This is a genomic window from Flavobacterium sp. FlaQc-52, from assembly GCF_044007495.1.
Classification (GTDB): domain Bacteria; phylum Bacteroidota; class Bacteroidia; order Flavobacteriales; family Flavobacteriaceae; genus Flavobacterium; species Flavobacterium cupriresistens.
In genome coordinates, this window is the sequence record NZ_JBIPCV010000003.1 from 346,029 (window position 1) to 403,699 (window position 57,671).

Annotated in this window: 51 protein-coding genes (2 of these 51 cut by a window edge); 19 read left to right on the top strand and 32 right to left on the bottom strand. The window is 35.2% G+C overall.

All coding sequences use genetic code 11. The features are described from left to right. On the bottom strand, positions 1–733 hold the 5' portion of the coding sequence (locus tag ACHRV5_RS08045; RefSeq protein ID WP_395426395.1) for a helix-turn-helix domain-containing protein. The gene continues 368 nt to the left of window position 1, outside the view; 733 of the gene's 1,101 nt are visible here — the first part of the coding sequence; the start codon lies at positions 731–733; its stop codon lies off the left edge, out of view. A 93-nt stretch (positions 734–826) separates the two neighbouring features. After that, entirely contained in the window at positions 827–1,378 is a 552-nt protein-coding gene (locus tag ACHRV5_RS08050) for a CvpA family protein (RefSeq protein ID WP_395426396.1), read from the bottom strand. Between the two features lie 371 nt (positions 1,379–1,749). On the opposite strand from ACHRV5_RS08050, the gene ACHRV5_RS08055 reads away from it, so the two are divergent. From ACHRV5_RS08055 to ACHRV5_RS08065, 3 genes are all read left to right on the top strand, one after another. Continuing rightward, on the top strand, positions 1,750–2,106 hold the full coding sequence (locus tag ACHRV5_RS08055) for a hypothetical protein (protein ID WP_047776641.1): 357 nt from the start codon (positions 1,750–1,752) through the stop codon (positions 2,104–2,106). A 110-nt stretch (positions 2,107–2,216) separates the two neighbouring features. Continuing rightward, entirely contained in the window at positions 2,217–3,236 is a 1,020-nt protein-coding gene (gene pheS / locus ACHRV5_RS08060) for a phenylalanine--tRNA ligase subunit alpha (protein WP_047776842.1), read from the top strand. A 122-nt stretch (positions 3,237–3,358) separates the two neighbouring features. Beyond that, positions 3,359–3,766, top strand: coding sequence for a hypothetical protein (locus ACHRV5_RS08065; RefSeq protein ID WP_047776642.1), 408 nt, complete (start codon positions 3,359–3,361; stop codon positions 3,764–3,766). Positions 3,767–3,908: 142 nt separating this feature from the next. Here ACHRV5_RS08065 and ACHRV5_RS08070 read toward each other — a convergent pair whose 3' ends face one another. From ACHRV5_RS08070 to ACHRV5_RS08080, 3 genes are all read right to left on the bottom strand, one after another. Continuing rightward, positions 3,909–4,904 carry an NAD(P)H-dependent glycerol-3-phosphate dehydrogenase gene (locus ACHRV5_RS08070; protein WP_047776644.1) on the bottom strand — a complete coding sequence of 332 codons (996 nt, stop codon included), beginning with the start codon at positions 4,902–4,904 and terminating at the stop codon, positions 3,909–3,911. A 359-nt stretch (positions 4,905–5,263) separates the two neighbouring features. Further along, complete coding sequence (locus ACHRV5_RS08075; RefSeq protein WP_230003799.1) at positions 5,264–6,421, bottom strand: iron-containing alcohol dehydrogenase; 1,158 nt, start codon at positions 6,419–6,421, stop codon at positions 5,264–5,266. Between the two features lie 316 nt (positions 6,422–6,737). Next, a complete protein-coding gene (locus tag ACHRV5_RS08080) occupies positions 6,738–7,508 on the bottom strand; it encodes a type 1 glutamine amidotransferase domain-containing protein (RefSeq protein ID WP_082210626.1) in 771 nt (256 codons plus the stop codon). An 86-nt stretch (positions 7,509–7,594) separates the two neighbouring features. Between ACHRV5_RS08080 and ACHRV5_RS08085 the strand changes: the two genes are divergently transcribed. The 6 genes from ACHRV5_RS08085 (at position 7,595) to ACHRV5_RS08110 (ending at position 12,932) form a co-directional block, all read left to right on the top strand. Then, positions 7,595–8,491, top strand: a complete 897-nt coding sequence (locus ACHRV5_RS08085; RefSeq protein WP_230003797.1) for a LysR family transcriptional regulator — start codon at positions 7,595–7,597, stop codon at positions 8,489–8,491. A 222-nt stretch (positions 8,492–8,713) separates the two neighbouring features. Next, positions 8,714–9,406: an NUDIX hydrolase gene (locus ACHRV5_RS08090; RefSeq protein WP_395426397.1), complete on the top strand. Its 693-nt coding sequence runs from the start codon at positions 8,714–8,716 to the stop codon at positions 9,404–9,406. 73 nt (positions 9,407–9,479) lie between these two features. Beyond that, complete coding sequence (gene prs, locus ACHRV5_RS08095; protein ID WP_395426398.1) at positions 9,480–10,313, top strand: ribose-phosphate diphosphokinase; 834 nt, start codon at positions 9,480–9,482, stop codon at positions 10,311–10,313. Then, on the top strand, positions 10,310–10,852 hold the full coding sequence (locus ACHRV5_RS08100) for an NADAR family protein (protein ID WP_395426399.1): 543 nt from the start codon (positions 10,310–10,312) through the stop codon (positions 10,850–10,852). The genes prs and ACHRV5_RS08100 overlap by 4 nt, the downstream gene beginning before the upstream one ends. 5 nt (positions 10,853–10,857) lie before the next feature. After that, complete coding sequence (locus tag ACHRV5_RS08105) at positions 10,858–11,400, top strand: RNA 2'-phosphotransferase (protein WP_395426400.1); 543 nt, start codon at positions 10,858–10,860, stop codon at positions 11,398–11,400. A gap of 65 nt (positions 11,401–11,465) precedes the next feature. Further along, positions 11,466–12,932 carry a nicotinate phosphoribosyltransferase gene (locus ACHRV5_RS08110; RefSeq protein WP_395426401.1) on the top strand — a complete coding sequence of 489 codons (1,467 nt, stop codon included), beginning with the start codon at positions 11,466–11,468 and terminating at the stop codon, positions 12,930–12,932. A gap of 52 nt (positions 12,933–12,984) precedes the next feature. Here ACHRV5_RS08110 and nadD read toward each other — a convergent pair whose 3' ends face one another. The 4 genes from nadD to ACHRV5_RS08130 all read right to left on the bottom strand — a co-directional run bounded on the left by nadD (position 12,985) and on the right by ACHRV5_RS08130 (position 15,772). Then, complete coding sequence (gene nadD, locus ACHRV5_RS08115; RefSeq protein ID WP_047776667.1) at positions 12,985–13,566, bottom strand: nicotinate (nicotinamide) nucleotide adenylyltransferase; 582 nt, start codon at positions 13,564–13,566, stop codon at positions 12,985–12,987. A 107-nt stretch (positions 13,567–13,673) separates the two neighbouring features. Further along, positions 13,674–14,246, bottom strand: a complete 573-nt coding sequence (gene gmk, locus ACHRV5_RS08120) for a guanylate kinase (RefSeq protein ID WP_047776669.1) — start codon at positions 14,244–14,246, stop codon at positions 13,674–13,676. Between the two features lie 97 nt (positions 14,247–14,343). After that, positions 14,344–15,204 (bottom strand): YicC/YloC family endoribonuclease, encoded by an 861-nt coding sequence (locus ACHRV5_RS08125; protein ID WP_047776670.1) that lies wholly within the window; start codon positions 15,202–15,204, stop codon positions 14,344–14,346. Positions 15,205–15,421: 217 nt separating this feature from the next. Further along, the gene (locus ACHRV5_RS08130) at positions 15,422–15,772 is read right to left on the bottom strand and encodes an arsenate reductase family protein (RefSeq protein ID WP_047776671.1); all 351 of its coding nucleotides are present in this window, start codon (positions 15,770–15,772) and stop codon (positions 15,422–15,424) included. A gap of 78 nt (positions 15,773–15,850) precedes the next feature. On the opposite strand from ACHRV5_RS08130, the gene ACHRV5_RS08135 reads away from it, so the two are divergent. After that, the gene (locus ACHRV5_RS08135; protein WP_047776673.1) at positions 15,851–16,306 is read left to right on the top strand and encodes a DinB family protein; all 456 of its coding nucleotides are present in this window, start codon (positions 15,851–15,853) and stop codon (positions 16,304–16,306) included. Between the two features lie 197 nt (positions 16,307–16,503). Here ACHRV5_RS08135 and ACHRV5_RS08140 read toward each other — a convergent pair whose 3' ends face one another. From ACHRV5_RS08140 to uvrC, 11 genes are all read right to left on the bottom strand, one after another. Continuing rightward, positions 16,504–16,995 (bottom strand): septal ring lytic transglycosylase RlpA family protein, encoded by a 492-nt coding sequence (locus ACHRV5_RS08140; RefSeq protein WP_047776674.1) that lies wholly within the window; start codon positions 16,993–16,995, stop codon positions 16,504–16,506. A gap of 84 nt (positions 16,996–17,079) precedes the next feature. Continuing rightward, positions 17,080–17,505 (bottom strand): hypothetical protein, encoded by a 426-nt coding sequence (locus ACHRV5_RS08145; RefSeq protein WP_047776847.1) that lies wholly within the window; start codon positions 17,503–17,505, stop codon positions 17,080–17,082. 105 nt (positions 17,506–17,610) lie between these two features. Beyond that, positions 17,611–20,421, bottom strand: a complete 2,811-nt coding sequence (locus ACHRV5_RS08150; RefSeq protein WP_230003777.1) for a TonB-dependent receptor — start codon at positions 20,419–20,421, stop codon at positions 17,611–17,613. A 321-nt stretch (positions 20,422–20,742) separates the two neighbouring features. Continuing rightward, positions 20,743–22,386 (bottom strand): glucose-6-phosphate isomerase, encoded by a 1,644-nt coding sequence (gene pgi, locus ACHRV5_RS08155; protein WP_395426402.1) that lies wholly within the window; start codon positions 22,384–22,386, stop codon positions 20,743–20,745. Positions 22,387–23,046: 660 nt separating this feature from the next. Further along, entirely contained in the window at positions 23,047–24,267 is a 1,221-nt protein-coding gene (locus ACHRV5_RS08160) for a peptidoglycan DD-metalloendopeptidase family protein (protein ID WP_047776681.1), read from the bottom strand. Positions 24,268–24,290: 23 nt separating this feature from the next. Next, positions 24,291–25,232 (bottom strand): tryptophan 2,3-dioxygenase family protein, encoded by a 942-nt coding sequence (locus tag ACHRV5_RS08165; protein WP_047776683.1) that lies wholly within the window; start codon positions 25,230–25,232, stop codon positions 24,291–24,293. After that, the gene (locus ACHRV5_RS08170; RefSeq protein WP_047776684.1) at positions 25,232–26,002 is read right to left on the bottom strand and encodes a DUF3108 domain-containing protein; all 771 of its coding nucleotides are present in this window, start codon (positions 26,000–26,002) and stop codon (positions 25,232–25,234) included. Before ACHRV5_RS08170 ends, ACHRV5_RS08165 begins: the two co-directional genes overlap by 1 nt. Positions 26,003–26,296: 294 nt before the next feature. Next, positions 26,297–27,457: a 4-hydroxyphenylpyruvate dioxygenase gene (hppD, locus tag ACHRV5_RS08175; protein ID WP_395426403.1), complete on the bottom strand. Its 1,161-nt coding sequence runs from the start codon at positions 27,455–27,457 to the stop codon at positions 26,297–26,299. 167 nt (positions 27,458–27,624) lie between these two features. Next, positions 27,625–28,782 carry a homogentisate 1,2-dioxygenase gene (locus ACHRV5_RS08180; protein ID WP_047776686.1) on the bottom strand — a complete coding sequence of 386 codons (1,158 nt, stop codon included), beginning with the start codon at positions 28,780–28,782 and terminating at the stop codon, positions 27,625–27,627. A 211-nt stretch (positions 28,783–28,993) separates the two neighbouring features. Continuing rightward, the gene (locus ACHRV5_RS08185) at positions 28,994–31,303 is read right to left on the bottom strand and encodes a patatin-like phospholipase family protein (RefSeq protein ID WP_395426404.1); all 2,310 of its coding nucleotides are present in this window, start codon (positions 31,301–31,303) and stop codon (positions 28,994–28,996) included. A gap of 9 nt (positions 31,304–31,312) precedes the next feature. Next, entirely contained in the window at positions 31,313–33,106 is a 1,794-nt protein-coding gene (uvrC, locus tag ACHRV5_RS08190) for an excinuclease ABC subunit UvrC (protein ID WP_047776689.1), read from the bottom strand. Between the two features lie 137 nt (positions 33,107–33,243). Here uvrC and ACHRV5_RS08195 point away from each other — a divergent pair, with 137 nt between their 5' ends. Next, entirely contained in the window at positions 33,244–34,224 is a 981-nt protein-coding gene (locus ACHRV5_RS08195) for a succinylglutamate desuccinylase/aspartoacylase family protein (RefSeq protein WP_047776691.1), read from the top strand. After that, a complete protein-coding gene (locus ACHRV5_RS08200) occupies positions 34,211–34,780 on the top strand; it encodes a 5-formyltetrahydrofolate cyclo-ligase (RefSeq protein WP_395426405.1) in 570 nt (189 codons plus the stop codon). Before ACHRV5_RS08195 ends, ACHRV5_RS08200 begins: the two co-directional genes overlap by 14 nt. 396 nt (positions 34,781–35,176) lie before the next feature. Here the strand turns inward: ACHRV5_RS08200 and ACHRV5_RS08205 are convergent, their stop codons facing one another. The 8 genes from ACHRV5_RS08205 to ACHRV5_RS08240 all read right to left on the bottom strand — a co-directional run bounded on the left by ACHRV5_RS08205 (position 35,177) and on the right by ACHRV5_RS08240 (position 44,682). Further along, positions 35,177–35,923, bottom strand: coding sequence for a tetratricopeptide repeat protein (locus ACHRV5_RS08205; protein WP_395426406.1), 747 nt, complete (start codon positions 35,921–35,923; stop codon positions 35,177–35,179). A 90-nt stretch (positions 35,924–36,013) separates the two neighbouring features. After that, complete coding sequence (locus tag ACHRV5_RS08210; RefSeq protein ID WP_395426407.1) at positions 36,014–37,762, bottom strand: BatD family protein; 1,749 nt, start codon at positions 37,760–37,762, stop codon at positions 36,014–36,016. Between the two features lie 126 nt (positions 37,763–37,888). Beyond that, positions 37,889–38,665 (bottom strand): tetratricopeptide repeat protein, encoded by a 777-nt coding sequence (locus tag ACHRV5_RS08215; protein WP_047776697.1) that lies wholly within the window; start codon positions 38,663–38,665, stop codon positions 37,889–37,891. Between the two features lie 44 nt (positions 38,666–38,709). Beyond that, on the bottom strand, positions 38,710–39,744 hold the full coding sequence (locus tag ACHRV5_RS08220; protein ID WP_395426408.1) for a VWA domain-containing protein: 1,035 nt from the start codon (positions 39,742–39,744) through the stop codon (positions 38,710–38,712). 205 nt (positions 39,745–39,949) lie between these two features. Further along, positions 39,950–40,951 (bottom strand): VWA domain-containing protein, encoded by a 1,002-nt coding sequence (locus ACHRV5_RS08225; RefSeq protein ID WP_047776699.1) that lies wholly within the window; start codon positions 40,949–40,951, stop codon positions 39,950–39,952. Then, positions 40,951–42,582, bottom strand: coding sequence for a hypothetical protein (locus ACHRV5_RS08230; protein WP_395426409.1), 1,632 nt, complete (start codon positions 42,580–42,582; stop codon positions 40,951–40,953). Before ACHRV5_RS08230 ends, ACHRV5_RS08225 begins: the two co-directional genes overlap by 1 nt. 150 nt (positions 42,583–42,732) lie before the next feature. After that, complete coding sequence (locus ACHRV5_RS08235; RefSeq protein WP_047776702.1) at positions 42,733–43,596, bottom strand: DUF58 domain-containing protein; 864 nt, start codon at positions 43,594–43,596, stop codon at positions 42,733–42,735. Positions 43,597–43,677: 81 nt separating this feature from the next. After that, the gene (locus tag ACHRV5_RS08240; RefSeq protein WP_047776704.1) at positions 43,678–44,682 is read right to left on the bottom strand and encodes a MoxR family ATPase; all 1,005 of its coding nucleotides are present in this window, start codon (positions 44,680–44,682) and stop codon (positions 43,678–43,680) included. Positions 44,683–44,905: 223 nt separating this feature from the next. Here ACHRV5_RS08240 and ACHRV5_RS08245 point away from each other — a divergent pair, with 223 nt between their 5' ends. From ACHRV5_RS08245 to ACHRV5_RS08255, 3 genes are all read left to right on the top strand, one after another. Continuing rightward, complete coding sequence (locus tag ACHRV5_RS08245; protein ID WP_395426411.1) at positions 44,906–45,781, top strand: aldo/keto reductase family oxidoreductase; 876 nt, start codon at positions 44,906–44,908, stop codon at positions 45,779–45,781. Positions 45,782–46,031: 250 nt separating this feature from the next. Continuing rightward, complete coding sequence (locus ACHRV5_RS08250) at positions 46,032–46,784, top strand: SDR family NAD(P)-dependent oxidoreductase (protein WP_395426412.1); 753 nt, start codon at positions 46,032–46,034, stop codon at positions 46,782–46,784. A gap of 349 nt (positions 46,785–47,133) precedes the next feature. After that, positions 47,134–48,273, top strand: coding sequence for an ATP-binding protein (locus ACHRV5_RS08255; RefSeq protein ID WP_395426413.1), 1,140 nt, complete (start codon positions 47,134–47,136; stop codon positions 48,271–48,273). Between the two features lie 8 nt (positions 48,274–48,281). On the opposite strand, the gene ACHRV5_RS08260 is transcribed toward ACHRV5_RS08255, so the two are convergent. Then, positions 48,282–48,590, bottom strand: a complete 309-nt coding sequence (locus ACHRV5_RS08260) for a hypothetical protein (RefSeq protein WP_395426414.1) — start codon at positions 48,588–48,590, stop codon at positions 48,282–48,284. A gap of 271 nt (positions 48,591–48,861) precedes the next feature. After that, positions 48,862–49,605, bottom strand: a complete 744-nt coding sequence (locus ACHRV5_RS08265; RefSeq protein ID WP_047776712.1) for a DUF3298 and DUF4163 domain-containing protein — start codon at positions 49,603–49,605, stop codon at positions 48,862–48,864. A gap of 105 nt (positions 49,606–49,710) precedes the next feature. On the opposite strand from ACHRV5_RS08265, the gene ACHRV5_RS08270 reads away from it, so the two are divergent. Beyond that, positions 49,711–50,853, top strand: a complete 1,143-nt coding sequence (locus ACHRV5_RS08270; protein WP_047776714.1) for a cystathionine gamma-synthase — start codon at positions 49,711–49,713, stop codon at positions 50,851–50,853. Positions 50,854–51,194: 341 nt separating this feature from the next. Here ACHRV5_RS08270 and ACHRV5_RS08275 read toward each other — a convergent pair whose 3' ends face one another. Both ACHRV5_RS08275 and ACHRV5_RS08280 read right to left on the bottom strand, forming a co-directional pair. Next, the gene (locus ACHRV5_RS08275; protein ID WP_395426416.1) at positions 51,195–51,542 is read right to left on the bottom strand and encodes a T9SS type A sorting domain-containing protein; all 348 of its coding nucleotides are present in this window, start codon (positions 51,540–51,542) and stop codon (positions 51,195–51,197) included. A 403-nt stretch (positions 51,543–51,945) separates the two neighbouring features. Continuing rightward, positions 51,946–52,737 (bottom strand): hypothetical protein, encoded by a 792-nt coding sequence (locus ACHRV5_RS08280; protein ID WP_047776717.1) that lies wholly within the window; start codon positions 52,735–52,737, stop codon positions 51,946–51,948. Positions 52,738–53,062: 325 nt separating this feature from the next. Between ACHRV5_RS08280 and gdhA the strand changes: the two genes are divergently transcribed. The 3 genes from gdhA to ACHRV5_RS08295 form a co-directional block, all read left to right on the top strand. Next, a complete protein-coding gene (gene gdhA, locus ACHRV5_RS08285) occupies positions 53,063–54,406 on the top strand; it encodes an NADP-specific glutamate dehydrogenase (RefSeq protein ID WP_047776719.1) in 1,344 nt (447 codons plus the stop codon). A 455-nt stretch (positions 54,407–54,861) separates the two neighbouring features. Next, entirely contained in the window at positions 54,862–57,135 is a 2,274-nt protein-coding gene (locus tag ACHRV5_RS08290; protein WP_395426417.1) for an ABC transporter substrate-binding protein, read from the top strand. 43 nt (positions 57,136–57,178) lie between these two features. Continuing rightward, a protein-coding gene (locus tag ACHRV5_RS08295; protein ID WP_395426418.1) for an acyltransferase family protein crosses the window boundary here: on the top strand, positions 57,179–57,671 show its 5' portion. 539 nt of this gene lie beyond the right edge of the window; the window shows 493 of its 1,032 coding nt (coding positions 1–493); the start codon lies at positions 57,179–57,181; its stop codon lies beyond the right edge, outside the window.

Below are 57,671 nucleotides of genomic sequence, written 5' to 3' on the forward strand. Positions count from 1 at the left end.
TTTCCAGTTGATTTTCCGTTGTCTCATTTTCAACAGTAACGTTTTCTGTAGGGTTGTTTACTGCTAAAGGCTGATTGGTGAAAATTCCAACTTGTTTGATTCCAAAATAACCAATGAAAAAAAGATAAAAGACAACGACGGAAAAAATGTACCGATCGTTAGAGAAAATGACAACGAGCCAAATAAAACTGGAACCTAAAATGAGATAACGCAGCCAGGCCAAATTGATTTTTTCAATAAAGGAGAATTGATTGGTGATGTTTTTTCGGTGTTTTGAAAGTTCCTTTAGGCAAAACAAGGCATAAGTAATTCCCGAAAGTAAGATTGAAGCGTATAAAATCGTGATCAAATCTTCATAACCTTTTCCTCCATTTCTAAAAATATCGATCTTTTTTTCAAACGGTAAATTGAAAAAAGGAGTCAGAACCAGAAACGCAATCAGAAACGGTATAAAATGTAAAAAAGCATATTTTCTTTTCTGATTTGGATTGGTCAAAGCCGTAGTATACAAATATAAAAAGGGACCCTGAACCAAAGGCATAGGAAGTTCAAGCCCTAATAAAAAAGGGAATTTGATGTAATGGTCATTAAAATGCAGATAAAATAAAGACAAATGAAAACCGGTAAAAAACAACCAAAGCGCCAGAATCTTGTCCGGATTGCTTTTGTTTTTTTTGCTAATCAGAATAAAAACCAAAAAAGCAGTAATTATGATGCCTGCCAAATACAACATATTCTAATAAATTTTAGTTAGATTCCATGTTGGAAATAGTAGGCAAGATAATTTATTTCTGTCAGATATCTGAGGTAGAAGTGCTTCTGAGAATTATTCTTTTTCAGATTCGGTTGAAGGCTTTTCCTGATTGTCTTTTTTGTGATTTTCTTTAAAAGTCTCGTACCATTTTTCAATTGATGGATAGACAAAGGCCGCTACTTTTTTAATCGGGTTATAAAAAATAGATTGGTCTAAAGTTTCTTTTTTTGCAAAAGTGTTGTTGAAGTTTACTTTTTCAAAAAGAGCGATAACGATACTTACGATAAGAATGGTTTTTAGAATTCTAAAAAAACCACCACCCAACTTATTGACTAATCCCAGTTGAGCAAAATCAGCAATTCCGGTTAAGAACTTGGCCAATAAATAGACACCTACCACTACTAAAATGAAAGTCAGAATAAAAGCGGTAACTTGAATATTAGTGGGATTCCAGCTTACATGTTTGGCAATCATATCTCTCATTAAAGAAGAGAATTTCATAGCTAAATAAATTCCCAACAATAAAGAAATGAAAGAAGCGATTTCTACAAAAAGTCCATTTTTAATGCCCTTGTATAAACTAAAAGCCAAAAGGGCTCCCAAAATAATATCTAAAAAACTCATATTCGTGTTTGTGATTAATGAAGGCGCAAATATAAAAGAATAATGCAGGTATTGTGAAGGTTTTTTTTAAAGTGAAAGGTTAGAGGTGAAGAGTAGAATTTGTATAATCAAAAATCAAAAATCAGCAATCAAAAATCAGCAATCAAAAATCTACAGTCTAAAATCTAAAATCTAAAATCTGCAATCTAAAATCTACAATCAAAAATCTACAATCAAAATTCTACAATCTAAAATCAAAATTCTACAATCTGAAGTCTACAATCTACCTATCTTTGCATTTCTAGTTTTAGAGTTCAGATGGTGGAGTTTAGATTTAAAAATCTTACGTTTAGCAAAAATCTGAAGTTTAAGATCTAAAATCATAAATATATATGTCTAGAGATACACAATTAAAAGAGCGTTGGGAGAAGCTCGTCGATATACTTTCAAATCAATTTTCGCAAGGCGAAGATTTGGATTTAGATTCCATTATTTATCTAATCGGAGTTCAGGAACTTGGAAAAGTACACCGTGAATTCAAGAAAGATGAAAAATTAAATTTAATGCATATTGCCATTTGCAGATTATTGGAGCCTTATGGTTTCTATGAATTTGAATTTTTTGACGATGAAGGCTGGCCTCATTACCGCGTGAAAGAAGAATTACCGTCACTAAAGGCGGGTGAACAATCGGTTTTAATGAAAGAAGCGATTGTAAATTACTTTTTAGAAAGAAAACTTATTGAATAGTTTTTAGCTGCAGTCACAGTTTTCCGCTAATTGTATTCTTAAAACTGTGATTGTTACTGTTAACTTTCAACTAAAATGACTAAATTTGTTCCCTCAATTATAGAATGGAAATGATAGATAAGATAAAAGAGTATATCGGCGAAGCAGAAGCCTTTTCGACAGAAAACGCTGCAGAGCTGGAAGCATTCCGTATTAAATTCTTAGGAAAAAAGGGAGTTTTAAACGACTTTTTTGCTGAATTTAAAAACGTGCCAAACGACCAAAAGAAAGAATTCGGACAAGTTATTAATGGATTAAAAACAGCTGCTGAAGATAAAGTAAAAGCAATTGTGGAATCATTAGAAAGCAAAGAAGAAGCTAAAGGTGTTTTTGGCGATTTAACGCGTGCGGCAGAACCGGTGATTATTGGTTCACGTCACCCGATTTCGATTGTTAAAAATCAGATTATTGATATTTTTGCGAATATAGGTTTTAACGTTTCTGAAGGCCCGGAAATCGAAGACGACTGGCATAACTTTACGGCTTTAAACCTGCCGGAATACCATCCGGCGCGTGATATGCAGGATACCTTTTTCATTCAGACTAATCCTGATGTGTTGTTGCGTACCCATACGTCATCTGTTCAGGTGCGTTATATGGAAAATCATAAACCGCCAATCCGTACGATTTCTCCGGGGCGTGTTTTCCGTAATGAAGCAATTTCATCACGTTCACACTGTATTTTTCACCAGGTGGAAGGATTGTATATTGACAAAAACGTTTCTTTTGCAGACCTGAAACAAACCTTATTGTATTTCACAAAAGAGATGTTCGGAAAGTCAAAAATTCGCTTGCGTCCGTCGTACTTCCCTTTTACAGAACCTAGTGCCGAGATCGATATCTATTGGGGTTTAAAAACCGAAACAGATTATCGTATCACCAAAGGAACCGGTTGGTTGGAAATTGGAGGATGTGGAATGGTGGATCCTAATGTTCTTAAAAACTGTGACATCAATCCTGATGAATACAACGGTTTTGCATTCGGAATGGGAGTAGAGCGTATTGCCATGTTGTTGTATCAAATTGGCGATATTCGTATGTTCTATGAGAATGATGTTCGTTTCTTGGAGCAATTTAAATCAAACATATAATTAAAAATTGTAGGTTTTAGATGCAGGTTAATTTTTGTAATTCTAAAACTTTTAATTAAAAATACAATAAACCTTTGTCAGAGTTTTGCGCTTTGACAAAGGTTTTAAAGCTTTTAATAAAAATGAAAAAAGATATAACAATCCCGGAAGTAGAAAACGTATTTCTTGCTGCCGTTCAGGAATGGAGCGATGATTTTATGGAAAAAGTCTGGTACGCTTATTTGGTAAACGACAGTGACTTTAATCTGGATAGTGTTATGGTAGTTTCCAAAGCATTTGGAACTATCGAAGGTGAAATGAAAAAGACCTCCGTTTTACGCCACGCTTTTGTTGAGGTTCCCGCTGTTTCTGTAGTGAAAATCGAAATGATTGAAAAAAGCCTTTTGGTTTTAAACAACGAATTCATGGTGACTTTCTTTATCGGAAATACATTATACGATAAGAAATTCATTTTCAAATCCAATCTGATCAATGAAAACGATACGGAAGAAGTGCCGATTTTATTTGTTGAAGGGGTTATGGTGAAGTAGGGTTTTTAGTCTTCGGTCTCAGTCTTCGGTCTCAGTCTTCAGTCTTCAGTCCCAGTCCCAATTTTCAGGGAAGAATATAAAAAAAAGAGTCAGAAATAATGCTTATTTCTGACTCTTTTTTTTATGCGACTGCGACTGAAACTTAATCCAAAGATTCCGTTAGTTTCTTAAAAACCGACTTAGCATCTTTTCCTTCGTATAATACGGCGTAAACAGCGTCTATAATAGGTGTTTTGGCACCGTAACCCTGATTTAGTTTATAAGCACTTTTGGTGGCGTAATAACCTTCAGCTACCATGCTCATTTCCATCATAGCGCTTTTTACCGTGTATCCTTTTCCGATCATATTTCCGAACATTCTGTTTCTCGAGAAAACAGAGTATCCTGTAACTAATAAATCTCCTAAATAGGCAGAGTCATTGATGTTACGTTTCATTTTGTGTACTTTTCGAATGAATTTTTTCATTTCGCGGATTCCGTTACTCATCATAACCGATTGAAAGTTATCACCGTAACCAAGACCGTGTGCTATTCCGGCAGCAATAGCGTAAATGTTTTTAAGCATTGCAGCATATTCCGTTCCGATAATGTCGTCTGAGATTTTGGCTTTGATATAGTTTCCGGAAAGATATGTAGCCACGTTTTTAGCTTTGTCCGGGTCTCCACAGGCAATAGTTAAGTACGAAAGTCTTTCTAATGCTACTTCTTCAGCATGACAAGGACCGGTAATAACACCGATATTGTAATAAGGAATGTCGTATTGAATGTGGAAATGTTCTCCAACAATTAAACTGGTTTCCGGAACAATACCTTTAATAGCAGAAAAAATGATTTTATCAGCCAGAGAAACGGTAAGATTTTTAAGTTCCGCATCCAAGAAAGCAGATGGAATTGCAAAAATTATATAATCTGCATAAGCAACCGCTTCATTTATATTATTGGTTAATTTAAGTTTTTGGGTGTCAAATTCAACCGAACTTAAATAATTTGGATTGTGTTTGTATTTTTGAATGTGCTCTATAGCAGCATCATTACGCATGTACCACGAAATTTCAGAAAGATTCACGCAAAGCATCTTCACAATTGCTGTAGCCCAACTTCCTCCTCCAATTACGGCAAACTTTAAATTTTCGCTCATTATTTTAATAATTTAAAGCAAAAGTACTTAATAAAGTAGTAATAATACAAAATCTGATTTAAGAAATTTAAAGTGACACTTGTAAGCACAATGGTTTTCAGGTAGTTTGGAATAATTCTAAAAATATTTTAACAGTCAGACAATAAAATTGTAATCCGTACGTTGTAAGTATTTATAAATTAGAATTTTAATGAGTTTAGCACAAATTGAGTTAGTTAGTTTTGTTTTAGTATTTTGAAAAGGCGTTCCTAAATTACTTAAGAACGCCTTTTTTTGTTTGTAGTATTTAGTGTCAGTTCTCAGACTCAGTCTCAAACTGCGATCCAATTTTGCTGATTACTGCGACTGAAAACGGCAAACTAATAACTCATCTCCACAATAGATTTAACCTTCTCCAGCGTGATCAATTGTTTTTCACCTAAACCTTTCCAGCCTCTTTCATCAAAACGGTTTACTATGAAATCAGCGGTTTTATCATAATCGTTGGTGTATTGTGACAGTTTGGTATCCATTCCCATGGTATGAAAGAACGCTACCGTATGATTAATCGCTTCTTTAGCGACTTCGTCATCAGTACCGCTTAAGTTAAAAATACGTCTTCCGTATTGTGCCAGTTTTTCTTTTTTGGTGTCAAACATTACATGGTATAAACTTGGACCTATAATCGCTAAAGTTCTGGCATGATCAATACCATACAAAGCGGTTAATTCGTGACCAATCATATGCGTAGCCCAATCAGAAGGAACTCCCTTTTGAATCAAGCCGTTTAAAGCCATGGTACAGCTCCACATGAAGTTGGAAGCCAAAGCATAATCGGTTGGATTTTCTACCACTTTTGGACCAACTTCAATTAAAGTCTGCAAAATTCCCTCTGCAATTCGGTCTTGTAGATAACCTTCGTGTGGATAGGTCAGGTATTGTTCCATAACATGAGTGTAAGCATCTACCACACCGTTTTGCAATTGTCTTTTTGGTAAAGAAGCAATAACAGTCGGATCACAAATAGAAAATTTTGGAAATAAAGCACTTCCGCCAAAAGCCAGTTTCTCCTGTGTGGATTGAATCGTTACTACAGCTCCTGAATTCATTTCGCTTCCCGTTGCCGGTAAGGTTAAAACGGTTCCAAATGGTACCGCGTTTTCTTTTATTAAAAGGCGTTTTTGCAAAATATCAATCGGATTTCCGTCGAAGTTCACTGCAGCCGAAATAAATTTTACCCCGTCAATCACAGAACCGCCACCAACGGCAAGTATGAAATCTATTTTCTCCGCTTTAATAACGTCTACCGCTTTCATTAAAGTTTCAAAATGTGGATTGGGTTCTATTCCGCCAAATTCTACGATTTGAAAACCTTTTAAATTCTGGAGTACCTGTTCGTGAATTCCGTTTTTAAAGATACTTCCCCCTCCGTAAGCCAAAAGAATTTTAGCGTCTTTTGGAACTAAGGTCGAAAGTTTTTCTATTTGTCCTTTTCCGAAGATCAAATTCGTCGGATTGTATAATTCAAAGTTTAACATAGTGTTTTTTTTTAAAGGTACTGAGGTTCTGAGTGGCTGAGTTGCTAAGTTTTTTTGATGTAAATCTTAACTAATCAGATTATTAGTGTCTTTTTTTGCTTTTCAGTACTGTGTTGTTTTAATAATTTTCGGATCGTTAATTTAGAGAGGCGAGAGTCTAAGTTTTTAAAAAGACTAAATCTTAGAGACTTAGCCACTCAGAACCTTAGTACCTCTTCTTACTTCTCAGGGTTTAGTTATTTTGGTATTAAGTGTCTAAGTTTTAAAAAAGGCTAAATCTTAGAGACTTAGCCACTCAGAACCTTAGCACCTCCTCTTACTTCTTAACGTTTAATTGTTCTAATAATTTTCCGGCTACCAATTTAGACGAAGCAGGATTTTGACCTGTAATCAAAAGACCGTCTTCTACTGCATACGGTTGCCAGTTTCCTGCTTTCGAAAATTTTGCTCCGTTTTGTGTTAAAGCATCTTCCAATAGAAAAGGAACTACTTTCGACAGACCAACTGCAGCTTCTTCTTCATTGGTAAAGCCCGTTACTTTTTTATCTTTTACCAGATATTGCCCTTTTACTTTTACGTTTTTCAAAACGGCCGGAGCATGACAAACAAATGCGACTGGTTTTTTATGCGTATAAAAAGACTCGATTAAAGCAATAGAACTTTTGTCCTCCACCAAATCCCACAGTGGACCATGACCTCCCGGATAAAATACAGCATCGTAATCTGCCTGATTTATTGTGGAAAGCTTATGTGTCTTTTTTAATTTTTCTTGTAAAACCTTGTCAGCGTCAAATCTCTTAGTGTCTTCTGTTGCCGAAGCCGGATCTGCACTTTTCGGATCAATTGGGGGTTGGCCTCCAAGAGGAGAAGCAATTGTAATTTCAATGCCCTTGTCCAGTAATTCATAATAAGGTGCGGCAAACTCTTCTGACCAGAATCCGGTTTTTTCTCCGGTGTTTCCTAGTTTATCGTTGCTGGTCACAACAAACAGCACTTTTTTTGTTCCTTTTTTATTTGATTTTTGAGCTGTAACAGAAAGACTGCCAGCCGTGATTGCTATAATCGCGAGTAAAACTATTTTTTTCATAATGTCTGATTTTTAAACAAATTTAGTGCTTTAGTGATATCAGTAAAAATAAAATAAACTATGTTTGTTATAAATATATTTATATCATGGTCAATCTCGAATGGTACAGAACTTTTAAATCGGTCTATAAAAACGGTAGTTTTTCCGTTGCGGCAAGAGAGTTGTTTATGAGTCAGCCCGCCGTAAGTCAGCAGATGTCAATGTTGGAAGCGCATGTGGGTAATAAATTATTCAACAGAAAATCAAAAGGAGTAGAGCCGACCGAATACGCTAAGTTACTTAATAATTTAATTATTGATGCGCTCGATCGTTTAGAAAATGTGGAAAGCGGTTTTAGAGCTAAAGCACAGGATTCTAAAAGATTAGTGTCCGTAGGTATTTCGAAAAATTTGTACAGCAGTTTAGGGAGCATTTTGATTTCTAAGTTTGATTTTATTGATTTTACTTTTGCCGATAATGATTCTCTTTTTGCTCTTGTAGATGCTAAAAAGCTTGATTTTGCGATTGTGACCAAACGTTATGATACGTTTGATACGGTTCAGGAAATTGTAGGTCAGATAAAATTGGTCATGGTGACTTCTATAAATGAAGAAATCCAGGAGTTTAATCAAAAAGTGCAATCTCAAAATTTCACAGAAATAGAGCATTGGCTAAATGAACAGAAATGGTACAGTCACGAAGCAAGGATTCCGCATATAAAAATATTCTGGTTGCATGCTTTCAATAAAAAAAGGCCGTCAATGGTTCCCAATTATATTATTCCGTCAGAGTATCAAATGTTGGAAACACTTTCAAGAAACTCCGGTGTTGCTATTACGTGGAGTTGTAATGCCAAACAATTTATTCAGGATCAGAAGTTACAGTTGTTGTGGGAAAGTGATCGATTGCCTGAAGTGGATGTATTTCTGTTAACTGCTAAAAATAATAATTTAAATTCGCTCTTTGAGATTGTCTCTGCAGAATTGAAGGCAGTTTTGCGATAATGATGTTTAAATTTCTCATTTATACAACTGTCAGGCTGAGCGAAGTCGAAGTGTCACCCTGAGCGAAGTCGAAGGCTGTTTAAGTTATAAAGGGCTTCGACTTCGCTCAGCCTGACAAAGGGGCAAGTGTGGGTCTGGGCTTTGCGGGAAACTACTTTTTTTTAATCTCTCGTCGATTACCTAAAATAATTTGTATCTATATTTGTGTAAATTATACGCATTATGTCAGCAAATCAAAATATCCGGGTTGCAGTAGACGCAATTGTTTTTGGCTATCAAAACAATCAATTGTATGTGCTTTTAATCGAGCAAAAGTTTGGATCCAGTGAGTCGTATTGGGCTTTTCCGGGAGGATTAGTGCAAAATGAAGAATCTCTGCAAGCTGCGGTTAAAAGAGAATTGAAAGAAGAGACCAATGTTGCTGTAAATTATTTAGAGCAGTTATTTACATTTGGAGATGACGTTCTTCGGGATCCCAGAAACCGGGTGATTTCTGTTGCTTATTTTGCTTTGGTGGATCCTTCCAAGTTAATAATCAAAGCCGATTCCGATGCCGAAAAAGTACAATGGTGTAAGGTAGAGGAAGTTCCTGCATTGGCTTTTGACCACAATCTGATTCTGAAAAAAGCAATAGAAAGAGTAAAAGCAAAACTCACCTACGAACCAATTGGATTTGATTTACTACCCAATGAGTTTCTGTTTTCAGAACTCGAAAATCTGTATTGTACGATTTTAGAGAAGGAAATTGACCGTAGAAATTTTAGAAAAAAAATCCTGAGCTACGGAATTATAGAAGAAACCGCTAATTTTTCGCCAGTTAAAACAGGAAGACCTGCAAAATTATTTAGGTTTAATGCTCATAAATACAATGCTTTAGTGAAAGAAGGGTTTCACTTTGAAATTAAGTTTGCGTAATTTTTACACAAAATAATTGTTCAATAAAATATTAAATGTATATTTGCGTATAATTAACGCAAACTAAGAAATTATGATACTTAACCTAGACCCAAATTTCAGACCGTTTATTGGTCAAAAAGAAATAGAATTTAAAAGTTTTACCTTTTCAGGAGGAGAACCACACATCAAGATTAATCCTGATTTTGATGTTAAAGAAGAAATCACCATCACACATCGTTTAAATTCATTCAATGATTTAGGATTATTGTGTCTTACCGTAGACGCTTTAAGACGAATGGATGTGAAAATCATAAACCTCTTCATTCCGTATTTTCCTGCTGCGAGACAAGACAGAGTGATGATCAAAGGCGAGCCACTGTCTGTAAAAGTGTATGCTGATATTATTAATGCAATGCAATTAGAGAAAGTTTTTGTGTTCGACGCGCATTCTGAAGTTACTCCGGCATTGGTGAACAACTGTGAAGTGATTCCGAATCATACCTTTATTCAAACCGTTATTAAAAGTATTGGTAATGACGTAAAACTCATTTCTCCGGACGGAGGAGCTTTAAAGAAAATCTATAAAGTTTCTGAATTTTTGGGTGGCGTTGACGTAGTAGAATGCAGCAAAAGCCGTGATGTGAAAACAGGAAGATTGTCTGGTTTTAAAGTGTATGAAGACGATTTACAAGGAAAAGATTGTTTAATTGTAGATGATATTTGTGACGGTGGCGGAACATTTGTGGGCCTTGCCGAAGAATTAAAAAACAAAAACGCCGGAAAGTTATACTTAGCAGTCAGCCACGGGATTTTTAATAAAGGTTTTGAAGTTTTAGATTGCTTCGAAAAAATATTCACAACCAATTCTTTCAAAGATTTTGAGGATAAAAGAGTTGAGGTTGTAGATTTAAAAGAATTGATATGAAATATACTATAGATCAATTGATAACAGAAAAAACAGAGAATAAATACCTCTTTTTCTGGGGACATCAGCCGAATAAAGATGGAAGTATTTCTAAAACCTGCTTCAGTCAATGGTGGCTAAGTTCTTTTGAAGTTAATAAAATAATTTATAAAACAGCGGAGCATTGGATGATGGCCAAAAAAGCAGAATTGTTTAATGATACTGCCATTTTAGAAAAAATAATTCGTGCTAATTCTCCGGCTGAAGCAAAGAAATTAGGTAGAGAAGTTAAAAATTATGTGGATACCGTTTGGTTAGAAAACAGATATGAAATTGTTCGACTGGGGAATTTTTATAAGTTCAGTCAGAATAAAGAGTTGAAAGAATTTTTAAGCAACACCAAAGACAGAATTTTGGTAGAAGCAAGTCCCGTTGATCCCATTTGGGGAATCGGAATGGCAGCAGATCATAAGGAAGTTAATAATCCTGAGAAGTGGAAAGGTTTAAATCTTTTAGGTTTTGCTTTGATGGAAGTTAGAGATGAATTGAAAATTTCATAGAAATCATGGATGAAAAAATTATAAAAGGAACAAGCAAGTTTCTAAGTTTTGTTCTCCGACATTCACCGGAAACGATTGATTTAGAATTAGATGAAAATGGCTGGGTAAATGTTGATGAATTGATTCCTCAGTCTAATAAACATAAAGTGCCACTGGATTTTGATTTGCTTCAGGTTGTGGTAGCAACCAATGATAAAAAACGGTTTATTTTCAATGAAGACAAAACAAAAATAAGAGCCAGCCAAGGACATTCTATAAACGTTGAGTTGAATTTGAATGAGGTTGTACCAGAGGGCTTTTTATTTCACGGAACTATAGTAGCCAGTATCGATAGCATTAAAGAAACTGGTTTACAGAAAATGAGTCGTCAGCACGTACATCTCAGCAAAGACAAAGAGACGGCAATTAAAGTTGGAGGAAGAAGAGGAAAGCCTGTCATTTTAACTGTAGATGCCGAAAGAATGCAATTAGAGGGATTCAAATTTTATCTTTCGGAAAACGGTGTTTGGTTAGCGGATGAAGTTCCTGCAAGATATATTGAGTTTTAAGAGATCTAGTTAAAGGGTTAGACTCAAACGAAAAAAATTAAAGTTATAAATTAAAATAATAAACCATGAACCCATTATTACTAACTGATGGTTACAAAGTAGACCACAGAAGACAATATCCCGATGGAACAACAGTCGTGTATTCTAACTGGACGCCAAGAAAATCAAGAATTGAAGGTATTGAAGAAGTTGTGTTTTTCGGATTGCAATATTTCATTAAAAAATATATTATTCAGGACTTCGAATTGCATTTTTTCAAACAACCCAAAGAAGAAGTCGTTAGAAAATATGCCAGAAGAATCAATAATTACTTAGGCGAAAATTTAGTTGGAACTAAACATATCGAAGATTTACACGATTTAGGATATATTCCGATGGTCTTTAAAGCGTTGCCGGAAGGAGCAAGTGTGCCAATTCGTGTACCAATGTTCACGATGTACAACACGCTTCCGGAGTTTTTCTGGTTGACCAATTATTTTGAAACCTTGCTTTCAGCTGTAGTTTGGTTACCATGTAATTCGGCAACAATTGCTAAAGAGTACCGAAAAGTTTTAGACAAATATGCTCAGGAAACTTCATCAGTTCCCGAATTTGTAGATTGGCAGGCACATGATTTCTCTATGCGTGGAATGGGAGGTGTTGAAGCTTCTTTAACATCTTCTGCAGGACATTTGTTGAGTTTTACGGGTTCTGATACGATTCCCGCTATTGATTTTATGGAAGAGTACTACAATGCTGATTCAGATAAGGAGTTAATTGCCGGTTCGGTTGCTGCGACAGAACATTCGGTAATGTGCATGGGAACTACAGAGGGGGAGTATGAAACTTTCAAAAGACTAATTTCTGAAGTCTATCCAAAAGGGATTGTTTCAATCGTTTCTGATACTTGGGATTTATGGAAAGTACTAACAGATTATTTACCTCGATTAAAAGAGGAAATAGTTTCGAGAGAAGGCAAAGTGGTGATTCGTCCAGACAGTGGTGATCCGGTAGATATTATCTGTGGAAATCCAAATGGAAAAACAGTACAAGAAAAGAAAGGAGTTATAGAATTGCTTTGGGAGGTGTTCGGCGGCAGTACAAACGATAAAGGCTTTAAAGAATTGGTACCGCAAATTGGTGCAATCTACGGAGACAGTATTACCGTAGCCAGAGCAACTCAAATCTGTGAGCGATTAAAAGTAAAAGGATTTGCGTCTACCAATATTGTTCTCGGAATCGGTTCTTTTACGTACCAATACAATACAAGAGATACTTTTGGTTTTGCAATGAAGGCGACTTACGGAGAAGTAAACGGAGAAGGAAGAGCCATCTTCAAAGATCCAATTACGGATGACGGAACCAAAAAATCGGCCAAAGGATTAATGAAAATTGATTTAGTAGACGGTGTGTATCAGCTAACCGATAATGTTTCCTGGGAAGAAGAACGAAAAGGAGAGCTAAAAGAAGTTTTTAGAGATGGAAAACTGTTAATAGATCAATCACTTGCCGAAATCAGGAATAATGTCAAAAAAGAGCTTGAAATAGTATAAAAAGAGAAGCCTAAATGTGAAATGCATTTAGGCTTTTTTATTTTGTATAGCTTTACTTCTTGTAAAAATTATTATGATCAATATATTCCCAAACTTTAGGAGGTAAAAGCGGTTGAATGTTTTTGCCTTCTTTAATGTTGTTGCGAATAAAAGTGGACGAAATTTCCACAATCGGCGCATCTATAATATGGATTTTCGGATGTGATTTTAGTTCTATATTTTCCTCTTCAGCAGATATGCGCGGATAAACATAAATGTCATAATTGGCCAGTAGTACTTCATAGTTTTTCCATTTATGAAGTGTTTTTAAGTTGTCCTCACCCATAATCAAAGAAAATTCATGGTTGGGATACTTTTCATGTAAATGCACCAAGGTATTAACCGTATAACTAGGCTGAGGGAGTTTAAACTCAATATCAGAAGGTTTTATTTTCGGAAAATCTTCGGTAGCCAGATAAACCATTTCTAAACGCTGCTGATCGTCCAGTAATGTCGATTTCTTTTTTAACGGATTGTGAGGAGTCACCACCATCCAAATCTGATCTAAATCAGCAAACTCCGCCATGTGATTGGCAATGATCAGATGACCAACATGAATAGGGTTATAAGTTCCGAAATAAAGGCCTATTTTCATAAATAGTTTGTTTCACAGAGATTCGCAAAATTTTCACAAAGATTCACAAAGCAATTTATAAATTTTTTGTGAAGCTCTTTTTTGCTTTGTGAATCTTTGTGTAATAATTATTTGTTTACAAAATCTTTAACCAATTGATGCGCTTCTTCTAAAGCTACTGGTAAATCATAGTTTTTGATAATCACATCAAATTGTGGAGCAGTAGCCAGTTCTACAGATGCTTTAGCGATTCGCATGTTGATTTTGTCATCGCTTTCGGTAGAACGTTGTTTTAAGCGGCGTTTTAATTCGTCAACGCTTGGAGGTTTTACAAAAACAGCCAGTGTTTGCTCCGGGAATTTATGTTTGATACGCAATCCGCCTGCAACATCGATGTCGAAAATAACATTTTTACCCAAAGCCCAAATACGTTCGATTTCAGATTTCAAAGTACCGTAAAAATTATCACGGTATACTTCTTCCCATTCCAGGAAATCTTCGGCTTTAATGTGTTTTTTGAATTCTTCTAACGAAATAAAATAATAATCTTTTCCGTTAATTTCTTCTCCACGCGGGTCGCGTGAAGCTGCTGAGATGGAGAATTCTAAATTTAAATCTTCCTTCCCAAGTAAATGTCTAACTATAGTTGTTTTTCCTGATCCTGAAGGTGCCGAGAAAACAATTAACTTTCCTTTATTCATTATATATGCTTTAGGCTTTAGGCAGTACGCTTTAAGCTTTTTATTGATGTCATTATTTGCCTATGGCTTAAAGCTTAAGGCATAAAGCACAGGGCTTTTACAAAACATTCAAAACCTGTTCTTTAATCTTCTCCAGTTCGTCTTTCATCATCACGACCAGTTTTTGCATTTGAGCGTGATTGGACTTAGATCCCATAGTATTGATTTCACGGCCCATTTCCTGTGTAATAAAGCCTAATTTTCTACCATTGGCTTCTGTGCCTTTTATCGTCTCTAAAAAGTAGTCTAAATGATTCGTTAAACGTACTTTCTCTTCCGTGATGTCTAATTTCTCTAAATAATAGATTAATTCTTGTTCAAAACGGTTTTCATCTACATTTACTTTCAATTCGGAAATAGCGGTTTGTAAACGGTCTTTTATTGCCTGAACACGTTCCGGATCAAGAGCCAATGCATCATTCATGTATTGACGAATGTTTCCGATTCTAAGATTGAATTCTTTTTCAAGAGATTCACCCTCGTCTCTTCTGAAATTTAAGATGTTCTGAAGTGCATCTTCAATGATCACCTGAATCTGCTCCCAATCATTTTCGTCAATTTCCTCACGCTCCGTTTTTAAAGTGTCCGGCATACGAATAGCCATTTTCATTAATTCCGTTTCATCAGCATCAGGGTAAACTTCTTGTAGTTGGGCGATATAGTTTCTAACAACAGGAACATTTACTTTAGTCGAAGTTTGTTCCGCAGTACTTTCGATGTAAATTGCGAAATCAATTTTTCCTCTTTCAAGTTTAGTAGAAATAAAAGTTCGTAAGCCTAACTCCATTTCGCGGTAAAGCGAGGGCATTCTTACGTTTAAATCTAAACCTTTACTGTTTAAGGATTTTACTTCGACGGTAATTTTTTTTGTAGGCAATTGCAAAGAAGCTTTGCCAAACCCTGTCATAGATTGTATCATATAATTGAGTGTAAAGGCGCAAAGATAATTAAAAGTTTGCAGTCTTGAGTTGCAAATCGTTAATCTGTTGCCTACAACAGATTTTACAATTTTTTACCACGAATTTCACGAATGTGAACGATTCAATGTTAGAAAAGATCGAATTTCACAAATTCCGGGCGGGTTTTATTTGTGAAATTCGTGGGTAAGTTTTGTGAAGGTTGTTTTTGACGTGCTTTTATTCCAAAGCTTTCATCACCTGCAAGATATTTTGCTGCGTGTTGCCGACATAAATTTTACCATCTATAATAAAAACCGGGCGGCTTATGAAAGTATAATGCTCGAGGATGTATTTTTTAAAATCGGCTTCGGTCAATGCTTTGTTTTTCAAATCCATCGATTTGTACAGCTGTGCTTTTTTACTGAACAAAGCTTCGTAACTCCCCGAAAGCTGATACATTTCTTCTAGTTCGGCTTCGGTTATCGGATTTTGCTTGATGTCGTGAAAAACCAAATTGTTGTCTTTAGGTAAGTTTTTGATGATTTTTCTGCAAGTATCGCAAGAAGCCAGGTAATATATTTTGTTCATGATTTCTAATTTTAATTGAGTACAAAGAAAATTCATTTGAAATATAAAAATGCCTAATTTTATAAAAAAATTACAATTATGAATTCAGTTTTTGAAGTGCACAGAACGATAAGAAACGTTCTTTTAAAGGTTTTGGACGGTCATTCGTTAGAACAGTTGAATAAAATTCCGGACGGTTTTAGTAATAATTTGATTTGGAATATGGCGCATTGTGTCGCAACACAGCAGGTTTTATTGTATAAATTGTCAGGTTTACCAATGAAGGTTTCGGATGAATTTATTGCCAAATACAGAAAAGACACTAAACCCGAAGGTGATGTTTCACAAGCTGAAGTTGATGAGGTGCGAAAATTGCTTCAGGAAACTTTTGATCAGGCTATTTTAGATTTTGAGAATCAGCTTTTCAAAGGATATCAGGAATATACAACAAGTATCGGATTTACGCTTCATAATATAGAGGATGCGTTTAGTTTCAATAACTTTCATGAAGGAATTCACACGGGTGTGATAATGAGCATCAGGAAGTTGGTTTAAGGAATAAGTTTGCAGTTGGTAAACAGGTTTTCTTTGTGAAACATAAAGCTTTTTATAAACCATTTAAGTGATGTAGGTTCATGTTAAGCTAAACTTATTTTTTCTTATATAACTTATATGGTTTAAACCTTGTTATTTAGTGCTTCTGCAGTATTCGTAAAAGAAAATAGCCGTCTCTGTTGTGAGACGGCTATTTTTTATTCTATTATAGTTTCGATTGTGACTTTCATGGCACCGGCACCTTTGCTTTTGGTAATTTCCATAAAGGCTCTTTTCGATAAATCGAGTTCTCTGGTTCTAACAAATGGACCGCGATCCGTAACCTTTACAATTACAAATTTTCCGTTGGCTTCATTTGTAACTTTTATTCTTGTTCCGAAGGGAAGTTTTTTATGCGCTGCAGTATAGGCACTGTTACTGAATCGGCTTCCATTGGCTGTCTTTTTTCCGTTAAAACGGTCGGCATAGTAGGAGGCATGTGCATTTTTCTTGTACGGCTTTAATTTTAAACCTTTGTCAGTAAAAACAGAATCTGTTGGGATTGCAATTATATTCGGTTTAACATTTTTTACAGTATCCTGAATGATTTTAGGTTCTGTAGTGGGTTTCGTTTGACTTATGACATAAGTAAAACAACTTAAAAAAAGTAATGTAAGTGAAGGGATTAAAATGTTTTTTTTAATTCTCATAGTTTATTTTTTTCAGACTTGGGGAGTTTGTACAAATAATATGCCGAGATAAAAAAAGTCCTATTTTTTAGGACTTAATTTTTTTTATTGAAACCAAAGGTTCCATGGTATTCTGCTAAAGATTAGTAATAATCCTAATCCGTAAAAAATAGCAAATGTTTTAAATTTTGATGTGCTATTGATAAGTTTTTTATGTTTTGACCAACCAATAGTTATTAAAGCAATAGCAATAATGTTGATTAGCGGGTGTTCTAATGAAGTTAATCTAAGTTCGGCATTAGACATTTGTCCAAAAGCAGCTTTTCCTAAAGGAGATACAAAATAAAGAATTAGACCGATTAAAAGTTGTGTGTGCGCTCCGATTAAAGCAAATAAAGCAATTTTGCGGTCTTTTGCTGTAAACTCTTTTTTTGAAGTAAGGCCAATAATAGCATTTACAACGGCAATCAATAAAACCAACAATGCCAGATAAGCCCAGCCAGAGTGGAGTTTTTGTATAAAATGGTACATAAAATGTTTTTTTGTTGAAAACAAATATAACAAAAAAGGACTATAAAAAAACGGCATTAAACTAAAAGTCAATGCCGTTTTTGGTATTTATTTAGATTCTAAATATTAGAAATCATAACGTAATGTGAAGTTCCAAGTTCTTCCGAAACCAAAGAATACTTGGTTACCGTCAGCAATTCCTTTGTAAAGTCTGTTGTTAGAAGCATAAGTTCCTGCAGCAGCGTTTGAAGTTACATTGTCGCTTGCGAAAATGTTTGTTCTTGACTCAGCAATATAGATCTTATCAAACAAGTTGTTTACGTTTAATCTGAAGTTAACAGATTTGTCTTTGTTTTTTCCAGTTAACATCTTGTAAGAGAAACCAGCATCTACTAAACCGTAAGAAGGTAATTCTAATGCTCCTTTGTTTGTTGGAGAAGAGAAGTTAGTTGGGCTAATTCCTGCGTATAATTTATCATTAAAATTATAGTTAGCATCAATAGTTACTCGTGTTAAAACTTCATAAGAAGCTCCCAAAGAAGCTGTCATTTGAGCAGCATCACCAACTTTTACTTTGTCCATATAAACTGGTACGTCAGTAAATCCTGTAACTGGTGAGTTGTCTGCCTGGAAGTAAGCATTAACAGTTGCATTTCCTTTGTATTCCCAGATTCCATAAGAGAACATTGCGTTAACTTTTAGTTTTTCTGTAATATTAGAATTTGCTTCTATTTCAATTCCAGAGTGTACCTCGTTAAGACCTAGGTATTCTGTGTAAGTAGTGTTGTCGCTTGGTAATGCATTACCTTTTAAGTATCTGTCGTTCCAAGTAGTGTTGTAAACGTTTACTGTAGCGTTAAAAAGTCTTGAACGGAAACCGTATCCAGCCTCAAATCCAGTAATTTTCTCATTAGTAAGATTTGGGTTTACAATAGATCTGTTGTTAGGGTATACCGAGTTAAAGAAAGGTTGTCTTGAGTAATAACCTGCATTAACATAAACATTGTTTTTTTCGTTAATGTTGTAGTTGGCACCTCCTTTTACGTTACCTCCAAAGATGTTTTTGTAGCTTGTAGAAGCTAATTTATCAGTTGGAAGATATACGAAGTCATCTTCTCTCTTAAATCCTTGTTGAGAAGCAGCTCCCTGAACAAATACAGTTAAATTATCTTTAGAGTACTCTAGTTGTGTAAAAAGACCTAACCATTTTACTTTTCCAGTACTGTTAAATGAAATTTTGTCATAAGATTTTTTGTCAAAAACATTCCATTGAACCTCTGTTGGGTAAGTACTTGTAAGGTGTCTTCCTGCTGGTTTTAAACTAGCAATGTTGTTGTCATAAAATTCACCTCCACCTAATAAATCATTTACTACTGTAAAGTGGTATCCTGTATAAGTTCTTGCGTCAAGACCGAAATCAAGAGTTAAGGACTCCGTTAATTTTTTGTTCAAGTTGATTACAGCACCAAACCAGTCATGTGAGTTGATAGATGATGTTTGCGAAATACCTGATGTAGTATTGTAAACATAATTTGCCGCTGATGTCCCTGTTCTACCTGTTGAAGAACTGTTTTGGTAAACACCACCAATTTGTGTTCTTGTTTGGTTTGCTCCGTTAAAGTTAACAGTTCCCTGACCAGAGTTCCATGCTTGTATTTTATCGTAGTCAACCATTCCATTAGGTAATAAAAATGCTGGACTGTTGTAGATTAATCCTCCAACACCACCAGTAGCACCAGCACCAGCACCACGACCCATAGAAGCGTAAAGAACTGTAGATAATTTTGTAGTTTCGTTGATTTTGTAATCCCAGTTAAAAGAAGCTACCGGCTTATGGTAGTAATTTTTTCTGATGTTATATTCTTCACCATTTAAATATCCTGCATCAGCATTGTATCTGATGTTCGGATCGCTTAATGAACCATATTTTTGGTACGTTGCAATGGTAGAAACTGTAGATCTTTGACTATGCGATTGAGGAGCACCAGTTAAAGTAAACTGAAAGTCATGTTTGTTATTTTTAGTAGCGTATCCTAAAGCAATAAAATAGTTTGTTCCTTCAAATTGAGTACCGTTGATGTATCCATCTCCCATTGTTTGAGATAATAATACAGAAGCAGAAAGTCCGTTTGCTAATTTTCCTGTATTGTATGAACCTTGAACTTTGAAGTTTCTTCCATTTCCAAAACCAGAAGAGAATGATCCACCTTCTTTTTTGTCTGAAGATCTAGTTACGATGTTGATCGTACCTCCAACAGAAGGAGTTGCAAGTTTAGAAGAACCTAAACCTCTTTGTACCTGCATAGCAGAAGTAACATCTGATAAACCAGCCCAGTTACTCCAGAATACAGAACCGTTTTCCATATCGTTAACCGGCATACCGTTAATCATAACCGCAATGTTTTTCTGGTCAAAACCACGAATATTGATTCTTGAATCTCCGAAACCACCACCTGATTTAGTTACATAAACAGAAGGAGTGTTTCTTAGGATTTCCGGAAACTCCTGAGTTCCAAGTTTTTCCTGAATTTCAGCAGCCTTAATTGTCGATACAGCAACAGGAGTTTTTCTGTCTTTTGCGATATCAACTACCGTACTTTTTACAACAATTTCGCTTAATTCGTTTGAATTACTTTCCAAAACGATTGCGCCTAAATTAGTTGTTGCGCCGTTTAAAACTGAAAATTTTAAGGTTTTTGAATCGTATCCTAAATAGGTAATAACCAATTCTCCCGTACTAGTTTTAACGTCGATTGTAAATTTACCATCGAAGTCTGTTGAAGTCCCATTAGTAGAACCTTTAACAGCAACATTCGCTCCAGGTAAAGTTGCACCCGCGTCGTCGGTAATAGTACCGGAAACTTTTCCTTGAGAAAATACGGTTGAAACTATCATGAACAAAAGTCCAGTAAGTAACCAATTTTTCATTGTCTTCATTTGTTATTAGTTTATTGTTTATTGTTTTTGGCAAAATTATAACAATTAAATCGGATAATGTTATCAAAATGTTAAGAAAAGCAAGTTTTGTATAATATGTTGCGTATTAAAATGATTTTTTCTTTTTGTGTTAAACAAAATGACTTTTTTTTGAATTTTAGGGGCTGTTTTTTGTTAAAATGATAATGTTTTTTACAGTGTTGTAGTCTAAAACGTTCAAAGTGGTGTTCAGATGGTCTGTTTACAGGGTGTTTTATGCGAAAAAACGCCTTAATTTGTGTTAAATTAAAGCGTTTCAGTGTGTTATAAAGGAGTGTGAATTTACTTATTTCTTAAAAAATGATTCAATAAGAATGTAGTTGAACTGTCGTGCGTTTTTACAGTTTTAGTATTTATTTCATCTAATATAGAATTGGCGAGCTGTTTTCCTAATTCCACTCCCCATTGATCGAAGCTGAAAATATTCCAAATGATTCCCTGTACAAAAATTTTATGTTCATATAAAGCAATTAAAGAACCTAATGATTTTGGTGTTAGTTTTTGAATCAGGATGGTATTCGTTGGTTTGTTTCCTGTGAAAACTTTGAACGGTTGTAAGTAAGCTGCTTTTTCCGGAGAAAGTCCTTGTTTGTCAAATTCTGCCTGAACCTGATCGGCGGTTTTTCCGTGTAACAAAGCTTCTGTTTGTGCAAAAAAGTTAGACATCAATTTATCGTGATGGTCTTCATTTCCGTATAAAGGTTTTACAAATCCAATAAAATCTGTTGGAATTATTTTTGTCCCCTGGTGGATTAATTGGAAAAAAGCATGCTGCGAATTCGTTCCCGGCTCTCCCCAGATGATAGTTCCGGTTTGGTAGTTTACCGGTTTTCCGTCGCGCCCGACACTTTTTCCGTTACTTTCCATGGTAGCCTGTTGCAAGTACGGAGCTAATTTTTGTAAGTACTGAGTATAAGGAATCAAAGCTTCGCTCTCCGCTCCAAAGAAATTATTGTACCAAACGCTTAGTAAGGCTAGGGTTACCGGAATGTTTTTCTCGAATTCGGCGGTTTTAAAATGCTCATCCATTTCATAAGCACCCTCTAATAAATCATTATAATTATCAAAACCAATGGCCAATGCAATGCTCAAACCAACAGCGCTCCACAAAGAAAATCTTCCTCCAACCCAGTCCCACATTGGGAAAACATTGTTGGGATTGATTCCGAATTCGGTTACTTTTTGGATGTTTGTCGATACTGCCACAAAATGTTTGGCGATATCTTCTTGTTTTGCCGATTTTAAAAACCATTCTTTTATAGTTTCAGAATTGGTTAAAGTTTCTTGTGTAGTAAACGTTTTAGAAACAATCAGGAAAAGAGTGGTCTCGGGATTTAACTTTTTGATTATCTCGTTTACATGATCTCCATCGACATTAGAAACAAAATGTAAGTTCAGATGGTTCTTGTAAAATTGTAAAGCTTCCACCGCCATAACCGGACCAAGATCAGAACCTCCAATACCAATATTCACGATATCAGTAAAAGCTTTTCCTGTGAAACCTTTTCTTTGACCGGATATAACTTCCTCAGTAAAGTTTTTTATTTTGTTTTTTACTTCATAAACTTCCGGAATTACATTTTCTCCGTCCACTTTTATTACGGCAGCTTCCGGAGCGCGCAATGCAGTGTGTAAAACGGCTCTGTTTTCTGTCAGGTTAATGATCTCTCCATTAAAATAATCCGCAATGGCATTTTTTAATCCAATAGAATTGGCCAGTTCCAGTAAAAGTGAGATCGTTTCGGAACTAACGTTGTTTTTAGAATAGTCTACTAAAAAGTCGTTCCATTGTAAGTTGAATTTTTCAACACGAGCAGTATCTTGTTGAAATAATTCCTGTATCGTAGTTTTATGAGTAGCGTTATAGTGGTTTTGCAGATTTTTCCACGCTTCAGTCCCGGTTGGGTTTGTTGTGTTTAAAGCCATTTTTTTGTTTAATTAAGGATAGGATTATCAAAAACAAAAATACTGAAATTAGTTTTTAATAGCTTAAAGCTTTGCAATTATATAACAATTAGTTACGAAAACGTTTTCCTGATTTTTAGTTTTTAATCTTGAAAAAGCGATATCGATAAAGTGTTAAACAAATAAAGGTTAAACTCGTAATGCATTTAAGCAATGTTTTTGTTTAAATTATTTTAGATGTAATTTTTGAATAGCCTCCAGCTTCAGTTGGAGGGATATGATTAGTTCAAGATTTAATGGCTTTAGCTGAATTATACCCGGGTTCTTTCGGTTAAAGCCAATGATACACTTCTCAATCATTTACTTCCGGCTGAAGCTCAATGTGATTAAGTTAAGATGTTTTTTCACGCAGATCATGCAGATTCTGCGGATTTTTTATTTTGATCTGCTAAAATCTGCGTGAGGCTTTTTTTTGGACAATTCTTAACTTAACCTCATTCAGCTGAAACAGGAGGAAAATCAATCCTTTTGTACTTCCGTCAAATAGGGTCAATTAATTCTAAAAAGGATAATTAATAGCAACTTGAATTAATATAAAAAAGAACAAAGACCGATATGACATCGGTCTTTGTTCTTTTTAAATTTTAGAAATGATATTTGATTCTGCTTTAGAAAACGTTGTTACAAATTCCCAATGCTGTCCAATTCTCTTTTTAACGGTTCAGTTTGTTTCATGAAGCGGGTTCTGTCGTTTCCGGTCAAAGATTCTCCGGTTGGTAAATTAAGTCGAAGGGCATCTACCTGAACACCATTTTTCCAGAAACGGTAACAAACATGTGGTCCTGATGCAAGACCGGTACTTCCTACTAAGCCTATTTTTTGTCCCTGTGTTACACGTTGACCACGGCGCACTAAAATTCTGGACATGTGTAAGTATTGAGTCGAGTAGGTTCCGTTGTGTTTTACTTTTACAAAGTTTCCGTTTCCGGCTGTATATCCTGTTGCTTCAACAACTCCGGATGCCGTTGTAGAAATCGGAGTTCCGGTTGGAGCGGCATAATCGGTTCCTTTGTGTGCTTTCCAGGTGTGTTGCACGGGATGGAATCTGTTCATGGTAAAACGAGAAGTGATTCGGCTGAATTTGATCGGTGTTTTTAAGAAAAAGTTTTTCAAGGTTCTTCCCTGATCATCATAATATTCTATTTTTCCTGAAAGCGTGTCCTTCTCAAACGGAAAAGCATAAATGATTTTTCCTTTATATTCAAAAAAAGCAGCTTCCAGCTCTTCAACTCCGTCGTAAACTTTATTGTTTATAAAACGTTCCGTGAAAATGAGTCCGTAACGATCTCCTTTTTTGAGTTTAAAAAAGTCAATGGACCACGAGAATACTTTGGTGATTCTGCTGGCAAGGGCTGTTTCAACACTTTCATTTCCTAAAGTTTCGGATAAAGAGCTTTTTAAAACACCACCAATAATTTTACGTTTTAGTGTAACGGGTTTTACTTTTTTATAAGCTTTTGCGATACTGTCTCTGAAATCAACCACATAATAGGTCAAGGCATCGGGCTGATAAATAAAAACCTGAAGGTTGTTTGTTTTGTTTTTAGATCGAAGTAGCGTATAAGGTTTGTTATAACGAATGCTTCTTACGTTAAAAGAATCTTTGATCTGTTCTACAATGTCATACACTTTTTTATCTCCAATATTTTGACCTTGGAAGATAGATCCAAAAGAATCTCCTTTTTGGATGGTGTCGTGAATAACATTAAAATCAGTGTAATTAAAACCAAATTCAACTTTTTTAGCTTTTGGTTTGGTAATTTTGGTTTCGACTTTCTCTTCTGTTTTTTTACATGAAAATATTGAAAACAATATTATAATAATTACGACTGCTTTTTTCAAACTTTTATTTTTTTACTGGGAAATTAAACGATGGTTTCGTTACCCCAATTGGACAATTCTTCTTCGGTCCACAATTTAGGAAAAAAGATGCGTCTTTGGTATTTTGGATGCATATATTTTTGCCAATCGCTTCCGCCCGTAGCTTCTCCATTGCCTTTTCCGCTTTCCAGTATGTATTTTCTTGCAGTATTAAGGTGTTGCATAACCCAGGTGATATTAACCGTATGGTCGTAATGACGCATCGCTTGAATTAGTTCCGGATTTAGTTGGTCTTCTTCTGGTAGCTGAGTAAATTTTTGCCAGATGTTTTTTGTTTTAAATGTGGTGATTTGACGTAAAAACTGTTCCTTGTATTTGTTCTCGAATTCCTGTAGTAAGTACGATTTTTTGCCTGTTTGGTAATCTTTTCCTGCGGCCTGCCAATACAAATGTTCGAAACTGGTTTCTAAATCGGTGTTTTCGTCAAAGTTGGCTTTGTATCTGCGATCTGTCAGATTGATTACATCGGTAGAAGCAAATTCAATTAAGCGGTATTGTGCACTTTGAAAACCACTTGCCGGAGTAAGAGTGTTTCTGAATTTCATGTATTGTTCTACTTCCATTCCGTTTTCCATAATGCTGAATGAATTGGTCAGCATGTCAAAATAACGAGTGATTCGGGATAGTCTTTCACTAAAAAAAGCAACCTGAATGTTTTCGGTATCCGCAATCTGGTCAATTTCCCATAAGATCATTTTGAAAATCAACTCATTTACCTGATGGTACATGATAAATACCATTTCATCAGGAAGGGTAGTGCGTTGCGTTTGAAGACTCAAAAGAGCGTCGGTCTGAATGTAATCCCAATAGGTGATTGGTTTTGACCAAAGCAAACCTTCAAGTTGAACTTCTGTTTTTTGATTTATAGCTTGAAATTTAAGATCAATTTCTTTTAAGATGGATTCCGTATTATCTGGGGTGTTCATTATTTTTTTGCTTTAAATGGATTTTTTAATCCTTTGTATTCGTCAAGATCTGCTTTAAGAGAACCTACGGCGAGGTCTGCTTTAATTCTAATCGGGACTTTGTTATTGTCGTCTGTGATCCAAAGTGTTAAACTTTCTTTTTCTTTGAATACTCTTCCTGTTTGTACAAGAGGCTTGAAGACCATTGTAGAAACGGTTCCAAATTTAGTCGTAATATCTTGACGGCCTATAAATTTTAACTTAAATTTTGTGATTTCATCATCAAAAAACATGTCGATTGTAATGGAGTCACCGGATTTAAGTTTGTCTATATTCGGATGATTTCTCAAGTAGTAAAAAGAGGAGACAATATCCTGAACAGCGTCAGTTGTTACAAGCGTTTTTTCGGTGTTACGTTTGTAGTCTTTTACCAGAATTCTATTTTCATTTTGATTAAAAAAACCTTCCTGATTTTTGGTGTATCCGCCTTCGTTTATTTTTCTGACGTATCGATAGGGACTGCCGGTTTCTTTGTCAAAATAACTTTCGTATAAATCTTCGACTTTAAAAAAGAGTTTCGACATTCCGGTGGTGTAACCTTTGCCTACCGCATGAAATACTTTTTTGTTGTTTACCGTAGCATCTTTTATTTCTAAAGTAGCATAGCCGGCGTTTATGATTCCGTAATGAATTCTAAATTTGAAATATTCTCCAGTATCGAAGGCATCTTCTTTTTGAGAGTCGAAACTAAATGTAGTGAGAACTAATAGGATGAGGACTATTTTTTTCATAGTGCTAATTGACAGTTATTTATGAGGATAAATGCAAATTCTATTCCAAATGTACCAAAACAAAAAAACTCAGTCAAGGAATGACTGAGTTTTTATGCTATTAACTAACCAAAAAACTATAAATTATGAAATTTATATCAATTCGGAAGGAAACCACCCCTTCCTGATTTGCGAGTGCAAAGATAGATACAAAGTTCAAGAAATAAATAGTAAAAAGTGAGTTTAACATATCATTTGCATTAAAAGCATCGTTTTACAGAGAATTTTTTTGCATAATGTAAAAATAATGCATTTTTACAAAGTTCCTCGCAATTCCTGTTCTCTCTCGATTGACTCAAAAAGGGCTTTAAAGTTCCCTGCACCGAATCCTTTTGCTCCCATTCTTTGAATAATTTCGAAAAATAAGGTAGGTCTGTCCTGAACAGGTTTTGTAAATATTTGTAACAAGTAACCATCTTCATCGGCATCGACCATAATGGCTAACTTTTCAATTTCATTAATATCCTCTTTCATCATATCCATATGCACTCCTAATCTTTCAGGAATAGCTTGGTAATAGGTATGAGGTGGTGCAGACAAAAAGTCAACACCTCTTGCTTTTAATTCAGATACCGTTTTGATAATGTCGTCTGTAGCAATTGCGATGTGTTGAATTCCGGGACCTCCGTAGAAATCTAAATATTCCTCAATTTGAGATCTTTTCTTTCCTTCTGCCGGTTCGTTAATTGGGAATTTGATTCTTCCGTTTCCGTTAGACATTACTTTACTCATCAAAGCCGAATATTCGGTATTGATTTGTTTGTCGTCAAAAGATAAGAAGTTTACGAATCCCATAACGTCTTCGTAGAATTTTACCCAGGTATTCATTTCATTCCAACCCACATTTCCTACCATGTGATCGATGTATTTCAATCCTGTTGGCTCGGGATTGTAGTCCGATTTCCATTCTTTATAACCCGGTAAGAAGATACCGTTGTAGTTTTTTCTTTCTACAAAAATATGAACCGTTTCTCCGTAGGTGTAAATTCCCGAACGAACCACTTCTCCAAATTCATCTGACTCAACAGTTGGTTCCATAAAAGAACGAGCACCACGTTTCATCGTTTCTTCATAAGCACCTCTGGCATCTTCAACCCATAAAGCGGCAACTTTTACACCGTCACCATGTTTTTTAAGATGTTCGTGTATTGGAGAATCCTGTGTTAACGGAGTCGTAAGAACAATTCTGATTTTGTCTTGTTTCAAAACATAAGAAGCTTTGTCTTTTACTCCTGTTTCCAATCCTGCATAGGCTAATGATTGATAACCGAAAGCCGTTTTATAATAATGTGCTGATTGTTTTGCATTTCCTACGTAGAATTCTACATAATCTGTTCCTAATAAAGGAAGGAAGTCTTGTGCTCCTTCGAAGATTTTCTCTAATCCGTATTCTACTGATTTTACTTCTTTACTCATGTTTTCTATGTTTTTTTCTTCGAAGTTTGAAGTTCGAAATTGTTTTTTTTGATTTGTTTTTTTAATAGCCAAGGATTACTAATATTCATCAGCAAGGATAATATAACCCTTGCGGCCTTTGCGTAAATTCTTAGCGCACTTTGCGGTTAAACAGGTTACGTCTTATTTTACTCCGTCCAGGATTTGTAATACTGACCATCGTCAAGACCCATGGCTTCTTCCGTTACCATAAGTGGTCTGAAAGTATCAACCATAACGGCTAATTCCTGTGTTTCTTTATGACCAATACTGCGTTCCATTGCGCCCGGTGCCGGACCATGCGGAATTCCTTTTGGATGTAAAGTGATATGACCCTGCTCAATATTATTACGGCTCATAAAATCGCCATCAACATAATACAGTACTTCGTCTGAATCAATGTTACTGTGGTTATAAGGTGCCGGAATTGCTTTTGGATGATAATCGTAAAGTCTTGGACAGAAAGAGCAAACAACAAAAGTTGCTGTTTCAAAAGTTTGGTGTACCGGTGGCGGTTGATGCACACGTCCGGTTATAGGTTCGAAATTATGAATGGAGAATCCATAAGGGAAATTGTAGCCGTCCCATCCAATAACATCAAATGGGTGTGTGGCGTAAACAACTTCATGAATCATTCCTTCTTTTTTGATTTTAATTAAAAAATCACCTTTTTCATCGTGTGTTTCCAATTCGTTTGGCAAAATAAAGTCACGTTCGCAAAATGGCGAATGCTCTAAGTGCTGACCCGATTGGTTTTTATAACGTTTTGGAGTGTAAAAAGGAGAATAAGATTCGACATAAAAAAGTCGGTTTTCGGTAGTCTCAAAATCTATTTGATAGATAACTCCTCTAGGAATAATCAGATAATCTCCATATTCAAAAGGAATATTGCCCAGCATCGTACGTAACTTTCCTTTTCCTTTATGGATGAAAAGCATTTCGTCGGCATCGGCATTTTTATAGAAATAATTTCGAAGTGATTCTTTAGGAGCTGCCAAACCAATAATACAGTCTTTATTGACCATCATTGCTTTACGACTGTCTAAAAAATCATTTTCCGGTTTTAATTCAAATCCTTTAAATAGTAATGATTTTATGTTTTTTCCGATTGCAATTTTAGGTTCAACCGAATAAGAATTTAAAATTTCTTTAACCTGCGTTGGTCTGTGAACATGATAAGACAAGGAGGAATGTCCGTGAAAACCTTCAGTTCCGAATAATTGTTCGTAATAAAAACCTCCGTTTGGTTTCTCGAATTGGGTGTGTCTTTTTTGAGGAAAATCTCCAAGTTTGTGGTATAATGGCATCGTTTTTCAATTAGATAATTTATAAATTAGATAATTAGAAAATGTAAATTGTGAACAGATAACTAGCTCATTTTCTAAGTTGGCTAATTATTCAATTCGATAGCATTACTCCGGATTTCTCTTAATAAGAAATTGAAGATACTCCAATAAACCTGTCCATTCTGTTTTCATTATAACAAATGTCGTAATTTTTATTGATTTAAATTACAAATTAAAATAAAAATCCAATACTAAACCAAGTAAAATTCTTTGACATCTCGGGAGACCAGGAATGTTTAATTTCGATAGGACCAATAATGGTTTCGAGTCCGTAACCTAAGGCATAGCCTGAATATTTGGGCATTGAGATCCAATCTGTCGTGGTGAAAATATCATCACCGAGGTTGGCAAAATTAGCTGAAATATTAACGTGGTTCTTTTTAAATATTTCATAATCAACGGCCAGATCTGCTTTTATGTAACTGTTTCCGGTAATGCTTAAGAAGTCGTATCCGTAAAAATAATTGAAGTTGTTTATTTTGTTAAAGCCGTATCCTCCAAAAATATAATCGAAAAAAGGAACACTATCACTGCCAATATTAAATCCGGCGTCCGTTCCGATTTTGAAGGTCGCTTTTTTATAAAGTGTGCCAGCAAAGGCAATTTCGGCCTTTGCAGTTGAGAAAGGCTTGAATGCTTTGGTGTAATTGGAAGATGTTAAATAGGTTTGCAGGTCGGTAGAAAAATACAATCCCGAATGAGGAAAGCTTTTGTTGTCAAAAGAATCATATTTCAGATAACCAAAAACACTGAGGTAGTTACTTTTTTCAATAACCTGCTCTATGTCTGCAAGAGTTGGGGAGCTTATTTTTAAATATTTGTATTCTAAACCTCCGCCCATGAGAAACTTTTGGACAAAGATCGTTTGAAAATAAGCTTGATTGGTCAGGTCGGTAAAATCTACATTGATCTGATTTGTTTCCACATTTTCTTTTGGAAGATTGTTAAAATTACTAGTGACGTTTCGGTTGAACTTGTTTAATCTGGAACGAAATCCAAAGCTGATGTTGAAACCGTTTTCAACATAATAATTAAAATCATATCTGAAATTATCTCCTAAAATAATGTCCAGAGAAGTGACATCATTTTTCAGTAATGTCTTTTTATGGGTAAGGTTCAGCAAAATGCCACTTTTGTAAAGACCATCATAGTGCAAACCAAGTTTTAGAAAAGTTTGCGTTGGATTTTCTTGTAAAGTAAGGTCTAAATCGTCCTGATCTCCGTCGGATTCTAAACAATACGAAATTGTGCTAAAGTTTTGCGTAGCGTTCAGATTGTTTATTCCCGTTTTCAAATCGTCGTACGTTATAGTACTTCCGGGTTTAAAACGGAGTTTACCCCGAATGTATTCTTTAGTGTAATTGTCTAATTTGTCGTTGTTTATTTTTTTTATTTGAAGGGTGTCCGTGCCTATTTTTAATTTTGGTTTTTTATAAAAATGATTTTCGTCGGTTAACGATTTGATTTTTTCGTAAACGGCAAAGGCTGCTTCTTCTCCTTTTCGGATTATTTCTTCTCCTTTATCGAAGGAAACCACACCATAATCGCGGATGTCGGGTCTGATGTAAATATCGGTATCCTTTATTTTGCTTTTCATTTTATCAATCGATTGGAGATTGGTAATCTGAACTAATATTCGGGTTGCATTTTTAAGTCCCTTTCGATTTAATAAATCATCCTGAACATCGACCCCAATAATAATATCGGCGCCAAGGTTTCGAACTTCTTTTATAGGGTAATTGTTGACAACTCCACCATCTACTAATAATTTTCCGTCTATTTCTACAGGAGTGAACAAGGACGGAAAGGCGGCACTTGCTACCATTGCCTGAACGAGATTCCCTTTATTAAGTAAAACCTCTTCACCTGTTTCTATATTCGTTCCAATACACAGGAAGGGTGTTGGCAGTTTGTTGAAATCGCGAATATGACGTACATTTCGTGTCAGACTGCTCAATAAATTATAATTGTACATTCCTTTTGAAAGTGCTTCGGGAATACCAATTCTGAAATTACTAAAGGGTAAAATAATGGCATATAGCTCGTCATTCTTTTTGCCATAAAAGTTTTTTGACGAGCGCGGAATATAGTCGTTTATTAGTTCGTCGAAATTGGTCTTTTTGAATATCGAATCAATTTGAGCAGCGTTGTAACCGGAGGCATAAAGACCGCCAATTACAGATCCCATACTGGTTCCTCCGATATAGTCAATCTTAATTCCGGCTTCTTCCAATACTTTCAGAACACCAATATGAGCAAATCCTTTGGCACCACCACCACTTAAAACCAAACCAATTTTGGGTCTTCGGATTGTGTCTTGTGTTGCTTTTTTTTCGTTTTCCTGAGAAAAAGAGCTTTGAATATTTAGAAACAAGCATATAAAAAGAAGCAACGGCACATTCCGTATCGAAAGGAAAGGCTGTGGGAGACGTGAAAATCTTTGTGACTGAGTATTTGAAATGGACAGCTGAATTGGGCGCATAAAAAATAACTAGTTGGTTTTGTAAAAGTCGACAATTTTTTTGGCTTTTGATACTCCTATTACATCTGATATTTCTTTTTCTGTAGCCAGTTTTAATCTTTTAACACTTTTGAAATGTTGTATTAACGTGAGCATTGTTTTTTCGCCAATGCCCGGAATGCTTTCTACAGAAGAGTTTAGTGCTGCTTTACTGCGTTTATCACGGTGAAAAGTAATACCAAATCGGTGCGCTTCATTTCGCAATTGCTGGATTACTTTTAACGTTTCTGATTTTTTATCTAAGTACAACGGGATCGAATCTCCGGGATAGAATAATTCTTCGAGGCGTTTTGCAATTCCGATAATGGCAATTTTACCCCTTAATCCTAACTCGTCAATACTTTTTAGAGCGGCAGATAATTGTCCTTTTCCACCGTCGATAATGATAAGTTGCGGCAAAGGCTCGTTTTCTTCGAGTAAACGTTTGTAGCGACGATACACAATTTCGGTCATGGAAGCAAAGTCATCAGGGCCTTCCACCGTTTTTACATTAAAATGGCGATAGTCTTTTTTGCTGGCTTTTCCGTCTTTAAAAACAACGCAGGCCGCAACAGGATTTGTTCCCTGAATGTTCGAGTTGTCAAAACATTCGATGTGGCGTGGTTCAGTCGGTAACCGTAAGTCTTTTTGCATTTGTGCCATGATACGGTTGGTATGGCGATCGGGATCTACAATTTGCAATTGTTTGAGCTGTTCTATGCGGTAGAATTTGGCATTTCGAATCGATAAATCCAAAATTTGCTTTTTATCTCCAAGTTGCGGAACAGTTGTTTTGATTTTTTCTCCCAAATCAATTTCAAACGGAACAATAATTTCTTTGGATAGTAATTGAAAACGTTCCCTAAGTTCAATAATGGCAAGTTCTAATAATTCTTCGTCGCTTTCGTCCAGTTTCTTTTTCATTTCTAAAGTATGCGAACGAATAATCGATCCATGCGAAATCTGAAGAAAGTTGACATAAGCCGCACTTTCATCCGATACAATAGAAAAGACATCTACATTGGTGATTTTTGGATTTACAATAGTCGATCGCGACTGGTAATTTTCCAGAACTTCTATTTTTTCTTTTATTTTTTGTGCTTCTTCAAAATGCAAATTCTGTGCATATTGGGTCATCAGACGTTTGAAATCTTTCATGCTTTCCTTGAAATTTCCTTTCAGAATTTCACGAATAGCATCCAGCTGTTTTTGATAGTCCTCTAAGGATTGCAATCCCTCGCAAGGCCCTTTGCAGTTGCCAATGTGATATTCGAGACAAACTTTAAATTTTCCTGAATTGATGTTGGATTCACTCAAATCATAGTTACAGGTCCGTAACGGGTACAATTCTTTGATTAAATCTAAAATGGTGTGTACCGTTTTGAAACTGGTGTAAGGACCAAAATATTCGGAACCGTCTTTGACCATTCTTCGGGTAGAGAATATTCTCGAAAAAGATTCTTTTTTTATACAAATCCAAGGATAACTTTTGTCATCGCGCAACAACACATTATAACGCGGTTGCAAGGTTTTAATTAAGTTGTTTTCTAACAAAAGCGCATCGGTTTCGGTTGGAACCACGATGTGTTTTATCGTAACAATTTTTTTTACCAGTACATTTGTTTTGGCAGTATCGTGAATTTTATTGAAATAAGAAGAAACCCTTTTTTTTAAGTTTTTGGCTTTTCCAACGTACAATATTTTCCCGTCTTTGTCATAATATTGATAAACACCGGGATTGTCCGGCAAGGTTTGGATTTGAAGATCTAAAGACGGTTTTTGCATTCTTTTTTTATTACTGAAGATAGTTACGAAACTTTTTCAAAAAGTGTTCCGATTTTGAAAATAAGCGTAACATTGATTTAGTTTCAAATTTACGAAATCAAAAGAATAATTTCTATATTTAGATTTTATAATTCTATATGAAAAATAACACGCCCATTATCATTTTTGGTGAGACGATCCTGCCGGGAGAAAGCAGAACCATAAATGTCGAAATCGCCAGATTGCATACCACTACAAAACTTAATATTCCCGTTATTGTCCGTCGTTCAAAATTAGAAGGTCCTGTAGTGTTATTCTCTGCCGGAATTCATGGAGACGAAATTAATGGTATAGAGGTGGTTAGACAGTTAATCAGCAAGCGAATTAATCGGCCAAGCAGAGGAACTATTATTTGTATTCCGGTTATTAATATGTATGGTTTTGTAAATAAATCACGTGAATTTCCCGACGGACGTGACTTGAATCGTGTTTTTCCGGGAAGTAAAAAAGGTTCTTTGGCCAGTCGTTTTGCTTATAATATTGTAGAACATATTCTTCCGATTATAGATTATGCGGTAGATTTTCATGCAGGAGGTGCCAGTCGTTTTAATGCACCGCAGATTAGAATTACGGAAAATAATCCCGAGTTGAAGGTTTTGGCCGATGTTTTTAATGCGCCATTTACCTTGTACTCTAAAAATATTAGCGGTTCTTTTCGAAATACTTCTGAAAAAGCCAATGTCAAAATGCTTCTTTTTGAAGGAGGAAAATCATTAGATATCAATAACGAAGTGGCCAATGAGGGGGTGATGGGAGCGAAGCGCTTGCTTCATTATTTAAAGATGCTCGATGCAAAACAAATAGTAGAGGAGGCAGAGGATCCTTCGATTTATATTAAACACTCTGTTTGGCTGCGGGCGAAGTGTTCGGGTTTGTTGCATGACTTTAATATGATTGGCCGATTTGTAACTAAAGGAACTATTTTGGCCATAATTACAGATCCCTTTGGTAAATTTGAACAAAAAGTAAAAGCGCCTCACGACGGATTTATAATCAATGCCAATCATTCGCCGATTGTTTACGAAGGTGACGCGATTTATCATATGTCTAAAAATTTCCCCGATCATGTCGACGAATAAAAAAGAGTTAAGAATACAGTATAAAAATTTCCGCAAAGAGTTACCCCTTGCTGTTGCTGAAGATAAAAGCCTGGCCATCGCCAATAATCTAATCGAACTGCCTATTTGGAATAAAACCTATTTCCATGTTTTCCTTCCCATCGAAGAACAAAAAGAAGTAAATACCGAATATATTTTGCATTTGCTTTCGGGGAAAGACAAAGAAATTGTGATTTCTAAAAGTGATTTTGAAACCAGAGAGATGACTCATTTTTTATTGACCGATAATACCAAAATCAAAAAAAACGAATACAATATTCCCGAACCGGTAAATGGTTTGCCAGTAGCAGCAGAAATGATAGAAGTTGTTTTTGTGCCGCTGCTTGCTTTTGATCTTGCAGGAAATCGTGTGGGGTACGGAAAAGGCTTCTACGATAAATTCTTAGCAGCATGTAAACCCGAAACTATCAAAATCGGACTTTCTTTCTTTGAGGCGGAAAACTTGATTGAAGACGTTTTTGAATTAGATATCAAATTAGATTATTGCGTTACACCAGAGAAGGTATATACGTTTTAAGGGTTACTGTTTTTTTTTAAACCATATAAGTTATATAAGTAAATATAAGTTTGGGCGCTTATTTGTGGGAATGGCTAAGCAAGTAAATATAAGTTTAGTTGCTTGGGTAATGCCGAAAATTTAGAAAACAGGGACTTACATGCTCTTATATAACTTATATGGTTTAAAAAAGTTATTTTACTTCTTTAATAGTAGAAGCATCGATCCAGCTCTGAGTTCTGTCCGCTCTTCGTTGAAAGGACAAGATTGCGTAAAATAGGAGTAGGTGCTAATTCTTTAAACCATATAAGTTATAGAAGTAAATATAAGTTTGGCGGCTTATTTGCGGGAATACCGACAACGTAGAAAAACGAGAGCTTACATGCTCTTATATAACTTATATGGTTTAAAAAAAAGTTATTTTACTTCTTTAATAGTTGTAGCATCAATCCAGCCTTCACTTCCGTCTGTTAATTCTATTTTTTTCCAGCTTCCTACTGTTTCCATAACATAAACTTTTGCTCCTTCATGCAATAGGATAATTGCAGAGCCTGCTTTTTGAGGTTCGCTTCTTACTTCACTCATTTCAGAAAAAACAATGGCAGGACGGTCATTATCAAAATGACTTTTTTCAGACATTCCGGCTGTAACACTTAAGACTAAAGCAATCAAAAGAACAAACATTCCGATGAAATAGATTCTTTTTGAAAGGGTAAGTTGTGAAAAATAATACCCGATAAAACTTAGTAAAAAGGCGAAAGCAATTCCAATGGCAATTTTTGCCCAGGTATTGTAGTTAAAAATACCCGTAAAATTCTGAATGAGTTTGGCAAAACCAACTTTTGGAACTTCTTTGATTTCGTCAATAGTCAGTTTTTTGGCGAACTTTAAATTGTTTAAAGTCTGTTCGTCATGCGGTTTTAGAACCAATGCTTTTTCATAATTGTATATGGAAGGCGCTACTTTGTTGAGTTTGTAATAACTGTTGGCTAAGTTAAAATACAATTCAGCCGATTGCAGTTTGTCTTCCTTAATAACGTTTTCATATTCTTCTACCGCTTGCTGATATTGGCCTTTTTGATACAAAATATTTCCTTTTTCGAAGCCATTCTGGGCAAAGAAAACCTGGGAGATTAATAAAAAGACGTAAAGTATATTTTTCATTTTATGTTCTTTATTGTAACAATAATTTAAACCGTTCGAACTGGCATGCGGTCCATTGTTAGCTAATTTCTTAGTGTACTGCTGTAAGCGTTAAACAATTTGTTTCTCTAATTCAGAGATAATCAAAACGGCTCTGTCATAATCCTGTTGAATCGAAGTGCTTGATGCCGGAGCATATCGCGCAAATTCACAGTTTTCTGTTAGGTTGATGAAATTCTGTACCGATTCCGGATTGGCATTTCGGGATAATAATAACTCCCTGATATTGTCTTTACTCATTTCTGAAGTCTCAATATGTAATTTGGCTTTCAGGAAATTGTGCATTGCTTTCTCAAGTGCAATATAAAAAGGCTCTTTATTAGCAAGCTGTTTTTTAGCTTCAGATAAATATTTTTTAGCCAGTTTATTGTTCATTTTAATTCTGTTTCCGGTTACGTCACCATCAATTGCTTCTTTTCTCTTCTTAGCCAGAATGATAATCGGCAGAATTACAAAAGGAAGAAACAACAATCCATAATACAAATCCGAACCATAAAAGTCGTCTTTAACGATTGAAACTAATGTTGTTTTAGATTTGATATATTTGAATTGTTCTGTTTTTGAAAGAACGTTTTTCGATGCATTTGCGGTAGCACTTGCTTCAGCCTGCATAGGACCGTCTAAAACATCAACCATTATTTCTGATGAAGTAATCGTTTTATAAGAACCGGTATTCAAATCAAAATAAGAAAATTGCATTGGTTTGATCGCATATTTTCCTTTGTATTGTGGAATAATGGTATACTTATCAGATATTCTTCCGGACATTCCGTTCAACGAAGTGGTTACTTTTTCATCATGAACCGGATCGTACATTTCTAATGCATTTGGCACAACCGGTTTAGGCAGGGTAAACAATTTCATGTTTCCGTTTCCGGTGGCGCTGACCACTAAGTCCAGGCTTTCACCGTTTTTAAGGGTTGTTTTAGAAGGAGTAACTCTAAAGTCAAATTTACCTACGGCGCCACTAAATCCTTCGGGTTTACTCGATTCCGGAAGTGGTCTTACGTTAATTGTTTTAGCACCGGCTGATACGACTTTGTTCCCGTCAGAGAGAATCATTTGTCCAAACATATCACGACGATTTGTTGGAAATTGAACTCCAATATCTAAAGAGAGTGGCTCAATAGTTAGTCTTCCTGATTTTTGTGGATATAAAATAGTCTTCTTCAGTACAACAAAATAACATCTTTGCCCTTGATAGTTTCCTTCTTCAATAGACAACTGCTTCACATCTATATTCTGATTCCAGAAATCATTGTATTTTGGTTTGGCCAGCTCTTTAAATCCGGTTACTCCAATGTTATTGAAATACAATTTATAAACCACTGTAATCGGTTCGTTCAGATACGGGTTTGTTTTTGAAATTTCTGCTACCAGATTCAGTGTTTCGCTTCCGGATCCCTGTGGTCGGTCATTAGGATCTCTCTCCTGGGCAACCGCATTGGTAACCGTTATTTTTATAGGGGATGTTTTATAGGTCTGACCATTATAATCTATAGAAGATTGTTTGATCGTAAGAGTTCCTTTTTGTGCCGGTTGTAGAATATAAGAGTAGATTTTCTGGAAAGAACTTCTTCCATTAACCCAAGACTGACTGACCTGCTGACTCGGTCCTGCTACGACTTTAAATCCGTCAAATGTAGGTTGATCGAAATTATCTCCGTCAACATTCATGATAAAGTCAATTCGAAGTCTTTCGTTTAGTCCAAGCGTGTTTTTACTTACTTTGGCTTCAAATTGAACTTGAGCCATAAGCCCATGAAAAGTGAATAGTAATAGAATTAAATATCGTTTCATTAATTGTTTAACTGTTTAATCGCTTAATCGTTTAGCTGTTTATGTGTTTGGCTGTTTGGACGTTTAACTGTTTAATTGTTTATTTGGCAAATTAACAATCAAACAAATTAACGATTCAACTTATATTTACCAGTCTTTTTCGGTTTTTTTAGGACTTCCTTTTACTTTTTGAGCGTTTACTTTATCTTGAATTTTCTTCTCTTCGTTATTTACGGCATCTAATAAATTCTGAACACGTTCTTTTGAAATTCCGCCTGGCATTGGTTTTGGCTCTCCGTTGTTGTCGGACTTATCGTCTTTCTTCGGATCGTTTTTTCCGTCTTTTTTATCCTTGTCTTGATCGCCTTTGTCTTTTTTCTTCTGATCGTCTTTTCCGTCCTTTTTGTCTTTATTGTCGCCGTCTTTTTTCTGATCGTCTTTTTTGTCGTTCTTTTTATTCTTGTCCTTGTCGTCTTTGTTCTTGTCTTTTTTAGGCGGATTTTCTTTTAGCTTTTGCTTGGCCAATGCATAATTGTAACGTGTTTCATCGTCTGTAGGATCGTTACGCAACGCTTGTTTGTAAGCTTCTACTGCCTGCGTATAATCTTTCTCTTTCATGAAGACATTTCCTATATTGTGAAAAGCCTTATGTTTATCAGGTCGGGTTTTGGCATTCTTTATGGCTTTCGCGTAAGCCAGTTTTGCCTCAGAAGCCTGATTTTGTTTGTAAATAGTATTTCCTAAATTGTAAGAAGCAACACTGCGTCTAGGAAATTTAGATTCCGAAATTCTATAATTTGCTTCTGCATCAACAAATTTATTCTGCTTATATTCCTCATTGGCATCAGGCAATGTTTTGTCTTTCTCTTGAGCCGAAACCGCCAGAGAAACCGTTAGTAAAATATAAAGAAGTAAATTTTTCATTCTAATTTTTTTATTTTTTTTGATCCGATTTTAAACCGGAACACTTATTTCTTTTCGTTAAATAAATTCAACTCTTTGATCCAATTTGTTTTTCTTTCTAAAAGGAAAATGTCAACAAACAGTAACAGGAATGCAAAACCAATAAACCATTGGAACTGCGATTGAAAATCTGCCATTTGCGTCGCTTCAAATTCTGTTTTCTGGATGTTATTCAGTGCATTTTTCACATATTCTAAAACCTCTTTGGTGCTGCCTCCATAAATATAACCACCTTTGGTAGCTTTAGCAATGGTTTTTAGCCCTTCCTGATTTAGCTTTGTAATAACGACCTGATTGTTGTTGTCTTTCTGGTAGCTTTGTATAACACCATTTACTTTTAAAGGAATGGTACCTCCTTTTTCAGTTCCGATCCCGATGGTAATGATCTTCATCCCCATTTTATTGGCTTCTTCGGCTGCAGTTGAAGCGCCTTCAGAGTGGTCTTCTCCGTCAGAAATCAGAATTAATAACTTACTGGTTTTACTTTTTTCATCAAAATAAGTCGACGATAATCGGATGGCTTCGTCAAGAGACGTTCCTTGTGAGGAGACCATATCCGGAGTCATGCTTTGCAAAAACATTTTGGCAACGCTGTAATCGGATGTAATAGGCAAAACCGGGAAAGCACTTCCCGCATAGGCTACAATACCAATTCGGTCACTTCCTAATTGATTTATAATTTGCGAAACCAATTGTTTACTTTTCTCTAAACGATTAGGCGCCACATCTTCGGCAAGCATACTTTTAGAAACGTCAACGGCAAAAACAATGTCAATCCCTTCTCGTTTTACGGTTTCCATTTTGGTCCCGATTTTCGGATTCACCAGTCCGATAATTAAACAAAGCAGTGCCAAAAGAAGCACAACCAGTTTTAATACCGGTTTGAAAACAGAACGTTCAGGGCTCAGTTTTTTCACCATTTCCAAATCACCAAATTCGCGTTGTTTTTTTCTTTTCCAATACATATTGAAAAGAAAAACACACACCACAATCGGGAGCAAGAATAAAAGGTATAAATATTTTTTTTCGTCTAATTCCATAATTTTTTTAAATTCCAAATGAGAAAATCCAAATTCCAACCTTTGGATGGTCTCGAGGTTTAAATTCCAAGTTCCAACCTTTTAGATTGTCTCAAATTTTAAATTTTAATCGTTGTAAACTTCAATTTATAATTTCAATTTCAATTTCAGATTCCAATTGGAATTTGGGATTTTAAAAATTTGAAATTTTTTAATTTTGCAAAAATTAAATGAAGCTTCTGTAAACCGTATTTCGTAAACCAATTTCTAACAGTAATAAAAAGGCTGCGAGTAAAACAAAACTTCTGTATTTTTCGTCGTAATCGTAGAATTTTAGTTCCTGAATTTCGGTGGTTTCTAATTTATTAATTGCATTGTATATCTGAGCTAATCTGTCGTTACTTGTTGCTCTGAAATAAGTTCCGTCGGTTTTTCTGGCAATGCTTTTCATCAATCGTTCGTCGATTTCTACTTTTTGCAGTTTAAATAAAAATCCGCCATTTGGCCCGTAAGCATATGGTGATTCTGCCATTCCGTTACTTCCAATACCCACGGTATATACTTTTATTCCGTATTGTTTGGCGATATCGGCTGCTGTTTCAGGCTCAATAAAACCGGCATTATTTACACCATCGGTAAGTAATATAATAACACGGCTTTTGGCTTTACTGTCTTTAAGTCTGTTTACGGCTGTTGCCAGTCCCATTCCGATTCCGGTTCCGTCTTGCAGCGTAGTATCGTATTTAATTCCTTTGATTGCTTCTAAGATAATTGCTTTGTCGCTTGTAACAGGTGTCTTCGTGTATGCTTCAGAAGCATATAAAACCAATCCGATTCTGTCATTAGGTCTTTCCCCAACAAAGTCTGCCGCTACTCTTTTTAAAGCCTCCATACGGTTCGGTTTTAAATCTTTGGCCAACATACTTCCGGAAACGTCAATTGCCATGACAATATCGATTCCTTTTGTTGTTTTGGTCTGGTTGCTTATGTCTACGGTACGAGGTCTCGCTAATGCAATAATCAAAGAAGATAAAGCAATGACTCTGAAAACATATAAAGACGGTTTTAGCTTTGTCAATAGTGAAGCACTATTTTTAAAACCGGCTGTTGAACTCATCTTTAAAGTTGCGGTCTGCTGGTTGCGTTTCCATAAAAACCAAATAATTGCAATTGGAATTAATAGAAACAGCCAAAAAAATTCTGGATTTAAAAAAGTTATCTTGCTCATTAGTTACCTGCTTTTCTAAGTTCAACAGAATTTAATATTCGGGTAGCGATATCGTTGGCATATTTATCGCCTTCTTCATGCAAAATCGTGATTTGTTGTAATCCCTGATCTTGTTTGAAAAGCAAAATTTCATAATAAGCTTTTGCACTTGTTTTGTCAACCGGATTTATAATGGTCATTGTTCCGTACCCTTTAAGTCCCTGAACACCTTCGTTGGTTTGAAAATCTTCTTGTTTTACAATAATATTTTGTCCGCCTTGCGCTTCGATTACTTTTAAAGAACCTTCTAACGTTTTGGCTAAATCCAGTTCAACCGGATTTTTGAATTTACTGGTAGAAACTGTAATGTAGAAGTTTTCAAGCATGCTTCCGTACGCAAAAAGTTGCATTTCTTTAATCAAAGCCATGGTCTCTTTTGGAAGCACTTTTTGAGCGTCCATACGTTTCAGGACTTTTGGAGTTTCAATTAAAATACCGGGATTTCCGTATTCACTTTTTACCCATTCGCCTTCTAGAAGCCCTTTAGTTGCTTTCATTAAAATGGTGTCTTTTACGGCAGTAAAACCTTTCGTAGCAATAAAGAATAGGGTTGTTGCAACTATTAGGGAAATAACAGAACCTATCGCTATTGTAATTCGCTTGTTACGTTGTTTTTTTAATTGAAGCTTGATTTGTTTTTGTCTCTGTGCTTCATTTAAAATTTCATCTTCTTCAGTCGGAATTTCGGTCGGAATGGCATTGTCAAGTGTCAAAATCACTTTCTGGATTTTGTTTCGGTCTTCCGTAATTTCGAAATCCAGTGGTTTTGATTTTGCAAATTTCACTAAATCCGCCTGACGTAAAACACGCTCTAAATTTTCAACCGTTTCAGGTGTCAGTGTCATTTTCTTTTTGGTAGAAGCTGTTCTGATTCCCTGTATTAATTCAGAAGTGGTGCTTTCCATAGCAGGAATCTGAATGGCTTCCTCGATGTAATTACGAGCAATATCAGTCAATTCACTATAGTATTCTTTTACTTCTCCTTTTTGCCAAAGTTCTTTTTTCTCCAGATTGTTTAATAAACTGGTCGCTTTTTCAATAGGAGTTTTGTAAATCTCTTCTTCGATTTTTTTCTGTTGACGTTTTTTCACAAACCAATACACAAAAACACCAATTCCGATTAGTAAAAGTAGTACTAAAACGTATTTCCACCAATTGCCAAAGCCACTGTCAACAGTGGTTATGTCTTTGATGTCGTACATCTTTTGCTGTAAAGTATCCACTTTTACATTGGCCACTTCAACCCGGATTGAATCAGTTAAGTATGGCTTTTTATCAATTAAAATCTTGATGCTCGGAATGGTATATTTTCCCGAATCAAATTGGGTTAAACCGTATTTTTTGATCAGCTCGTAAGTGTCATTTTTCTTAACAGTATCAATTGGGTAGGATTCAATTACTTCTAAAGGTCCAATGTTTTTTAGTTTTGGAAAAACAACTTTAGATTTTGAACTCACCACCGTTTTAAGGGTTAACTTAAATTCAGCTCCAATTTTATTTTTTGTAGTATCAATACTGGTTTCAACCGGTTTGCTCTGCGCAAAAACAGTTGAAGAAAGTAAAAATAAAAATATGTAAAGTTTAAATTTCATTTGATTTATGATTTCAGATTTTAGTCTAAAATGAATGTTTAAATATGGAATACGGATGATACAGATTTAAACGGATTTTTATTGGTGTAAAACAGAATTTTAAATTATTCGATTTCTAATAATCTACAATCTGCCATCTAAAATTATGATTTATCTCGATTTAAAATACCCCAACAATTTGGTTACGTAATTTTCATCTACCCTTGTGTTTACGACACCTGCACCAGATTTGCTAAACGTTTCTTTAAAATAATTTACTCTTGTCTGATAATGTTTTTCATAATTCAATCGCACCGTTTTAGAACCAGTATCTACCAGCTGAATTTTGCCGGTTTCAGCGTCAAGCATGGTTACCATTCCTAAATTTGGGATTTTTTCCTCACGAATGTCGTATACGCGAACGCCGGTAAGATCATGTTTTTTAGAAGCAATTTTTAATGTTTGTTCATAATTTTCAGACATGAAATCTGAAATCATAAAAACGATAGCCTTCTTTTTTTGCGTCCCCGATAAAAACTTCAATGCCTGAGCAATATCGGTTTTCTGACTTTTAGGTTCGAATTCGATTAATTCGCGAATGATTCTCAAAACATGTGAACGCCCTTTTTTTGGGGGAATATACAATTCTATATTGTCTGAAAATAATATTAGACCAATTTTGTCATTATTTTGTGTAGCCGAAAAAGCCATTGTTGCCGCAATTTCGGTTACAATGTCTTTTTTGAACTGGCTCTTCGAACCAAAACCTTCTGAACCTGAGATGTCAACCATTAAAACCATGGTCAATTCACGTTCTTCTTCAAAAACTTTCACGTGAGCTTCGTTGTAGCGTGCCGTTACATTCCAGTCGATGTTACGAATATCATCGCCGTATTGGTACTGACGCACTTCGCTAAAAGTCATTCCTCGTCCCTTAAAAGAAGAGTGGTACTCTCCAGAAAAGATATGATTACTCAGTCTTTTGGTTTTGATTTCTATTTTCCGTACTTTTTTTAAAAGCTCTTTTGTATCCATTTTATTTGTTTAAAGTTTAAAAGTTTCAAGTTTCAAGTTCGTTTTTTCAACAACTTGAAACCTGAAACATTAAACAAATTTTTAAGGTACCTCAATCTCGTTTACGATTTTGTTGATAATGTCTACAGAAGTAATGTTTTCGGCTTCAGCCTCATACGTGATCCCGACTCTGTGACGTAAAACATCATGTACAACAGCACGAACATCCTCCGGAATTACATAACCACGACGTTTGATAAAAGCGTAACATTTTGCTGCATTAGCTAAATTGATACTTCCACGTGGTGATGCTCCAAAACTGATAAGAGGTTTTAAGTCTGCTAGTTTGTACTTTTCCGGATAACGGGTAGCAAAGATGATATCTAAAATATATTTTTCGATTTTTTCGTCCATGTAAACTTCACGAACAGCTTCTTGCGCGCGCAAAATTTGTTCAACAGAAACAACCGGATTTACTTTTTCGTAACTTCCTTTTAAGTTTTGACGAATTACAAAGCGTTCTTCATCAATTTTTGGATAGTCGATAACCGTTTTCAACATAAAACGATCGACTTGTGCTTCCGGAAGCTGATACGTTCCTTCTTGCTCAACAGGATTTTGAGTTGCTAAAACTAAAAACGGACGATCTAGTTTAAAAGTAGTATCCCCAATAGTAACCTGTTTCTCCTGCATGGCCTCTAATAAGGCTGATTGAACCTTTGCCGGAGCACGGTTAATCTCATCCGCAAGTACGAAATTGGCAAAAATTGGTCCTTTCTTAATAGAAAATTCGTTTTGCTTGATGTTGTAAATCATCGTCCCGACAACATCAGCAGGCAATAAGTCAGGTGTAAACTGAATACGGCTGAAGGATCCCTGAACCGCTTGTGACAAAGTATTAATCGCTAAAGTTTTGGCTAATCCCGGAACACCTTCCAATAAAATGTGTCCTTGTCCTAGAAGACCAATCAATAAACGCTCGACCATATGTTTCTGGCCCACAATGACTTTGTTCATTTCCATTGTAAGAAGGTCTATAAAAGCACTTTCTCTTTCAATTTTTTCATTTATCGCTCTAATGTCTAAAGTCGTCGTATTCTCTTCCATATAAATATTTTTAAAACTTTTTTAAGACGTTGATTTTTATGCCTAACTTTTGAGAGTGCAAATTGAATATTTTTTGATAAGTAAGATGTTAAAGAATGGTTAAAACTTCGACCAACGAACTAATTTTAAGGGTGAATTGTGAATCTATTTTTATATTTTTAAGAACTTTGATGATTATGCTTTACAAATGCATATTTAATACCAAAAATAACGCAATACTACCATGAGCAAAACAACATTATCGCCTATAATTTCGGGCACTATGAATTGGGGAGTATGGGATAAAAACCTTACAACTAAAGAAATGGAAAATATGATACAGGTTTGTATCGAAAACAAAATTACAACTTTTGATCACGCCGATATTTACGGATCCTATACTACAGAAGCCGATTTTGGAAAAGCATTTCAAGCAAGCAAAATTTCAAGAGAAAAACTGCAGTTAATCACCAAGTGCGGAATCCAGATGATTGCTGAAAAGCGTCCGGAGAATAAAATAAAGCACTATGAGTACTCTAAAGACTATATTGTTTGGTCGGTTGAAGAATCATTAAAAAAACTAAAAACAGATTATGTAGATGTTTTTTTGTTGCACAGACCAAGTCCCCTAATGCAGGCGGATGAAATTGCAGAGGCCGTTGGAAAATTGAAAGCGGAAGGTAAGATTTTAGATTTCGGACTTTCGAATTTCACTAGTTCTCAAACCGAGCTGATTCGTCAGAAAACAGATGTAAATTACAATCAGGTTCAATTTTCGGCTACGCATTTTGAAGCGATGACCGACGGAAGTTTAGATTATATGCAGACGCATGGAATTAGACCATTGTCATGGAATCCGCTTGGAACTGTTTTTAGAGAAGATACCAAAAAAACACGTCGTCTGAAAAAATTGCTTTCGACTTTAGTGGAAAAGTACCATTTTGGTTCTGATACACTTTTACTTTCCTGGATTTTAAGGCATCCGGCCAAAGTGATTCCGATTGCAGGAACAGTTAACATCGCCAGAATTCAATCGTTGATGAAAGCAGTAGAATTAAAAATGGATAAAGAAGACTGGTTTGCTATTTGGAGCGAGAGTATGGGCGATGATGTTGCCTAATTTGTGACTCGTTAAATACGATCAGAATTTAATTTTTTTACTAAGGTAAGATTGTAAATTAAAAATATTTTGCCACAAATTTCACCAATTGACACAAATTAAATTAGTGCAAATTCGTGAAATTCGTGGCAAAAAACACCGAATAAAAATCGCGACTTTGTCGCTAATTTGAAAAGAATAATATAGAACTAAACAGATTAAAATGATTAGAATCTTTTTAATCTGTGGCAAAAACAAATAAATTCTCAGAATGAAAAAAACAGTTTTAATTACTGGAGCCACTAGCGGAATTGGAAAAGCAACCGCACAAATAATGGCTAAAAACAACTATAAAATTATCCTTTGCGGAAGACGTACAGACCGTTTGGCTGAACTGGAAACAGAACTTTCTGCTTTTACAGAAGTCCATTCCTTATCCTTTGATGTACGAGATAAAAAGGCAACCTTTGAGCGTATTAATTCTTTACCGGAAGCATTTTCCGTGATTGATGTTTTAATCAATAATGCCGGGAATGCACATGGTTTAGATCCAATTCAGAATGGAGATGTTGAGGATTGGGATGCTATGATTGATATTAATGTAAAAGGCCTTTTGTATGTTTCGAAGGTGGTAATGCCACAAATGATAGAAAGAAAGTCAGGACATATTATCAACATCGGATCCACAGCTGCAAAAGAAGTATACCCGAACGGGAATGTATATTGCGCCTCAAAACATGCCGTTGACGCGATTACAAATGGAATGCGAATTGATTTAAATCCATACGGAATTAGAGTAGGCGGAATCCACCCGGGAATGGTAGCGACCGAATTTAGCGAAGTTCGTTTTAAGGGAGACACAGAGAGGGCTTCTAATGTTTACAAAGGATTTGATCCATTACAGGCAGAAGATATTGCAGATATTATTCATTTCGTAGTTTCAAGGCCTTATCATGTTAATATCGCCGATTTGGTTGTGATGAGTACAGCACAAGCATCATCTACGATTGTTAAAAGGAGTTAAGATTGTTTTATGACAGTTCTGACCTACAGTCTAGTTTATTAAGGTAAAGTTTTTGTAAATAAAAAATAACATACTTTGCGTAAAACCTTGTGAACTTTGACCTTACTTTGAGGAATAAACAGAGTTAAATTTTTCACGCAGATTTGGCAGATTGCACAGATTTTTTATAAGAGGTAAATAAGATCAGCCTAATCTGCCAGATCAGCGTGCAGAAAAAATTGGGCATAAAATTAAAAAGGAGTCGTAATGTTATGCTTAAACTTTGCTAACCTTGCAATTAAATTTAATAGTAAAGAGGTGAAGTTTTAATTTTAAAAATTAGTGCAATTCGCGACAAAAAAACTAAAGTATGATCAATAAACGTCTTTTAATCAAAAACTTACTCGCTCACAATGACGAGAGCAGTTTTTATGATAAAAAAAGACAGTTGAATCTACATACCCGTGAAGGAAAAGGAAAGTTCCTGAAACACATTTGTGCCTTGTCTAATTCAAATCCTACCAATAATTCCTATATCGTGGTGGGGGTTGAAGATCAGGATAACGAGATTGTCGGTGATGACTTCTTCGATGATAGCCGAATACAAAATCTGGTGAATGCCTTTTTAGAAAACCCGCCTAAGATACAGTACGAGAATGTACCGTTTCCGAATCTTCCAAAAGACAGGGTAGTCGGATTGGTTACGATTAAACCCAAAAATAAAATTTCCTATTTTAAAAAAGGTATTCATACCATTGTTGCCAATAGTGTTTTTGTGCGACGCGGGAGTAATTCGATTCCTGTTGAAGGAGAAGTTGAAAAGAATTACCAAAATACCGAGACCGTAATCGGAATTGAAAACAGTTCCAGAAACAGTATCCAATATACGCTGGATGGTGTTATCGATTTTATGAATTTCAGACACAAAGACATGTCGCCTAAATACCATGTTTTTAAAGAATTGTTTGTAATTTGTTGGGCCGGAGTTCCAAAAAAATCAAGAGATAAGACCTTTTTATCTCGGGTAGATATCGAGTTGATTAATGAGCAAATTAAGCTTTTTTACTCCGCTCAGGATGTGGTTACCATCGTGTTTGATGATGACAGTTTTACAATAACCGAGTATGTTCCTTTAGGGCTTAATGATAAAACGAGTTATTATCCGTTGGAAGAACAAACGATTCGCTTTTTTGATAACGGTTACTATAAAATCGATCGTAAAATACTTTTTCAACCTCCCGAGTTTAACATACGAATGCTCTATCATATTTACAATTCGAATGTAACATTGCTTCAGAAATTGCAAAAAGGAGTTGTCCTTTCCGAAAGGGAATTAGTGGATTTAGAAAACCTTCCGTCTACTTTTATGATTTGTTATCTGAATGGTTTTGACGACGCCAAGCAAAAACTAATTGATGCCAAATTACTTCTAAAACCTTTTGGACAGGTCTATCTATCCTTTAAAGAGGCGTTGCGTATTCTACGAAAAATGAAATATGATGTGCAGTAAAAGGAAGACTAGCTGTAATTTTCGATAAATATATTTTCTATCTTTTTTAAATTATCATTCTCTTCGAATTTTAGGTGACTGATCTCATTAGTATAGAATTTTTCAATAAAAAGTTTAATGATATACATAACTTCAGATCTGTTGTCACTATTTGTCAAGAGCTCTTTAACTAGGTAATTGCTTAATTTTAGTTTTTGATTTTTATATTGATTTGACATTACAGCGGAACTGGAATTTTCATGTAAAAGAATCATTTTGTCGACTTTATCTATCTCTTCGATTAAATCCAGTATATGATCTAGTTTATTATCTTTCATCTGAGGTATGTTAAAAATTTATTTCAACAAAGCCTTTTGATAACCGATTTCCTCGAATCCTTCTTGTTTTTGTAAACCGATCCATCCAATAAGCTTTGTCGTTAATATATCTAAAGCTATTTACATGACTTTCGGGGACTAATAATCCTATGTTAGCATTAGAAAATGAATTAATGTTTCATTTCTAATGTACAAAATTAGAGTCTAGCTTCTTTTTTGAATCTATATCCGGCTTTCAATGTATTATAAACGTAATTGGTATAGAGATAAATTATTGGAAAAGCAGATAAGATTTGATTTTCTCATACGGAAAAAGAATTTCTTTTGGACCATCAGCATAAGAGGCAGCCTCATAGGAGTTGTAATATAAAAGCAAACCCTCTGAAGTATAAAAAATATTCTGTGGCAATTGAAATTTGTCGTTTTCAAACATCAGTCCCGTAGCATTAATGTTCGCTTTTTCAGGAATTTTGTATTTAGTTCGGAATTCTTTTTCGGCAAGAGCCTTAAATTCTTTTTGATTTTTGAAAATCTGATCGTTAAAAATTACTTTTCCGGTTTTAGGATTAAACAATAAAGAACGATACCCCTGATAACCGTGTGCTCCTCCTGTAAAAGTATAATGATCGATTTTTATATTTAAAATCTGTTCCGATTGAAATTCGACATTGCCTATGATTTTAGCTTCCCAGCCAAAAGTTTCTGTTGGGAATTTTTTGTGCATTTCTTCATAGGAAGCAATAAAGGAAGAGGCTAATGAATTATAGTCCGCTGATTTTAATGGTTTCTCTTCAAAGTAAACAATTTCTTTTACTACCGAGAATACTTTTTTATTGATGCTGTCTGCTACAATCGGGATGTTTTTTGCAATTGGAAGATCGATGCTGATGTTTGGACAGTCTTTATCACAAGGCAAAGCCGATTTTTTTTGAAATGTTTCGTTTTCAAAAGAAAGCTCCTTGCTGCAGCTGATGAATAGGAGAAACGTGAAGACTAAAAAAAGATACTTTTTCATGTGTAAAAATGTTAATTATATACAAAGGTAAGAAGTTGTGGCAGGATTAAAATAAATTAAACGGTAAATTTGTATTCGTAAATCAGGTTAAAAAAAGGTAACTATATGAAATTCAATACAAAAGTGATACATGGTGGTCAACATCATGACCCGAGTACAGGAGCTGTTATGCCTCCGGTATATCAAACTTCAACTTATATTCAGACCAGCCCGGGGCAACCTTTGGGGGATTATGAATACAGTCGTGCATCAAATCCTACACGCACAGCATTAGAAAATGCTTTGGCAAGTATAGAAAACGGTACACGTGGATTGGCTTTTTCTTCTGGTTTGGCGGCTACAGATTGTGTATTGCGATCTTTTAAAGCAGGCGACGAAGTAATTGCTATGGACGATTTATATGGGGGAACCTATAGAATGTTTTCAAGAGTTTATAAGGATTCTGGGATTAAATTTCATTTTGTTGATATGACCGATATCGCAAAGTTGAAAGCTTTAATCAATGAAAACACAAAATTGATCTGGGTAGAAACGCCGACAAATCCGTTGATGAAATTGGCCGATATTCAGGAAATAGCAAAAATAACCAAAGAACATAAAATCTGGTTAGCAGTAGACAATACTTTTGCGACTCCTTATTTGCAAAAACCGCTTGATTTGGGTGCAGACATCGTGATGCATTCTGCTACAAAATATTTAGGCGGTCATTCCGATGTTATCGCCGGAGCGCTTATAGTAAAAGATGAGGCTTTAGGAGAGCAATTGCATTTTCAGCAATTTGCAACCGGAGCAACACTTGGGCCAATGGATAGTTTCTTGGTTTTGAGAGGAATAAAAACACTTTCTCTTAGAGTACAAAGACATTGTGAAAATGGAGAAAAAGTGGTTGAGTTTTTGGCAAATCATCCAAAAGTAAAAACAGTTTATTATCCGGGACTTGCAAGTCACCCATTTCATGAAATTGCTAAAAAGCAAATGAAAGCGTTTGGTGGAATGGTTTCGTTTGATTTTAAATCAGGTAAAAAAGAAGATTCGATTGCCTTTTTAGAAAAACTTAAAGTTTTTACTCTTGCAGAATCATTAGGTGGAGTGGAGTCACTAGCAAATCATCCAGCTTTAATGACACATGCTTCTATTCCGGCTGATAAACGAGCAGAAGTCGGTATCACCGACGACTTAGTTCGTTTGAGTGTGGGTATCGAAGATGCAGAAGACTTAATCGCCGACTTAGAACAGGCTTTAGCATAAGAACAATAAGAAACGTCTCCATTGGAGGCGTTTTTTTTATGAATAAAATGTAAGGATGAGTCTCAGTTTACAGTCTCAGTTTGCAGTTCTTAATTGAGACCGTAAACTGGGACTTATTTCTTTTTTAAGTTCAATTAATTGGCGTATCAACGTTAAAATTTCAACAATATAAGTCAGGTGAGTTTGTTTAAGCTGGACTTTGTCATTTTGAAAGAAGTTCTAAAAAGATCAGCTTTGTTTAAAGTATGCACGCGAATCTTCAAGACGAATATAGTTTTAGTACTTTTTGTAAAAATTGGAATTTGGAATTTAAAAAATTGAAATTTATTTCAAAGAAACCCTCATTCTTTTATGATTTTTAAGGTTTTAGAAAGACTCGGGGTTGTGACTTTTATAAAGTAAACACCTGGAGCTAAAGCTGACATATCAATACTTCCCTGAGCCGAATGAATTGATTTTTCGATAACCGTCTGCCCTAAGAAATTAATAACCGCTATAGTCGTAATCTCTTTGTCAAAGGAAATATAGAAAACATCTTTAACCGGGTTCGGATAGTATTTTAAGTTAAGGGGGTCTGAATCTGCGGGTGCTGTATTATCTCCTTTTTTGTGAAAAGTTATTTTGGTTTGAGCAAGAGAAAAGGAGCAGGTAATTAATAAAAGTAATAATGTAGCGTAGAAGTTTTTCATAAAAAGAATATTTATATGTTATGAAAAACAAAATTCAGGATACTATTAGGTTTAACTCTTATGTGTTTTATCGGTGTTATGAATAAAATCATATCCGTTATGCGTTTTTAAAACTTTGAAATCAAGTTTAAAAGGCGCCGAAATTCTTGTAAAGTGTTGTTTTGTTTGTTAGGTATTGATTGGGGGACAGATCCATTTTATTTATGGAGAGGTTAATTAAAACCTACCGCTTTAGGATCAAGGAAATGAAAATAACCCACAGTATCGGTTTGATTTTTTTTTAAGCTGTACCCAGAATAAAGCCACAAACAGCAAAAAAAATCTTTAGATTTAAAACCAAAAAAGTATACTCTTCAAAAAATTTGGAATTTGGAATTTCAAAAACTTTGGAATTTAAAATATGTTAGTCCCCAAAGTAATATATGTACCCTACGTTAAGCCAAACCTGAGAGTCATTAGATTTGTTTTCTTTGTATCTGGTTTTGTTTGGGTTTAAACCGTCAACCCAGTCAGAACTAAAGCCTTGATAACGAATATCCAACATTAAATCGTTTATTTCATTTAATTTGTAATGTACTCCGACACCTGTTGTCACAGAGAAAGCGACACCGGTTTCCTCAGAAAAACCATATTTTCGACCATCTGAAGGTACAAGGTATTTTGGATAAGTGGTCTCGGGAGTTCCCAAAGGACCTAATGAAGAACTTACTTTTGTGGAGTAATAACTAGCCATAAATCCTAAACTTAAATAAGGACTAAACACACCAATGCTTCTCTCATAATCATGTATTTTCATAAATGGAGAAAATTCTAATTGTGCACCAAGGTTCAATAAGGATGAACGTCCGGACATGGCTTTGAGTTGCTGAGTCGATAACTTTGATGGATTTCCTTCTACTGATGCTCCGAAATGATTTAATTTGGTAGTACTAAATGATAATTCCGATCTGACTTTAAAATGTTCTGAGAAAAAACCACCTCTGTTATTATTAGCAGAAAAGTTGATGAAGTGTACAATTCCCAGACCAAATCCTGTATTTCCTATAGTGGTGTCAAAATTGTTTCTTTCTCCATAATCGGACTGAAAAGATACAGGTCCGAATATTATTCCTACTTCTTGTGCAAAAGATTGCGCATTAACGTTGGTTGAGACTCCTAACAAGGCGAATAATGTGAGTACTATAGGTTTAAGCATGAGTTTGGGCTTTCAAATCTTGGCAAATATATAAAAAACATGCCCGATTCAAAATTTTAAATTGTGCTATTAGAAAATAAGTAGCAAAATGCTTAATTTGCTACTTTTAATTGGGTTGTTTTGATCTAAATTTAGAAGTGTAAAATAGTATTTTTCGGATTGTTTGAAAAAAATATAATTCGATGATTCAAATGAAAAAAAATAGCATTAAATTATCATTTTATCCTATCTTTGCGTGTCAAAACGAAAACGTTTTCTTAAACGTGTTTTCTAAGTTTACAAGGAGTGTAAATAAAATAATTTACTAGAATAATTTATTTAAAAAATGGAACAAAAAATAAATGAATTTATGGCTCTTGTTGAGTCAAAAAATCCAAACGAGCCAGAATTTCTTCAAGCCGTTAGAGAATTTGCAGAAACGGTAATTCCATTTATCGCTGAAAGAAAAAAGTACGATGGAAAAAACTTACTTCTTAGAATGGCTGAGCCAGAACGTTCTATAATTTTTAGAGTTCCATGGGTAGATGATAATGGAGAGATCATTGTAAACAGAGGTTTCAGAATTCAAATGAATTCTGCTATCGGACCTTACAAGGGTGGAATTAGATTTCATCATACAGTGAATTTGTCTGTATTGAAATTTCTTGCTTTTGAACAAGTTTTTAAAAATAGTCTGACAACACTTCCTATGGGAGGTGGAAAAGGAGGTTCTGATTTTGATCCTGAAGGAAAAACCGATGGAGAGATCATGCGTTTCTGTCAGTCCTTTATGACTGAATTATGTCGCCATATTGGTCCTGACCTGGATGTTCCTGCGGGAGATATTGGTGTTGGTGCCAGAGAAATTGGTTATTTATTTGGTCAATACAAAAGAATCAGAAACGAATTTACCGGTGTTTTAACTGGAAAAGGAATTGCTTACGGGGGTTCATTAATTCGTCCTGAGGCTACCGGATACGGAGTGGTTTATTTTACAGACCAAATGTTACGTACTATCGGACATGAGATAAAAGGAAAAAGAGTAGCTATTTCAGGTTTCGGAAACGTGGCTTGGGGTGTTGCTTTAAAAATAAATGAATTAGGAGGGAAAGTGGTAACAATTTCCGGACCTGATGGTTATGTTTATGATGAAGAAGGAATCTCTGGAGAGAAAATCGAACATATGGTTGAAATGAGAGCAACCGGAGATAACAGAGCTGAGAACTACCTTAAGAAATATCCAAATGCTGTTTTCCATAAAGGAAAAAGCCCTTGGGAAGTAAAAGTAGATATCGCTATTCCATGTGCTACTCAAAACGAATTGAATGGTGAAGATGCTCAAAAACTAATCGATAATGGAGTATTGTGTGTAACGGAAGCTGCTAATATGCCTTCTACACTAGATGCTATTAAATTATTCTTAGACAATAAAGTATTATTCGCTCCAGGAAAAGCTGCAAATGCAGGAGGAGTTGCTGCATCTGGGTTAGAAATGACGCAGAACTCTATTCGTCTGAACTGGACTAGTGAAGAAGTAGATTTAAGATTAAAAGATATCATGGTTGGAATTCACAACCAATGTAAAAAATACGGTGTTGGTGAAGACGGTTACGTAAATTACGTAAAAGGAGCTAATATTGCCGGATTTGTTAAAGTTGCTGATGCTATGCTTGCTCAAGGTGTAGTGTAATTTTAATTACAATTTAATAAATGCCTTCATTCGTCTTATGATGAATCGAAGGCATTTTTTTGTTTTAGCGTTTTTTATAGTCTGAAATCAGTTGCAAATTGAGACTATTTTTATTTTACCACAGATTGCAATGCAATACGTTTTTAGACTTTGATAAAGAGTGGCTAACTTTTACAGCATGTCATTCAAATGGAAATAGGTAAATAAAATGGCAAGCTGTTTTTTGGATTAGTACTTTTTCTAAAATCTACAACGCGAGCGATAGCAAACAGACGAAGTAAATCTGCTAGAAAAAAGATCAAAATGATTAGATAATCGGTATAAATCTTTTCAATCTGTGGCAAAAAAACAATTAGCCCCAATTCATGAAAATAGCTATCTGAATTATTTATGAAGAGAACAAAAATCAAATACTTTCGTTTGTAGTATATTTGTCTCTCTATAGCGATCTAATAATGAAAAAAAGGTTTTTATGTGTTTTGTTTTTGTTGCTGATGCAATTGAGTTTTGGGCAAAACACCTTGTCTTGGCAGGGATATTTTTCGTTTAACGAAATAAAGGATATTTCAGAAAGTCCAACAACTGTTTTTGCTGCCTCAGAAAATGCATTGTTTTCTAAAAATTCGACTACGAATATAATTAAAACGACCACGACTGTTGATGGCTTGTCTGGCCAAACTATTTCTGCCTTATATTATAGTGAAAGTGCCAAAAAAACTTTAGTCGGTTATGAGAATGGCTTGCTCATTCTTGTCAATGAAGCTGATGGAGGTATTGTGAAAAAAGTAGACATTATTAACAAACAGTTACCTTCGAATTTAAAGAAAATCAATCATTTTATGGAGCAGAATGGGTTGGTTTATATTTCCTGTGATTTTGGAATTGTTCAGTTTAATCTGAAAACCGCTCAATTTGGAGATACTTATTTTATAGGAGACAATGGAGCACAAATAAGCATAAAACAAACGGCTTTTTTTAACGGGTCTATTTTTGCTGCAACTTCCAGTGGAATTAGAAAAGCAGAAATTACGAATCCCAATCTTATCGATTTTAGTCAGTGGAGTACAGTAAATACGGGAGATTGGTCCGGTGTTGAGGCTTTTGATACAGAGCTTGTAGCTGTTAATGCTGCGGGATATTTGCATCGTTATAACTCCAATACATTTATTGGATTTTTTCAACTTTCTCAGCCTGCTACAGACATTCGTTCCAAAAATCATAATTTGTTTATTACAACGCCTAATACGGTTTATGTCTATAATAATCAAATGGTGTTGAATCGTCAAATTAGCAATACGCAGGTTTTGAATGATAAATTGAGTTTTACTTGTACAACAGTGGTTGGAGATGGATTGTATATTGGAACAAAAGATAAAGGATTGTTTACATCGACACTTTTAGGTGGTTCTACGTTTGAAAATACCATGCCGAGTGGTCCTTTGCGAAATAGTGTTTTTGCAATTCAAGCCACTCCAAGTTCGCTTTGGACTGTTTTTGGGGATTATTCAGGAGGTTATAATCCGTATCCAAAGGATAGTTATGGAATAAGTAAATTCAGTCAGGATCAATGGTTGAACATTCCTTATGAAGAGGTTTTAGAAGCAAAGTCGTTAGTGAGAATTGCCGTAGATCCAAATAATGAGAATAAAGTATATATCGGTTCGTATGATGCTGGTTTGTTGAAACTTGAAAATAACATTCCAAATCATCTATATGGAAGAGAAAATAGTCCGCTTGATGCGGTTCCACCGGGTACGGTTGATGTGTGGGTGAATGGAACTGTTTTTGATAAATCAGGAAATTTGTGGATGAACAACAGTTTGGTCGATGATGGGATAAAGGTTTTGAAACCCAACGGAGATTGGCAAAGTTTTTCTACAAAAGGAATAATAACAGAAATATCCAGTTGTCCTTTCGGAAGGATGTCTATTGACAAAAACGGAACAAAATGGATGGCAACCTTTAATAACGGAATTGTTGGGTTTAATGAGAAAGGAAACGTTATTAAGAAAATCACAATCGGTCCCGATACAGGTAATCTCCCCTCTGTTGATGCCCGAGTAGCTACTCCCGATAATAATAATCAGTTATGGATAGGTACAACAAAAGGATTAAGGGTTTTGTCTAATGTGAATAGTTTTACGACAGAGGATCAATTAACTACAAAATCAATTATTATTGTAGAAGATGGTCTGGCGCAGGAATTGTTGTACGAGCAGTTTATTACAGATATTGTAGTTGATGGTGCTAATAACAAATGGATCGGGACTGCCGATTCCGGAGTGTTTATGGTTTCTCCGGACGGGCAGCAGACCAAATATCATTTTACAATAAATAATTCACCGTTGCCAAGTAATATAGTAAATGATATTGATATTAATAGTGCAACAGGCGAAGTTTTTATTGCAACAGATAAAGGTTTGGTTTCTTTCAAAGGCATATCGACGGCTGCAAATGAGAATTTAAATAATGCTTATGTGTATCCAAACCCTGTACGTCCAAATTATGGAGGAACGGTAAAAATAGCCGGATTAATAGACAAAGCAAACATAAAAATTACAGACATTGAAGGGAATCTTGTTTACGAAGCTATTTCGCAAGGTGGAACAATAGAGTGGGATACAACTGCCTTTGGACGGTATAAAGTAGCTTCCGGAGTTTATATGATCTTTATTTCGGCTCAGGACGGAGGTGAAACTAAAGTGAAAAAAGTAATGATAATCAGGTAATCTAAATTAGAAGATGTAGCTGTGTTTTTAGCTCAGGTTTGGTATGAATGATAAAAACTGTTTTGATTTTTTAAGGTTCTTTTTTGCTGCAAATGTACTCTTGGCGCATTTGAGCGAGCTTTCGCAAAGCAAGAGTCTTTATTTTTTATCCAATTTTTCCAGTGCAATTATTGGTGTCAAAGGGTTTTTTGTTATAAGCGGTTTTTTGGTTGCTAAAAGTTTTGTAAATACACCTTCTCTCAAATTGTATTTTATAAAAAGAGCCAAAAGGATTCTGCCGGCTTATATTGTTGTTGTTCTGTTTTCGACTTTAATCTTTGCTTGTTTTAGTAGTTATAGTTTTTCAGCGTATTTTTTAGATGCAGGGGTTTATAAATATCTGGGGTGGAATTTACTTTTTTTAAATTTTATGCATCCATGTCTGCCGGGACTTTTTGATAATAATCTCCTGTGTGCTGTCAATGGAGCGCTATGGACACTAAAGGTAGAAGAAGGTTTTTACCTTGTTTTGCCATTTATTTTTTATGCAATCAGAA

Excerpts from the sequence above, each read along its gene's own strand:
- ACHRV5_RS08050 (WP_395426396.1), bottom strand. The coding sequence starts at position 1,378 with ATGAGTTTTTTAGATATTATTTTGGGAGCCCTTTTGGCTTTTAGTTTA.
- ACHRV5_RS08055 (WP_047776641.1), top strand. The coding sequence starts at position 1,750 with ATGTCTAGAGATACACAATTAAAAGAGCGTTGGGAGAAGCTCGTCGAT.
- pheS (WP_047776842.1), top strand. The coding sequence starts at position 2,217 with ATGATAGATAAGATAAAAGAGTATATCGGCGAAGCAGAAGCCTTTTCG.
- ACHRV5_RS08065 (WP_047776642.1), top strand. The coding sequence starts at position 3,359 with ATGAAAAAAGATATAACAATCCCGGAAGTAGAAAACGTATTTCTTGCT.
- ACHRV5_RS08070 (WP_047776644.1), bottom strand. The coding sequence starts at position 4,904 with ATGAGCGAAAATTTAAAGTTTGCCGTAATTGGAGGAGGAAGTTGGGCT.
- ACHRV5_RS08075 (WP_230003799.1), bottom strand. The coding sequence starts at position 6,421 with ATGTTAAACTTTGAATTATACAATCCGACGAATTTGATCTTCGGAAAA.
- ACHRV5_RS08080 (WP_082210626.1), bottom strand. The coding sequence starts at position 7,508 with ATGAAAAAAATAGTTTTACTCGCGATTATAGCAATCACGGCTGGCAGT.
- ACHRV5_RS08085 (WP_230003797.1), top strand. The coding sequence starts at position 7,595 with ATGGTCAATCTCGAATGGTACAGAACTTTTAAATCGGTCTATAAAAAC.
- ACHRV5_RS08090 (WP_395426397.1), top strand. The coding sequence starts at position 8,714 with ATGTCAGCAAATCAAAATATCCGGGTTGCAGTAGACGCAATTGTTTTT.
- prs (WP_395426398.1), top strand. The coding sequence starts at position 9,480 with ATGATACTTAACCTAGACCCAAATTTCAGACCGTTTATTGGTCAAAAA.
- ACHRV5_RS08100 (WP_395426399.1), top strand. The coding sequence starts at position 10,310 with ATGAAATATACTATAGATCAATTGATAACAGAAAAAACAGAGAATAAA.
- ACHRV5_RS08105 (WP_395426400.1), top strand. The coding sequence starts at position 10,858 with ATGGATGAAAAAATTATAAAAGGAACAAGCAAGTTTCTAAGTTTTGTT.
- ACHRV5_RS08110 (WP_395426401.1), top strand. The coding sequence starts at position 11,466 with ATGAACCCATTATTACTAACTGATGGTTACAAAGTAGACCACAGAAGA.
- nadD (WP_047776667.1), bottom strand. The coding sequence starts at position 13,566 with ATGAAAATAGGCCTTTATTTCGGAACTTATAACCCTATTCATGTTGGT.
- gmk (WP_047776669.1), bottom strand. The coding sequence starts at position 14,246 with ATGAATAAAGGAAAGTTAATTGTTTTCTCGGCACCTTCAGGATCAGGA.
- ACHRV5_RS08125 (WP_047776670.1), bottom strand. The coding sequence starts at position 15,204 with ATGATACAATCTATGACAGGGTTTGGCAAAGCTTCTTTGCAATTGCCT.
- ACHRV5_RS08130 (WP_047776671.1), bottom strand. The coding sequence starts at position 15,772 with ATGAACAAAATATATTACCTGGCTTCTTGCGATACTTGCAGAAAAATC.
- ACHRV5_RS08135 (WP_047776673.1), top strand. The coding sequence starts at position 15,851 with ATGAATTCAGTTTTTGAAGTGCACAGAACGATAAGAAACGTTCTTTTA.
- ACHRV5_RS08140 (WP_047776674.1), bottom strand. The coding sequence starts at position 16,995 with ATGAGAATTAAAAAAAACATTTTAATCCCTTCACTTACATTACTTTTT.
- ACHRV5_RS08145 (WP_047776847.1), bottom strand. The coding sequence starts at position 17,505 with ATGTACCATTTTATACAAAAACTCCACTCTGGCTGGGCTTATCTGGCA.
- ACHRV5_RS08150 (WP_230003777.1), bottom strand. The coding sequence starts at position 20,421 with ATGAAGACAATGAAAAATTGGTTACTTACTGGACTTTTGTTCATGATA.
- pgi (WP_395426402.1), bottom strand. The coding sequence starts at position 22,386 with ATGGCTTTAAACACAACAAACCCAACCGGGACTGAAGCGTGGAAAAAT.
- ACHRV5_RS08165 (WP_047776683.1), bottom strand. The coding sequence starts at position 25,232 with ATGAACACCCCAGATAATACGGAATCCATCTTAAAAGAAATTGATCTT.
- ACHRV5_RS08170 (WP_047776684.1), bottom strand. The coding sequence starts at position 26,002 with ATGAAAAAAATAGTCCTCATCCTATTAGTTCTCACTACATTTAGTTTC.
- hppD (WP_395426403.1), bottom strand. The coding sequence starts at position 27,457 with ATGAGTAAAGAAGTAAAATCAGTAGAATACGGATTAGAGAAAATCTTC.
- ACHRV5_RS08180 (WP_047776686.1), bottom strand. The coding sequence starts at position 28,782 with ATGCCATTATACCACAAACTTGGAGATTTTCCTCAAAAAAGACACACC.
- ACHRV5_RS08185 (WP_395426404.1), bottom strand. The coding sequence starts at position 31,303 with ATGCGCCCAATTCAGCTGTCCATTTCAAATACTCAGTCACAAAGATTT.
- uvrC (WP_047776689.1), bottom strand. The coding sequence starts at position 33,106 with ATGCAAAAACCGTCTTTAGATCTTCAAATCCAAACCTTGCCGGACAAT.
- ACHRV5_RS08195 (WP_047776691.1), top strand. The coding sequence starts at position 33,244 with ATGAAAAATAACACGCCCATTATCATTTTTGGTGAGACGATCCTGCCG.
- ACHRV5_RS08200 (WP_395426405.1), top strand. The coding sequence starts at position 34,211 with ATGTCGACGAATAAAAAAGAGTTAAGAATACAGTATAAAAATTTCCGC.
- ACHRV5_RS08205 (WP_395426406.1), bottom strand. The coding sequence starts at position 35,923 with ATGAAAAATATACTTTACGTCTTTTTATTAATCTCCCAGGTTTTCTTT.
- ACHRV5_RS08210 (WP_395426407.1), bottom strand. The coding sequence starts at position 37,762 with ATGAAACGATATTTAATTCTATTACTATTCACTTTTCATGGGCTTATG.
- ACHRV5_RS08215 (WP_047776697.1), bottom strand. The coding sequence starts at position 38,665 with ATGAAAAATTTACTTCTTTATATTTTACTAACGGTTTCTCTGGCGGTT.
- ACHRV5_RS08220 (WP_395426408.1), bottom strand. The coding sequence starts at position 39,744 with ATGGAATTAGACGAAAAAAAATATTTATACCTTTTATTCTTGCTCCCG.
- ACHRV5_RS08225 (WP_047776699.1), bottom strand. The coding sequence starts at position 40,951 with ATGAGCAAGATAACTTTTTTAAATCCAGAATTTTTTTGGCTGTTTCTA.
- ACHRV5_RS08230 (WP_395426409.1), bottom strand. The coding sequence starts at position 42,582 with ATGAAATTTAAACTTTACATATTTTTATTTTTACTTTCTTCAACTGTT.
- ACHRV5_RS08235 (WP_047776702.1), bottom strand. The coding sequence starts at position 43,596 with ATGGATACAAAAGAGCTTTTAAAAAAAGTACGGAAAATAGAAATCAAA.
- ACHRV5_RS08240 (WP_047776704.1), bottom strand. The coding sequence starts at position 44,682 with ATGGAAGAGAATACGACGACTTTAGACATTAGAGCGATAAATGAAAAA.
- ACHRV5_RS08245 (WP_395426411.1), top strand. The coding sequence starts at position 44,906 with ATGAGCAAAACAACATTATCGCCTATAATTTCGGGCACTATGAATTGG.
- ACHRV5_RS08250 (WP_395426412.1), top strand. The coding sequence starts at position 46,032 with ATGAAAAAAACAGTTTTAATTACTGGAGCCACTAGCGGAATTGGAAAA.
- ACHRV5_RS08255 (WP_395426413.1), top strand. The coding sequence starts at position 47,134 with ATGATCAATAAACGTCTTTTAATCAAAAACTTACTCGCTCACAATGAC.
- ACHRV5_RS08260 (WP_395426414.1), bottom strand. The coding sequence starts at position 48,590 with ATGAAAGATAATAAACTAGATCATATACTGGATTTAATCGAAGAGATA.
- ACHRV5_RS08265 (WP_047776712.1), bottom strand. The coding sequence starts at position 49,605 with ATGAAAAAGTATCTTTTTTTAGTCTTCACGTTTCTCCTATTCATCAGC.
- ACHRV5_RS08270 (WP_047776714.1), top strand. The coding sequence starts at position 49,711 with ATGAAATTCAATACAAAAGTGATACATGGTGGTCAACATCATGACCCG.
- ACHRV5_RS08275 (WP_395426416.1), bottom strand. The coding sequence starts at position 51,542 with ATGAAAAACTTCTACGCTACATTATTACTTTTATTAATTACCTGCTCC.
- ACHRV5_RS08280 (WP_047776717.1), bottom strand. The coding sequence starts at position 52,737 with ATGCTTAAACCTATAGTACTCACATTATTCGCCTTGTTAGGAGTCTCA.
- gdhA (WP_047776719.1), top strand. The coding sequence starts at position 53,063 with ATGGAACAAAAAATAAATGAATTTATGGCTCTTGTTGAGTCAAAAAAT.
- ACHRV5_RS08290 (WP_395426417.1), top strand. The coding sequence starts at position 54,862 with ATGAAAAAAAGGTTTTTATGTGTTTTGTTTTTGTTGCTGATGCAATTG.